This window comes from Aeromonas sp. (assembly GCF_050633025.1).
GTDB lineage: Bacteria > Pseudomonadota > Gammaproteobacteria > Enterobacterales > Aeromonadaceae > Aeromonas.
Genome location: NZ_JBODRQ010000009.1, coordinates 1 through 53,286, shown reverse-complemented (window position 1 = coordinate 53,286; position 53,286 = coordinate 1). Strand labels below are relative to the sequence as shown.

Genomic DNA, 53,286 nt, shown 5'->3' with positions numbered 1-53,286 from the left:
GCGCTCTTCATCAGATCACCGACCTTTGCACCGGTGAAAATCAGGTTATCTTTCATCAAATCTTCGGGGATCCCGAGATCTTCTGCGACCCGGTTATAGCGCTGATACTGGGTGGAGTGGCATCCGGCGCAATAGTTCATGAAGGTGGCCGCGCCGCGTTGCAGCGATGCTTTGTCACTCAGATCATAATTGGCTTTGTCCAGATGAACAGCTCCGCCACTTGCAAATACCAGAGATGGCAGCAGGGTCAGCACTGCAAATATTATTCTTTTCATTTAAATGTCACCCTCTCCGGCAGCGGCTTGGTGCTTTCATTCTTGCTATAGAAGAACAGCAGGACGAAGAACCCGAAATATCCCAGTGAACAGATCTGGGCAACCAGCGTCAACGTCGGCGTCGATGGCAGCACCCCCAACACCCCCAGGATGATGAAGCAGACCACAAACTGGGCAATGTTCAGCTTGTGCAGCATGCTGCGATAACGCACCGAGCGCACCTTGCAGCGATCCAGCCACGGCAGCAGGAACAGTACCACGATGGAGAGACCCATCATAATGACGCCAAGCAGCTTGTCCGGCACCGCCCGCAAAATGGCGTAAAACGGCGTGAAGTACCACACAGGTGCAATGTGCTCCGGAGTTTTCAGACCGTTAGCCACTTCAAAGTTCGGTTTCTCGAGGAAGTAACCCCACATATCCGGCTTGAAGAAGATGATGGCGCAGAAGAAGAACAGGAAGCCAGCGACACCGATCATATCCTTGACGGTGAAGTAAGGGTGGAACGCCACCGCATCCAGCGGCCAGCCGTTTTCGTCCTTGTGCTTCTTGATATCAATGCCATCCGGGTTGTTTGACCCCACTTCGTGCAGCGCCAGAATGTGCATGGCAACCAGCATCACCAGTACCAGCGGCAACGCAATAACGTGCAGTGCGAAGAAGCGGTTCAGGGTCGCGCCGGAGATAACGTAGTCACCGCGTATCCACAGAGTCAGATCGTCGCCGATGACCGGAATGGCACCGAACAGCGAGATGATGACCTGAGCTCCCCAGAAGGACATCTGACCCCACGGCAGCAGGTAGCCCATAAAGGCTTCCGCCATCAGGCAGAGGAAGATCAACATGCCGAAGATCCACAGCAGTTCACGAGGCTTCTGATAAGAGCCATAGATCATACCGCGGAACATGTGCAGGTAGACCACCACGAAGAAGGCAGAGGCACCGGTAGAGTGCATGTAACGCAGCAGCCAGCCGTACTCCACATCGCGCATGATGTACTCCACGGAGGCAAACGCACCTTCCGCAGAGGGGTTGTAGTTCATGGTCAGCCAGATACCGGTGATGATCTGGTTAACCAGCACCAGCATGGCCAGCGAGCCAAAGAAGTACCAGAAGTTCAGGTTCTTCGGTGCCGGATACTTGGCCATGTGGTCGTTGTACATGGCCGTGAGCGGGAATCGATAATCGATCCAGCCCATCAGTTTGCTCAACATGATCAGGCCTCCTTGCCATCGGCACCGACCTGGATGGTGGTGTCATTAATGAATTGATAGGGCGGAATGACCAGGTTCAGCGGTGCAGGCACCCCCTGGAACACACGGCCGGCCATGTCGAACTTGGAGCCATGGCACGGGCAGAAGAAGCCGGACGTAACGCCCTGCACCTGCTCGCCAAAGCTGTCGGGCAGATAGGAAGGTGAACACCCCAAGTGGGTGCAAATACCGACCGCGACAAAAATTTCGGGCTTGATGGATCTATACCCGTTGTGGGCATAGTCAGGCTGCTGCGGCTCTTCAGATGAGGGATCCCGCAGCTTGTCATCATGCGCGGCCAAGGCATCCAGCGTCTGCTTGGTGCGTTTCACCACCCAGACCGGCTTGCCTCGCCACTCGACACGGATGAGCTGACCCGGTTCCAACTTGCTGATATCGACTTCAACCGGCGCACCGGCTGCTTTGGCCTTGGCGCTCGGATTCCATGACTTTATAAACGGCACTGCGGTAAACGCAGCTCCTACCCCACCAACGGCAACCGTTGACCAGGTAAGAAATCTGCGGCGACCGGTATCAACTGGCGCATTGCTCATCCAAAAACTCTCCCATGTGGACTCCGCACATTCTTATTGTGTCCCTGTTCCCCTTTTCCCGTGACAACAGCGGCGGAAGCTGGAGTTACAATTGCCACAGAAAAACCGAGGAAATTTTAAAGAAAAGATAACAACTTGACAAGAAAGAGAGGTAGCCCCAGAAAACAATAAATATACAATTTTTTGTCTTTTGTGACGTATGGTTAGCATTGCGGCAGGAAAGATCACCAATAAAAAAAGCCTGGCAGTTGCCAGGCTTTTTTGACACTCGAAAGAGTGAGTACCAGAAGCGAATTAACGCTTGGAGTACTGCGGACGCTTACGAGCTTTGTGCAGACCAACTTTCTTACGCTCAACCTTACGGGCATCACGAGTAACAAAGCCAGCTTTACGCAGTTCGGAACGCAGGGTTTCGTCGTACTGCATCAGAGCACGAGTGATACCGTGGCGGATCGCACCAGCTTGACCGGAGATGCCACCACCGTTAACGGTGATGTACAGGTCCAGTTTCTCGGTCATCTCAACCAGTTCCAGCGGCTGACGAACTACCATGCGGGCAGTCGGACGGCCGAAGTACTGCTCCAGGGAGCGCTGGTTGATTACGATCTTGCCGCTACCCGCTTTGATAAATACGCGAGCAGTGGAGCTTTTGCGACGGCCGGTACCGTAGTATTGATTTTCTGCCATGTTGCCAGTTCCCGATTAGATATCCAGTACTTGAGGTTGCTGAGCAGCATGAGCATGCTCGGCGCCTGCGTAAACTTTCAGTTTACGGAACATGGCACGGCCCAGAGGACCTTTCGGCAGCATGCCTTTGACGGCTGCTTCGATTACCATTTCCGGTTTACGCTGAATCAGCTTGTCGAAGCTGATGGACTTGATACCACCCGGGAAACCGGAGTGAGCGTGGTACATTTTGTCGGTAAATTTCTTACCGGTTACGTGTACCTTCTCAGCGTTTACAACGATGATGTAATCACCGGTGTCAACGTGCGGAGTGTATTCAGCTTTGTGCTTACCACGCAGACGAGCAGCGATCTCGGTTGCGATACGACCCAGAGTTTTACCTTCTGCGTCCACAATGTACCAGTCACGTTTTACGGTTTCTGGCTTGGCAACGAAAGTTTTCATTAAGTTAAACCCAATTACCTGTTACAGACCCAATTGCTTATGGGGGCTCTCCCACAAACAACAAACGATGGCCTACCTGTACCCCTTCGAATACAAGTAAAGCTTAAAGTGTTGCTGTCTTATCGACAGCTGTAACGTGGGCCGGGCGATTATAAGTGAAGTTGCCTTAAATATCACCTGCTAATTTCACTGCCATGAAACCAGCAAATGTCGCCCGGCCCTACCTGCCGCAGATGCCCATCCGACTGGCAGGCGCGGTATTGTGACTAAGGAAGGTGCACTCTGGCAAGGTATTCGTGCGATTGCATTTCCTGAAGCCGTGAAAGACAGCGCTGGAATTCGAAATTCAGCAGCCCTTCGCCGTAGAGTTCTGCCATGGGAACCGCCGCCGACATGATGAGCTTGACGTGTCGTTCATAGAACTCGTCGACCATGGCGATGAAGCGGCGGGCCGCGTCATCCGTGACTCTGCCCATTGGCTGCACATTGGCCAGCAACACGGTGTGAAACAGCCGGGCCAACTCGATATAGTCGTTCTGGGAGCGGGGAGTACAACAAAGTTGCTCGAAATCCATATAGAGCACCCCTTCTCCCATCCCCAGCGACGCCAGCTGACGATGATTGACCTCAAAACGCCCCCCGGAGGCCTCGAGCCCCCCGGTTAATTGCTGGAAATAGCGATCGAGATTCATTTTTGCCTGCAAATCCAGCGGGCAGTGATAAATCTCCGCTTGTTCCAGCGTACGCAGGCGATAGTCGATACCGCCATCCACATTAAGTACCTCGCAATGGCGCTCGATAAGCTCGATAGCAGGCAGAAAACGGGCTCGCTGCAACCCGTTGCGATAAAGTTCCTGCGGCGGAATATTTGAAGTAGCGACCAGCACGACGCCGTGACCGAACAACTCCTGAAACAGCGTGCCCAGCAACATGGCATCGGTGATGTCGGAGACAAAAAATTCGTCGAAACAGATGATGTCTGTTTCACTGGCAAGCTTGCTGGCCACCAGCTTGAGCGGATCGGATTGCCCGCTCAGTCCCTGTAGTTCATCGTGAATGCGGTGCATGAAGCGGTGGAAATGGCTGCGCATCTTGCGCGTCCCCGGCAGGCTGTCAAAAAAAGTATCCATCAGCCAGGTCTTGCCTCGGCCCACTCCGCCCCACATATAGATACCGAGGACGGGCTCAGGCGACTTGGGCTTTTGCAGCCAGCCCAACAGCCCTCGAGATCTGGTCGGAGTCGGGCGCCGTAGCAAATCCTGATACAGTCGCTCCAGCCTGCTGATGGCCATCCCCTGAGCGGGGTCGGCATGCACGCCGGGTCGTAGCAGATCCTGCTGGTATTTTTGCTGCGGTGTCATCCTTGAGGGCCTCTCCAACTCCCTGAATAGAGGACAAAATGGTATCACGCCCTCAGGACGCACGGTATAGTGCCATCAAGGCATGGCGGCTCATCCGGCCGCATGAACACACACTGTTTTAGCTGTAACAAGGAGCATCTATGAGTCTGTCAATTGGGATCCTGCTGGCTGTCGCAGCCTTGATCGTCGGTATCATCATCGGCCGTTTTTCGGTTCGCAGCCGTGACGCCGGTCGTCTGGAACAGGAGCTGAAAAAGGCCCATAAAGAGCTCGAAAACTATCAGGGCCAGATCAATACCCACTTTGCCGACAGTGCGGCACTGATGGAGCAGCTGGCCGAACAGTATCAAACCCTCTATCGCCACATGGCAGAGCAGAGCAAGTTCCTGGCCAAAGCTCAGGAGCCGCTGTTCCGCGAAGTCCTTGTGGAAGAAGAAGAGACCAAGACCGAAGCCGAGCCGGGCGTACCGCCTCGCGACTATGCCGGCGCCTCTTCCGGTCTGCTCAAGTAAGCGGGTCAGTCCCTTGCGGAACTAATCGGGAACGTCTGTGGTCTGACCTTGACGATTGCAATACAACTTTTTCTGGGAGCTGTTTTTCATATGCGTAAACCTCTTTCCATGCTCAGTGTGCTAGCCCTCAGTGTCGGTATCGCCATGTCTGCGGCCCCTGCTCAGGCTGCACTGCCTTCCCTGTTAGGTTCAAATCAGGAGATGCCAAGCCTGGCGCCTGTTCTCGAACAGGTCACCCCGGCTGTGGTCAATATCTCGGTTTCTGGCAAAAAAATTACCCGTCAGCGTCTGCCGGAGCAGTTCAAGTTCTTCTTCGGCCCCAACATGCCCGATGAACAGGTGAGCGAGCAGCCATTCCAGGCGCTCGGCTCCGGTGTCATCGTCGACGCCAAGAAGGGTTACGTGATCACCAACGCCCACGTGGTGCACGAAGCGGACGAGATCAAGGTCAATCTGAAGGATGGTCGTGAGTACGCGGCCAAGAAGATCGGTGAAGACAAGCAGTCCGACATCGCCCTGCTGCAAATCAAGGCAGAAGACCTGGTGCAGATCAAGTTCGCCGACTCCGATGAGCTGCGGGTAGGTGACTATGCGTTGGCCATCGGCAACCCGTTTGGTCTGGGCCAGACCGTCACCTCCGGTATCGTCAGTGCGCTGGGTCGCAGCGGCCTCAACATCGAGAATCTGGAGAACTTCATCCAGACCGATGCGGCCATCAACTCCGGTAACTCCGGCGGAGCCCTGCTCAACCTGCGTGGCGAGCTGATCGGTATCAACACCGCGATTCTGGGCCCGAACGGCGGCAACATTGGCATCGGCTTTGCCATCCCCTCCAACATGGTGCGGGATCTGACCGAGCAGATCGTCAAGTACGGTGAAGTGCGTCGCGGCCAGCTGGGGATTACCGGCACCGAGCTCACCTCCGACATCGCCAAAACCTTCGGTTACAACAAGAAGGATGGTGCCTTCGTCAATCAGGTCATGCCTGATTCGGCGGCCGACAAGGCGGGCATTAAGGCCGGTGATATCATCGTCAGCATCGATGGCAAACCGGTTCGCTCCTTCGGCGAGCTGCGTGCCAAGATCGCTACCATGGGCGCTGGCAAGCAGGTCGAACTGGGGCTGATCCGCGATGGCAAGTCACAAACTGCCAAGGTGACCCTGAAGCAGGCCGATGACAGCGAAGTACGCGCCAGTGCGCTGCATCCGGCACTGGAAGGGGCCAAGCTGAGCACCACTACCGACCCGGTCTCCGGTGTCGCGGTGGCCGATATTGATCCCCGCTCTGCGGCAGCCGCTTCCGGCCTGCAGAAGGGCGACATCATCATCGGGGTCAACCGCCTGCGCATCAACACCCTGGGCGAGCTGACCAAGGCGCTCAAGAACAAGCCTGACGTGCTGGCGCTCAACATCCAGCGCGGCGACTCCTCGCTCTATCTGGTGATCCGCTAACGCTCAAGTTGTTAGCCAACGCCTCTATCACCCGCGGCCTTCACCGCGGGTGATTTTTATCCATCGATAATGTTATTCTCTGCGCGCAGCCTGTACGGATGAGAATGACATGAAAATTCCCCCTTTAGTCAGTTACTTGGGCAAGTCTGTCGGTTTTGGATTGACCGTCGCGGCGCTGCTGTTGCTGCTGTTTCCCCATTTTCGCGGTGGTGCCCAACTACCCGGCATCATCACCAATGCCCGTGAACTGAGTTTCTCCTACGCCGCCCATCGGGCAGGCCCTGCCGTCGTGAACATCTACACCCGTAGCTTTGCCCCCAATCAGGGCAATCAGGGGGAACTGCGCCCGCAAGGGCTGGGTTCCGGCGTCATCATGAACCAGCGCGGCTATGTGCTGACCAACTACCACGTCATCGCCGATGCCGACCAGATCATCGTCGCGTTGCAGGATGGCCGGGTCTTCAGTGCCGAGCTGGTCGGTACCGATCAGCTCACCGACCTCGCCGTGCTCTATATCGAGTCAGACAACCTGCCGGTGATCCCGCAGGATCCGGAGCGACTGCCAGAAGTGGGAGATGTGGTGCTCGCCATCGGCAACCCCTACAACGTCGGCCAGACCATCACCCAGGGCATTATCAGTGCGACCGGCCGTACCGGCCTCTCCAGCATGGGGCCCGACAGCAATGGCCGTCAGGATCTGCTGCAAACCGATGCCGCCATCAATACCGGCAACTCGGGGGGTGCTCTGGTCAACGGCCGTGGCGATTTGGTGGGGATCAACACCGCCACCTATCACCTCAACAGCAATCAGGAGAGCTACGGCATCAGCTTCGCCATCCCCTACCGGCTGGCAAAACGGATCATGGATGAGCTGATCGCCAACGGCCGGGTGATCCGCGGCTACCTCGGGATCTCCAGCGTCGAGATCAACCCCATAGTCGCGCGGATGATGAACCTCGGCGACCTGCGTGGTCTGGTGGTGGAGAGTCTGGATCCCAACGGCCCGGCGGCCAAAGGCGGCCTGCAGCGAGGGGATGTGCTGCTCAAGATCAACGGAGAGGCCATCAGTGGCGTACGCAGCGCCATGGACAAGATTGTCGAGAGCCGCCCCGGCACCAAGCTGACCATCTCGGTATTCCGCTCTGGCAAGCCGCTGGAAGTGGTGGTCACTATAGAGGAAGACCTGCGCTATCAGCAGAGAACCGCCAGCTCGAGCGCCACATCGGCCAGCTAGCGTCACTCCTTTTATGAGAAGGGTGGGAAACCGCCCTTTTCCATATCTGTCCCCTCAGCTACGTCTCTTACCGTGAGATGACTCACAGTTTCCCGCAACGCTTACCCTGCCCCCGCCCCCCGATTTGTGCGCTACCGGTCACACAAAACCAGCTTCAATAAGCACTCTTTTTGCCTTTTCAGTATCCAAACGATCACTTCGGGGCCATTTCATCAGGAATTTCCGCTTCGAATCGGAAAAACACTGCCTCCTCCACATCGATGCGCAGGCTTAGGGTAACTCCATACCTTCTGCCAGCCTTGGAGAGCAGACATTGCAAACAGAGACTCACGACCAGACCCTGACCCCGAACAGCCCGGAGTTGCTGCGCCAGACCGATCATATCCTCGCGCGCATTTATCCCCTGCTGGCCGAACAGGGCATCATCCCCAACGAGGTGCAACGGCAGATGCTGGCTTCCCATGTCAAAGCCATGGTGTGGCGCTCACACAGTGGCGAGCCCCTGCCGGAGGTTGACCTCAGCCTGTTTGAAGAGATCTCCCCGCTCTCACTGCGTCTCGCGGAACAGGTCATCAGCTGGCTGGACCAGCTTGCTTATGAGGAGGCACACCTCTTGTCCGTCCATTTTGAAGTTGCCAAAGAAAACGAACTCAGCTCAGTAACAGGAGATAACTAAATGACAGCCATCAAACTCGTGATTGGAGACCGTCTCGGCAAGGGTCAGAAAGTGGGCGCAGGCGCGGAAGCAGCCGGGGCCAGCGTAACCATCATCCCCGGCATGGCCGCTGACATGAAGCTCGGCGATGTGATGAACAAGGAGCAAGCGGATCTCGGCATCTCCTTCTGCGGCAGCGGCGGCGCCGGGGCGATCACCGCCCAGACCAAATACGGCTACAAGTGCCGCTACGGCATGCGCTCTGTTGAAGAGGGCGTCACCGCCATCAACGAAGGGTGCGTGGTGCTGGGCTTCGGTTTCATGGACAAGGAAGAGCTGGGCCAGAAGCTGGTCGAAGCCTTCGCCAAGAAGCACGGACGCGCCTGATGAAAGAGAACTTCACCACCCAGGTCATCGTCAACGGCAAGGGGACGACCCGCCAGCAGGCGTTTGCCTCCGCCCTCAGCCAGGTGCAACCCACACTGCTCAAGGACAACCAGCAGGTACTGCTGCGCATTGAGCCGGTCGATGTACAGGTGCTCAAAGCCGAGGAGTCGGTCCGGGTGGAGAAGTTCCTGTTCTTCTTCCTACCGCGCCAGCGCTGCGAATACCGCGTCCAGCTGGAGATCAAGGTTCAGGTCACCAGTCTGGATGTCGCCAAGGTGACATTCACCCAGGTGTGATGCCTGAGCAGGCACAACCCCACAAGAAGGATACGTTAGATGTTTCTAATCATTTTTATCAAGTCACTCATCATTGGCGGCCTGGTTGGCGTCGGGGTGGGGGCCGGCGCGGCGCGGATGTTCCACGCCCCGACCGTACAGGGCATGGGTGCCTTCCGCACCCTAGGCGAACTTAACTCCTGCGAGGGGGATCCCGCTTCCCACTTCTCGTTTGGTCTGGGCTTCTTCTTCAACGCCTGGGCCTCGACCGTGGCGGCAGGCGCCTTCACCCAGGATGTGGATCACCGCATCATCCCGCACTGGGCCACGGCGGCACTGCTGTTCAAAAATCGGGATCTCGCCACCACTCTGCACGACCCGAAAAAGATGGCCATCGCCGGCGGCATCATAGGTGCCATCGTGGTCGCCTTCCTCAACAGCACGGCCGCAGCCGTCCCTGCTGCATTGCAGGTCACTGCGGTCAAGGTGCTGGTACCGGCCGCCAACCTGCTGGTCAACACCGTCATGCCGGTGATCTTCTGGCTGGCCGCCATCGAAGCGGGCAAGAAATCCGGTTTCTGGGCCACCATCTTCGGCGGTCTGGCCCAACTCATCATGGGCAACGCGGTACCGGGTCTGGTGCTCGGCATCCTGATCGGCAAGGGCGTGGAAGAGAGCGGCTGGAACCATGTCACCAAGGTGATGATGGCAGCCATCGTCCTGCTGTTCGTGCTGAGCGGCTTCTTCCGCGGATTTGATATGAAACTGATTGAGTCCTTCCATATGGGTGTCCCCCTGTGGCTGGAAAACGTCCATAACCTGCTGAGCGGCAAATAAGGGGTCACACCATGGATGAGAAACTGAAAAACAACTTCTGGTACGCCGACTGGTCATTCCCCATCTTCGTCGGCCTGCTCTCGGCCGGGGTCTTTGCCGGTACCCATATGTTCTATCTGTACGGGGTCGGCGCCTTCAACGAGGTAGCCTTCGTCGCCATGCTGAAAGCCGGAATGGACACGGGTGCCTACGGCGCAGTAGCCGCGTTCGGTGCCAGCTTCCTGTTCGCCCGAATCATCGAGGGATCCCTGGTGGGGATCCTGGATATCGGCGGAGCCATCCAGACCGGGGTCGGCCTCGGAGTGCCAGCCCTGCTGCTGGGGGCCGGCATCGTCTATCCGGTGGAAAACTTCGGTGCCTCGCTGGCCACCGGCATGGGGATTGGTCTGGCCATCGGCTACGTCATAATTGTGGCGCGCAATTTCACCATCAACCAGAGCAACTCCACTTATGGCGCTGACGTGATGATGGGAGCCGGCAACAGCTCTGGCCGCTTCCTCGGCCCCCTCATCATCCTCTCCGCCATGGGTGCATCGATCCCCATCGGTATCGGTTCCCTGCTGGGTGCGCTGCTGTTCTACGTGTGGGGCAAGCCCATCACCGGCGGTGCCATCCTGGGAGCCATGTTGCTGGGTACCTTCTTCCCTGTTGCGCTTGCATAACCACCCGCCGCCCTGCGGGGCGGCACACCAGAGGCCATCAGCATGTACGACATCATCATCAAAGCGGGGCGCCAGGGAGATGGCCAGCTCGTCGATATTGCCATCAGGGAGGGCAAAATCGCCGCCATCGGCTCCCTGCCGGAGACGGCAGCGGCGCAGCAAATCCTGGATCTCGGCGGCCGGGTGCATGTGAGCGCAGGCTGGATCGATGGCCACACCCACTGCTACCCCGCCTCCCCCATCTATCACGATGAGCCGGACAAGGTGGGCGTAGAGTCCGGCGTCACCACCGTCATCGACGCCGGCAGCACCGGGGCCGACGATGTGGATGACTTCCAGCAGATCGCTGCGGGCTGCAAGACCCGGGTGCATGCCCTGCTCAACATTTCCCGCATCGGTCTGCTGCGCCAGAACGAGCTGGCGGATAGCCGGGACCTAGATATGGATCTTGCCTCGGCAACCATTCGCCGCCACCCCGACTTTATCGTCGGCATAAAGGCGCGGATGAGCGGTAGCGTGGTGGGTGAGAACGGCCTGCAACCGCTGCGCATGGCCAAGGCGCTGCAACAGGCCCACGGCCAGCTACCGCTGATGGTACACGTGGGTAACACGCCGCCGGATCTGGACGAGATCGTCGCTCTGCTGGGGGATGGCGATCTGCTGACCCACTGCTTCAACGGCAAACCGAACCGCATCCTGACCCCGGCTGGGGAGCTGCGTCAGGCTGTGCGCGAGGCGATGCAGCGGGGACTTTTACTCGACATCGGCCACGGCGGCGCCAGCTTCAGCTTCGAGGTGGCGGAGCTGGCTATCCGACAGGGGATCCTGCCCCGCACCATCAGCTCCGATATCTACTGCAAAAACCGCATCAAGGGGCCGGTCTACAGTCTGGCCCACGTGATGTCGAAGTTTCTCGCCATCGGCATGACGCTGGAGCAGGTGCTCGCCTGCGTCACCCATCAAGCGGCCGATGCCCTGCGCCTTTCCGGCAAGGGGCGGCTCGAGGTGGGCGCCGATGCCGATCTGACCCTGTTCGAGGTCGCCAGCGGCCCGACTCTGTTTATGGATACCGAAGCCCACTCTCGCAGCGGCGACCAACAACTGTTGCCTCTCGCCGCCCTGGTCGGTGGCGAACTGCTTCTGACTCACTATGGGAAATCACACTATGCCTTCTGTTTATGAGAAATATCAGCTCAAACCGGTGATCAACGCCTCCGGGCGCATGACCATTCTCGGCGTCTCCACCCCCGAGCAGGAGGTGGTCGATGCGGTCAACTTCGGCCTTGGCCACTACTTCGAGGTGAAGGATCTGGTCAACAAGACCGGCGCCTACCTGGCTGGCCTGCTGGGAGTGGAAGATGCAGTGGTCATTTCGTGTGCCAGCGCCGGCATCGCCCAGTCGGTGGCCGCCGTGATCGTACGCGGCGACCCCTACCGCCTCGAGCACCTGCATGCCCACCCCCATGACGTGCCAAGCGAAATCGTGCTGCCCAAGGGACATAACGTCAACTTCGGCGCCCCGGTCGGCACCATGGTCAATCTGGGTGGCGGCAAAGTTATAGAGGCCGGTTACGCCAACGAGTGTTCCCCGGCCCAGCTGGCCGCAGCCATCAATGCCAACACCGCTGCGATCCTCTATATCAAGTCCCACCACTGCGTGCAGAAGAGCATTCTGTCGGTGGCCGAGGCCGCCGAGGTCGCCAAGACCCACGGTCTCCCGCTCATCGTCGATGCGGCTGCCGAAGAGGATTTGCGCCTCTACTACAACCAGGGGGCGGACCTGGTCATCTACAGCGGCGCCAAGGCCATTGAAGGGCCCACCAGCGGGCTGGTAGTTGGCAAGCGTCAGTACGTGGAGTGGGTCAAGCAGCAGGCCAACGGCATCGGCCGCGCCATGAAGGTGGGCAAGGAGGGGATCCTCGGCCTGACCCACGCCATCGAGCGCTATCTGGCCAAAGAGAAAGAGAGCGGTGCCGCCATGGTCGCCAAGATGACCCCCTTCATCGAGCGTCTCAACCAGCTGCACGGCGTCACCGCCAAAGTGGTGTGGGACAGCGCAGGGCGCGACATCGCCCGCACTGATATCGCTTTTGACCACCAACAGATCGGCATGACCACTGTGCAGATCGTCAGCCGTCTGCAACAGGGCACGCCTGCCATCTACTGTCGTGGCTACAAGGCCAACGAGGGGCATATCGAAATCGATGTGCGCAGCGTCACCGTGCCCCAACTCGACCAAATCCACTCCGCCATTGCCAACCTCGTTCAGGAGAATCGCTGATGTCCCTTACCCCCAACTACTACCGTGATCGGGTCTGTCTCAACGTGCTGGCAGGTTCCAAAGAGAATGCCGTCGAGGTCTACGACGCAGCCGAAGGTCACGTGCTGGTCGGTGTGCTCTCCAAAAACTACCCGGATATTCCCTCCGCAGTTGCTGATATGAAGGAGTACGCCAAGCTTATCGACAACGCCCTCTCCATCGGGCTGGGCGCCGGTGATCCGCGCCAGTCCGCCATGGTGGCCGAGCTGGCCTGCCAGCTGCAGCCCCAGCACGTCAACCAGGTGTTCACTGGCGTTGGCGCCAGCAGGGCGCTGCTCGGTCAGTCACAAACGCTGGTCAACGGGCTGATCTCCCCCACCGGCATGCCGGGCATGGTGAAGATCTCCACCGGCCCGCTCAGCGCCGGGCAGCCGGGTGGCATCGTGCCCATCGATACCGCCATTGCCTTGCTCAAGGACATGGGCGGCAGCTCGGTCAAGTTCTTCCCCATGGGTGGGCTGGCCTGCCGCGACGAGTATCAGGCAGTGGCCGAGGCTTGTGCCCGCAACAACTTCTGGCTGGAGCCCACCGGCGGCATCGATCTGGAGAATTTCGAGGAGATCGTGCGGATTGCGCTGGACGCCGGAGTCGAGAAGGTGATCCCTCACGTCTACAGCTCCATCATCGACAGCGCGAGCGGGCACACTCGCCCCGAAGATGTGCGCACTCTGCTGGCCATAGTGAAACGACTGTTGGCGTGATGGCAGTCACGGGCGCCGGTTCAATCACTGACCGGTGCCTGGCTTGTTGATGATCAACTTGTTAACATCGACCATTTATCTCGCAACAGGAGTCTTGCATACCCCCTATGATCAAGCTGCCACACCCCAGGCTCCATCAACTGCTGATCCAGCTCCATGCCGAACCACTGCCACAGGAGGAGCTGGCTCGCCGCCTCAATGTCTCCACCCGCACGGTGCGCACCGATGTGGCGACCCTCAACGAACTAATTGCCACACACGGCGCTCACCTGATCCACCAACGTGGCAGCGGCTACCAGCTGAAGATCTACAATCAGACGCTGTTTGAGGCATTGCTGGCAGCACAGGGACAGGAGAGTACCTTGCCGCGAACCAGTCGCGAGCGGGTGCTGCACCTGCAGATCCTGCTATTGACGGCAGAGCAGGGGATCAAGCTCGATGAGCTGGCTGATACCTGGTATCTGAGCCGGGCGGCACTGCAGGGGGATATGGCGGAAGTCCGCGAGCAGCTCAGCCACTTCAGGCTCAGCGTCGAGAGCAAACCCCGCTTGGGGATGCGCATTCAGGGGGAGGAGACGGCGATCCGGGCCTGCCTGACCCAACTGCTCTATCAGGAGTTGCTGCACAACAACCAGTTGCAAACCTTGCTGCCCAACCTCTGCCCCAGCAAGACGATGGAGGTAGTGGGCAATCACATCCATGCCCAGCTTGCCCGACATCAGCTGCGTCTCGCTGACGAGAGCCTGCAGCAGCTCGCCATCTACTGCGCCGTTGCCCTGCTGCGTCAGGCATCCGGTCACGAGTTGCGCCACTTCGCCAGCGAGGATCTGACTCTGCCGCTGCTGGCAGTATCTCGCGATATATATGCGGTATTGCCAACCCTGATGCCCCCCGTAGAGGACGAGATCGCCGGTCTCGCCATCCAGATCCAGGCGCGCCTGATTGCCGATACTCCCCAGCTCAGCCCGGCAATGGCCGCCGAGAGCGAACAGCTGGTGGAGCATCTGCTCACATACATCCATCAGCACTACCCCTATGATCTGCGGGGCGACCTGCAGCTGCGAGCCGATCTGCAGACCCATATCAGCGCCATGCTGCTGCGGGTCAAGTACCAGATCGGCAGCCACAATCCGCTGGCAGACCACATCAAGCAGTACTACCCCCTCGCCTACGACATCACTCTGGCAGCCATCTCGGAGTGGATCAGGCAGACCCCTTACCGGCTGACCCACCACGAGATCGGCTATCTGGTGATCCATATAGGGGTCGGGCTGGAGCGCCATTACGACATCGGCTATACCCGCCGCCCGCAGGCGCTATTGCTTTGCGATGCGGGCAACGCCACCTTCCGGGTGCTGGAAGCACGCATCAAGCGGGAGTATCCCCAGTTGCAGCTGACCACGCTTGAATCGGTGCGGGATTACGAAGGGCTGGCGCAGATCGCGCAGGACTTTGTCATCAGTACCGTCAAGGTGAACGAAAAAAACGCCCCCGTGGTACTCGTTGCCCCCTTCCCGACCCAATATCAGCTGGAGCAGCTTGGCAAGCTGGTGCTGATCGACCGCACCCGCCCCTACATGCTCGACAAATATTTCGATGCCGACCACTTCATGGTGATCAACGATCCTCTCACCCAGGCCGAACTGTTTGCCCGTATCTGTGATCAGCTGGAGGCGGAAGATCTGGTGGAAAGCGGCTTCAGAGCCTCACTGCAGGAGCGGGAGCGGATCGTCTCCACCATGTTGGGAGAAGGGATCGCCCTGCCCCACTCCCTCGGTCTGCTGGCGCGCCGTACCCTTGTTTACACCGTACTGGCCCCGCAGGGGATCGACTGGGGCAACGGGGAAATCGCAACGCTCATCTTCGTGTTGGCCATCAGCAAGGCCGACTACGAGGAGGCGATGGGTCTCTACGACCTGTTTCTGGCACTGATGAACGAAAAAGCCAGCAGGAATCTGCTGGCTTGTCGCGATTTTGCCAGCTTCAAAGCGCTAGCGCGTACCGGTTCATAACATAAAACGAGGAGTGACTACTCCTCGTTGAAGCCGGAGGTGAACAACTCCACCACGGCGGCCAGGGCCTCGACCTCTTCGGGGCCATCAACCTGTACTTCCACCTGCCGCCCTTGCGCAGAATCCAGCATCAGCAGGCCGATGATGCTGTCAGCATCGGCCTCCACACCATCTTCATTGCGCAGCAACACGTGGGCATCGAACCCCTGCACCAGCTCGAACAGCATCATGGCAGGTCTGGCATGAATACCCAGCTTGTTTTTCACTTCAACCGAGGCGGAAACAGTCATCGGGTCGTCCTATTGGTCCGTCAGGATTGGGGGGCACTCTTGTCAAGAGTGCGGTGGCGGATCTGCACGTTCTTGCCAAGCAAACGGAATGTACTGGCCAGCCGTTCTGCAATAAAGACCGAACGATGCTGACCGCCGGTGCAACCGATGCCCACCGTGAGGTAGCTGCGATTATTGCGCTCCAGATGGGGCAACCAGGTCACCAACATATTTTCGATCTGCTGGGTAAACAGCATCACGTCAGCTTGCGCCGAGAGGTAGTTGGCGACCGGCTCATCCTTGCCGGTGAAGGGCTTGAGCTCGGGGATCCAGTGCGGGTTTGGCAGAAAGCGGGCATCGAACACGAAGTCGGCATCCTTGGGAATGCCGTACTTGAAGCCAAACGACTCGAACACCAGCACCAGCTCGTTCTCTTTCTTGCCGAGCACCCGGGTCTTGATGAGCTCACTCAGGTCGTGAATGCTGAGAGTGGTGGTGTCGATACGCAGGTCTGCACTCGAGGAGAGTGGCGCCAGCAGGTGGGTCTCCTCCCGAATCGCCTCATCCAGCGACAGCTTGTTGCGTGAGAGGGGGTGCAAGCGGCGGCTCTCGCCATAACGCTTGAGCAGGGTCCCGTTGTCGGCGTCGAAGAAGAAGCTGGAGAACTCTACCCGCCCCTCATTGCGCACCTGTGCCAGCAGATTTTCCAGTTTCTCCGGATCACTCGGCAGGTTGCGCACATCGATACTGACCGCCAGCTTGTCATACTGGCTCTCCACCGAGACAATCAGCTGGGGCAGCAGATTGACCGGCAGGTTGTCCACACAGTAGTAACCCAGATCTTCCAGCACTCGCAGGGCTACCGTTTTACCGGAGCCCGAACGTCCACTTACCACGATTAACTGCATCTTGTTCCCTCACGCCAAAACAGGTGTCTCATTCTTGGCCTGCTGTCAGGCCGAGGTCATGATCTGATAGAGCTCTTCGTCGCTGGTTGCCTGACGCAACTGGCGGCAAACCGCCTTGTCACCCAGCTTGGAAGCCATCAGAGAAAGGGTCTTGAGATGCTGCTTGCACTCGCTTTCCGGCACCAGCAAGGCAAACAGCAGGTCAACCGGTTGATTGTCGATGGAGTCGAAAGGAATAGGGTCGGCAAAGGTCATCAGGATCGCGGTTGGCGGGAACTCATCGTCAATGCGACCGTGGGGGATCGCAATACCGGCACCGATCCCGGTACTACCCATTTTTTCGCGGGCCAGCAAGCATTCAAACAGCGCCTGACGGGAGGTGCCAAGGCGTTCAGCGGCCAGCTCGCTGATGATTTCGAGGGCGCGTTTCTTGCTGGTACAAGGGACTGCACTCTTGGTGCAGTCCCGACTCAGTATGTGTTCAAGTTGCATGGTTATTTTTTATTTAACTTATCTTTGTGCTTGATGATCTGCCTGTCCAGCTTGTCGAGCAAGGTGTCTATCGCAGCATACATATCGGCATGTTCAGAGTTGGCAAACACTTCGCCACCGCTGACGTGCAATTTGGCTTCCGCTATCTGGTTCAGTTTTTCCACGCTAAGCACCACATGAACATTGTTGATGTGGTCGAAGTGACGCTCGAGTTTGGCAAATTTGTTATTCACATAATCACGCAGAGCTTCGGTGATCTCGACATGGTGTCCGGTCAGGTTAATTTGCATAACATCATCCTTTTGTTTGCCTAAACCAGGCGTTTGCGCTGATTGGAAGGTGGGATAAACAAGGATTCGCGATACTTAGCGATCGTGCGTCTCGCCACCATAATACCCTGTTCGGCCAGCAAATCCGCGATCTTGCTATCACTTAACGGCTTGGCAGGATTCTCTGCCGTGACCAGCTTCTTGATGAGCGCGCGAATTGCGGTCGATGAGCACTCTCCTCCTCCTTCGGTGTTTACATGGCTGGAGAAAAAAAACTTCAACTCGAAGATACCACGGGGGGTATGCATGTACTTCTGGGTGGTCACCCGGGAGATGGTCGACTCATGCATCTCCACCGATTCTGCGATGTCGTTGAGCACCATGGGCTTCATCGCCTCTTCACCATATTCGAAAAAGGCCTGCTGCTGCTCGACAATACAGCAGGCCACTTTCAGCAGGGTGTCATTACGACTCTCCAGACTCTTGATGAACCACTTGGCTTCCTGCAAATGGGAGCGGATAAACTGGGTGTCGGTGCTGCTACGCGCGTTGCGGGCCATGGCGGCATAGGTCTCGTTGACCCGGATGCGGGGGGCGGAGTCGGGATTGAGCTCGACCACCCACTTGCTGCCCTTCTTGACCACGGAGACGTCGGGGATCACGTACTGGGAGTCGCTCTGGATAATGCCGTTGCCGGGGCGCGGCTCCAGCAGCTGGATCAAATCCAGCACCTCCTTGAGGTCGCTCTCTTTGAGTTTTGTCTTGCGGGCGAGGGTGCGGTAATCCCGGTTGCCGAGCAGCTCCATGTGCTCGAGGATCACCTCCTTGGCCTCATTGAGCCAGGGGGTCTTCGGGTCATACTGATCCAACTGGATCAGCAAACACTCCTGTACAGAACGGGCAGCAATGCCGACCGGATCGAAATGCTGCACCCGCTTGAGTACCGCCTCGACCTCATCGAGTTCCACCTCGACGTCATCGCTAGTGACGGCAGCCTGGATATCCTCCAGCGCAACAGTCAGATAACCGGATTCGTCGATGGCATCGATGATGGCGAGGGCGATGGCGGCATCCACGTCGCTGAACGGTGTGAGCCGCATCTGCCACAGCAGATAATCCTGCAGGTTTTCGGTGGTCTCCCCCTGATAGACGCTATCTTCCCCATCGTGGATGGGGCCTGCGCTCTGGGCGGTGCCGGCAGAGTAAACCTCGTCCCAGGTGGTATCTACCGGCAACTCGTCCGGCATCTGCTCCTGAGCCATGGCATCGCTGGAATCCAGCTGGCTGGCATCGACCGGCGCTTCCGGACTGGTCTCTTGCGCCTCGCTCTCTTCCTGCTCCAGCAGAGGGTTGTTTTCGAGCGCTTGCTGAATTTCCTGCTGAAGTTCCAGAGTGGAGAGCTGGAGCAGACGAATAGCTTGTTGTAATTGCGGCGTCATGGTCAGGGACTGACCGAGACGCAACTGTAATGTCGGCTTCATCTACGTCGGGATATCCTTATGTTCAGCGAGGCACTCGTCAAAGGAAATGAAGGCATGCCCCCTTACTATAGACTGAATTGATCGCCCAAATAGACGCGCTTGACCTGCTCATCGGCAAGGATGTCAGCCGGTGCACCTTCGGCAATCATCTTGCCGTGGCTGACGATATAGGCCTTCTCACATACGTCCAGAGTCTCTCTGACGTTGTGGTCGGTAATCAAGACGCCAAGGCCTCTATCTTTCAGATGCTGAATGATCTTCTTGATGTCTATCACAGAAATCGGGTCAACTCCTGCAAAGGGTTCATCCAGCAGAATAAAACGCGGCTCTGCCGCCAGCGCACGGGCGATCTCGACCCGACGGCGCTCACCGCCGGAGAGGCTCTGACCCAGGTTGTCGCGAATGTGGGTGATGTTGAACTCTTCCAGCAGTTGCTGAACCTTGTCCTCACGCTCCTCACGGCTCAACCCCTTGCGGGTCTGCATCACCCCCATCAGGTTGTCGAACACCGACAGGCGACGGAAGATGGAGGCCTCCTGCGGCAGGTAACCGATGCCATTGCGGGCCCGCACATGCATGGGCTGCAGACTGATGTCCTGATCGTCGATGGTGATGAGGCCGGCATCGCGCTGCACCAGCCCCACGATCATGTAGAAGGAGGTGGTCTTGCCCGCCCCGTTGGGGCCGAGCAGGCCGACAATCTGGCCGGTGCCCACTTCAAGGCTGACATCACTCACCACCATGCGGCGCTTGTAGCTCTTCTGCAGGCCCACTGCTTTTAACACTGCCATGGCTTATTTTCCCTGCTTCTTCTGGTCGGCGGGCTTGTCGAAATTCTCTACCTGATCCGGCAGGAACACGGTTTTGACCCGCTGGCTCGGGCTCTTGCTCTCGGCAATCATCTTCTGTTTGACGATGTCGTAGCGGATCAGATCGCCATTGACCTGGCTATCCTCCTGCTTGAGTTGACCGTTGCCGGTGATAGTCACCAACCGCTTCTTCAACTCGTAGCGGATGGTGTTGCCGTGGGCATTGACCGGCTTGCCGTTATCCAGAACCTGGAAGAAGGTGGCCGGTTTGCCGTAGGCCGTCATCACCTCGGCCCCTTTCTCGCCGGAGCGGGTCACTACCACCTTGTCAGCCTTGATCCGGATGGTGCCCTGATTGATGGTCACGTCCTCTTCGAAGGTGATGCGGTTGTCCTGCATCTCGGCCACCTGTTTGACGGCATCGACGTAGACCTTCTCGGCAAAGTCGGACTCTTTGGCGGTCACCGCACCACACAACAACAGGGCTGCGAGGGCCAGATTAGCGTTTTTCATTGAAATAGATGGCATGGCCTTGATCCAGTAACTCAAAATATTTGCGGTCCAGATGGCCCTTGAGGCCAACCCCTTGGGTCTGGAAATCCCGACCCAGAATGTTCACTTCCCGGTTGCTGCGCACATCCTGTGTCACCAGATCCAGCTCCAGATAGGGGGTATCCAGTGTGGAGATAAAGGAGGTGGGCAACAGACCATCCAGATGCACCTTGTCCCGCAGGATGACGTTGTCGCCGGTGTTGAGCACGCCGGTTTCGGCGGTCACCTTCCACTCGGCAGCACCCTGATCGTCATACATGTAGACCACCGGCTTGTCGAAGGTGGCCTGCTCGAGGATTTGATAATACTCGGCGTAGGTCGACTCCAGCCGCTCGGTGCGCTTGCCATTGATATCAAAACGGGTGGTCACCAGATCTTTGGCGACAAAATCCGGCTGATAGTTTTCGATTTTGACGGCGCTCTCAGGCACCCGCTCAACCTTGCCCAACTGCCAGGCAACCAGTGCGACCAGAAACAGCAGGGCAAACAACAGGGTCTGTCTGCTCATACCGAGGCCTCGGGCTGATAATCGTCGTGGCCCTGCGCTTGCAAAATGAGGTCACACACCTCGCGCACCGCGCCCATGCCGCCACCGAGACGAGTGACCATATCGGCACGACTCAGCACCAGCGGATGAGCATCGGCCACGGCAATGCCGAGCCCACAGACCTGCATCACCGGCAGATCGATGGTGTCATCGCCCATATAGGCAGCCTGTTCAGCAGTCAGCCCCAGCTTGGCCAGCAGCGCTTCGAAGTGAGGCAGCTTTTTATCAGCCCCCTGCACCACATGAGCCACCCCCAGGCTTTTCATCCGATCGCTGACGATACGGGAGTTGCGCCCGGTGATGATGGCGATCTCGATCCCGGCATTGAGCAGCGCTCGCATGCCCGCACCATCGCGGGTGCAGAAGGTTTTCAGCTCTTCGCTGTTGTTTCCCATGTAGATGAGGCCGTTGGAGAGCACCCCGTCCACATCGCACACCAGCAGGCGGATTTGCGCCGCCTTCTCAAACTGGCTGCGCGTCACCGGACCATAGAGGGTCGGTACGTTTTGCATCAAATTACTCCGGCTTTCAGCAGGTCGTGCATGTTGAAGGCGCCGAGCGGGCGCTTGTCACCATCCACCACCAGTAATCCGTTGATTTTTCTCGTTTCCATCAGCTTGACGGCTTCTGCAGCCATCATTTCCGAGCCTACGGTAACACAGTTGGCCGTCATCACACGGCTGATGGGGGTGTGATGGATATCGATCTGCTGGTCGAGAATGCGGCGCAGGTCGCCATCGGTAAAGAGCCCGGCCAGCAGGCCATTGCCATCGACCACCGCAGTCATACCGAGCCCCTTGCGGCTCACTTCCAGCAGCGCTTGGCTGATGGTGGCATCTATCCCCACCCGGGGCAACAGCTCGCCACTGTGCATCAGGTCGCCGACCCGCAGCAATAGACGCTTGCCAAGGGAACCGCCCGGGTGCGAGAGCGCGAAATCATCGGCGGTAAAACCGCGAGCTTCCAGCAGGGCGACCGCCAACGCATCGCCCATCACCAGGGTTGCGGTGGTACTGGAAGTGGGTGCCAATCCCAGCGGGCAGGCCTCTTTCTCCACCTTGATGCACAGGTGCACGTTGGCCTCTTTGGCCATAGTGGAGGCGGGATTGCCAGTCATGCAGATGAGCGGAATGCCGCGGCGCTTGAGCGCCGGCAGCAGGGCCAGGATTTCGTCGCTCTCGCCGGAGTTGGAGATGGCGATGATAAGGTCGCCGCTGGAGATCATCCCCAGATCGCCGTGACTCGCCTCCCCTGGGTGGAGGAAGAAGGCCGGGGTACCGGTGCTGGCGAGGGTGGCGGCGATCTTGCTGCCGATATGGCCCGATTTGCCCATGCCGGTGACCACTATCTTGCCACCGCAGCGCAGCACCATCTCGCACGCCTTGTCGAAGGCGTCGTTCAGATACTGATAGAGTCCATCTATGGCTTGCTTTTCTGTGTCCAGCACCGCGCGGGCACTGCGACGAAAATCGAACAGTTCAGACACTTTCTCAGGCTTTACAGACATAAAGACACAGCTCCGGGCCGAAATTAGCTGCGGGATTATAAAAAAGTCTGCCCGGATAAGCGAATCGGATGGCAAGTCCCGCTCTCAATGACGCACTTTGTTACAGAAAACTGTCGTGCAAATGGGCTGGCAGCCTGTTCAATAGTTGTTCCTTGCTGTTGCGTAGACCTAGACTACCCCATAAAATTCGCACCTCATTTACACCGGATGGACAATTGTTTGAACAATGACCTGATCACCATCTCCGATCTGACCTTCAGTCACGGAGATCGGCTGTTGTATGACGGGATCAACCTGACCATTCCTCGTGGCAAGGTGACCGCCGTCATGGGCCCGAGCGGCATAGGTAAAACCACCCTGCTGCGGCTGATCGGTGGCCAGCTCAAGCCGGAGTCCGGTCACATTCTGTTTGACGGGGAAGATATCCCCACCCTCTCCCGCTCGCGCCTCTATGAAGTGCGCAAGCGGATGAGCATGCTGTTCCAGAGCGGCGCCCTGTTTACCGGCATGACGGTCTACGACAACGTGGCCTTCCCGCTGCGGGAGCACTCCGGCCTGCCGGAGGAGCTGATCCACACCATCGTCATGATGAAACTGCAGGCGGTGGGCTTGCGCGGCGCAGCAAAACTGATGCCCTCCGAGCTCTCCGGCGGCATGGCCCGCCGGGCGGCGCTGGCTCGGGCCATCGCCCTTGACCCCGACCTCATCATGTATGACGAACCGTTCGTTGGACAGGACCCCATCACCATGGCGGTGCTGGTCAAGCTGATCAAGGAGCTGAACGATGCCCTAGGTATCACCTCCGTCATCGTCACCCACGATGTGAAAGAGGTGCTGAGCATCGCCGATTACGCCTACATCATTGCCAATCGCAAGGTGGTGGCGCACGGCACGCCGGATCAGCTGCGCGAGGAGCACAACCCCGAAGTCGAACAGTTCCTCAAAGGATTGCCCGATGGTCCTGTTCCGTTTCATTTTCCGGCAGGCGATCTGCTACAGGATCTCTGATGTTGATAAGTCAAATAAGCAAGCTGGGGCGGGTCGGAGTGCGGTTTATCAGCTCCGTCGGTCGCGCCACCATCATGTTGTTCCATGCACTGGCGGGCAAACCCGAGCCACGCAAGCACTTTCCGCTGCTGGTGCAGCAGCTCTATGTAGTCGGGGTGCAGTCCGTCGCCATCATTCTGGTCTCCGGGCTGTTCATCGGCATGGTGCTCTCGCTGCAGGGCTACAACGTATTGAAGGATTTCGGCGCCGAGCAGAGTCTGGGACCGCTGGTCTCCCTCTCCCTGCTGCGGGAGCTGGGTCCTGTGGTCACGGCACTGCTGTTTGCCGGCCGTGCCGGTTCGGCCCTGACCGCTGAAATTGGCCTGATGAAGGCCACCGAGCAGCTTTCAAGCCTCGAGATGATGGCGGTCGACCCGCTGCGCCGGGTGGTCGCCCCCCGCTTCTGGGCTGGCGTCATCAGCATGCCGCTGCTGGCCTTTATGTTCAGCCTGATCGGCATCTTCGGCGGCAAGCTGGTCGGCGTGGACTGGCTCGGCGTGGACGAAGGGGGCTTCTGGTCTGCCATGCAGGCCTCCGTCGACTGGCATGAAGACATCATGCAGGGCGCCATCAAGAGCCTGATTTTCGCCCTGGTGGTCACCTGGATTGCGCTCTTTAACGGCTATGATGCCAAGCCGACCTCGGCCGGGATCAGTCAGGCCACGACCCGAACTGTGGTCCACTCATCCCTCGCCGTACTCGGCCTGGATTTTATACTCACTGCAGTCATGTTTGGATAAGGTAAAGATGAAGTTCAGCAAAGTAGAATTCCTGGTCGGCACCTTCATGCTGGCTGGCATCGGTGCCATTCTGGCACTGGCCCTGCAAGTGGCCGGTTTGAGCTTCAAACCGGAAGGAGAAACCTATACCCTGCGCGCGCATTTCGATAATATCGGCGGCCTGAAAGTCCGTTCGCCGGTCAAGGTCGGCGGCGTGGTGGTCGGTCGGGTCAGCGACATAGTACTGGACCCGAAAACCCAGGTGCCCGAAGTGACCCTGATGATGCAAAAGAGCGCTGGCCAGTTTGCAGATACCAGCTCCCTCTCCATCCTCACCTCCGGTCTGCTCGGCGAGCAGTACATCGGTCTGGCCCCCGGCTTCAGCGATGAGGAGATGGGCACCGAGATGCTCAAGGATGGCGACCTGATTGAAGACACCAAATCCGCCATCGTGCTGGAAGATCTGATTGGCAAGTTCCTCTACAGCCAATCCTCCGACAGCAAATCAGACAGCAAGAAGGAGTAATCATGTTCAAGAAAATCGCCCTGCTGCTGGGTCTGATGACCAGCATGCTCTTTTCCCTGTCTGCCCAGGCAGTCGATGCCACCGACCCCAACGCCCTGGTGGATCAGGCTGCCAAGCAGACCTTTGCCCGCCTGAAAGCCGATCAGGCCCAGGTGAAGAGCAATCCGGATCACCTGCGGGTGATCATCCGCGAAGAGCTGCTGCCCTATGTGGACAACCGCTTCGCAGCCTACAAGGTGCTTGGCAACCAGATTAAAGAGACCACCGAAGCGCAGCGCAATGCCTTCGTCGAGGTGTTCACCGAGTACATGGTGAGCTCCTACGCCGATGCGCTGGCCCATTTTGACAAGCAGACCGTCAAGGTCGAGCCGGGCAAAGCTCCCAGCGGCAACATCACCGCCGTCAACGTCAGCGTGAAAGAGGCCGGCAAGCCGGACATCTTCCTCGAGTTCAAACTGCGCAAGAACAACAAGACCGGCGAATGGAAAGCCTTCGACATGGTGGCAGAGGGGATCAGCCTGCTCTCCGCCAAACAGAGCGAGCTCGGCGGTTTGATCCGCCAGAATGGCATCGATGCAGTGATCGCCCAGTTGCGTGAGCACAACGCCAAGCCGCTGGTACTCAAACCATGACCCTCAGCGGTGAGCTGCAGGCGCCACAGGTCAATGACCTGTGGCAACGCCGCGCCGAATGGTGGCAGGACGACCAGCTCGAGCTCGGCGGCGTCACCACCCTCGACTCTGCCGGACTGGCCCTGCTGGTCAAATGGGCCAAAGCCGTATTAGCGCGAGGCGCCACACCGCAACTGGTGGGCGCCTCCAGTGATTTCTATACCCTGGCCAACCTCTACGGGGTGGCCGGGCTGTTTCAGTCAACCCCGCTCACAACTGAGGACGCATAATGCAAGTCTCTGAAATTGAAGCGATACTCCTTGAGGCTCTGCCATTGTCCGAAGTCCATGTCAAAGGGGACGGTAGTCACTACCAAGTGATCGCCGTCGGTGACATGTTTGACGGCATGAGCCGGGTCAAGAAGCAGCAGGCCATCTATGCCCCGCTGATGGACAAGATCGCCAGCAACGCCATTCACGCCCTCTCCATCAAGGCGTTCACCGACGCCGAGTGGAAACGCGAACGTAAATTCCTATTGCCCTCCTGATTTGGTAACGAAGTAAAAATGGACAAATTCAAAATCGATGGTCGTTGTACTCTCAACGGCGAAGTGACCATCTCCGGCGCCAAAAACGCCGCGCTGCCGATCCTGTTCGCGACCCTGCTCTGTGATGAAGAGGTTCACCTCTCCAACGTGCCGCGCCTGAAGGACGTGGGCACCACCATCAAGCTGCTGGAGATGCTGGGCGCGACCACCAAGGTCAACGGCAACGTCACCGTGCTGACCGGTGCGGTGAACAACCACGTCGCCCCCTACGAGCTGGTGAAGACCATGCGCGCCTCCATTCTGGCGCTGGGTCCGCTGGCTGCCCGTTTCGGTGCTGCCGACGTCTCCCTGCCCGGCGGTTGCGCCATCGGTGCCCGTCCGGTCAACCTGCACGTCCACGGCCTGGAGCTGATGGGTGCCAAGATCACCATCGAAGATGGTTACATCAAGGCCCGTGTCGATGGCCGCCTGAAAGGCGCCCACATCCTGATGGATATGGTCTCCGTGACCGGTACCGAAAACCTGATGATGGCTGCGACCCTGGCTGATGGCCGCACCGTGATCGAAAACGCCGCGCGCGAGCCGGAAGTAGTCGATCTGGCCAACTTCCTCAATACCCTGGGTGCCAAGATCCAGGGCGCGGGCACCGATACCCTGACCATCGACGGTGTCGAGCGTCTGCACGGCGGCAACTACAGTGTGCAGCCTGACCGCATCGAAACCGGTACCTTCCTGGTGGGTGCAGCGGTCACCGGTGGCAAGATCACCTGCCGCAAGACCGACCCGACCCTGCTGGAAGCGGTACTGGTCAAGCTGGAAGAGGCTGGCGCCCTGATTGAGAAGGGTGAAGACTGGATCACCCTCGACATGACTGGCCGCACCCTCAAACCGGTCACCATCAAGACTGCCCCCTACCCGGCCTTCCCGACCGACATGCAGGCACAGTTCACTGTGCTGAACGCTGTCGCCAAAGGCACCGGCATGGTCACCGAGACCATCTTCGAGAACCGCTTCATGCACGTTCCCGAACTGGTACGGATGGGTGCAGACATCGAACTGCAGGGCAATGTGGCCATCTGCCGTGACACCGAGCAACTCAAGGGTGCCCAGGTGATGGCGACCGATCTGCGCGCCTCCGCCAGTCTGGTACTGGCCGGCTTCGTGGCCGAAGGCTCTACCATCGTCGACCGCATCTATCACATCGACCGTGGCTACGAAGACATCGAGCAGAAGCTGCAGGGTCTGGGTGGCCGCATCGAGCGCATCAAGGGCTGATAGCCCCCTGATCGCTGGCCGATAAAAAGGCCCCCTCGCGTTGGCGAGGGGGCCTTTTTCATGGTTTCGGTTCTGTTGAAACCGGGATCAGTGACCCGCCAGCTTCATATTCTCTACCAGCACCGAGCCGGTCTTGAGACTGGAGCGCTCATCCTCGTCACGACCCACCGCCACGATATGGCTGAACATCTCGGCCAGATTGCCGGCGATGGTGATCTCCTCGACCGGATAGGCTATTTCGCCATTCTCGACCCAGAAACCGGCGGCGCCGCGGGAGTAGTCACCATTGACGATATTGACCCCCTGCCCCATCAGCTCGGTCACCAGCAGACCGGTGCCCATCTCTTTCAGCATGCCCTGAAAATCCTGGCCGGTATTGGAGACCTGCCAGTTGTGGATGCCACCGGCGTGACCCGTAGTAGTCAGCCCCAGCTTGCGCGCAGAGTAGGAGGTAAGCAGCCAGCTCATCAGCTCGCCGTTACGGATGATATCCATGTCGCGGGTACGCACCCCTTCGCCATCGAACGGGGTACTGGCAAGCCCGCCCAGCAGGTGGGGGAACTCCTGAATGGTGAGCCACTCGGGCAGGATCTGCTTGCCCAATTTGCCTTGCAGGAAGCTCGACTTGCGATAGAGGTTGCCGCCGCTGATGGCCATCACCAGATGGCCCCACAGACCGGAGGCTGTGTCCGGGTGGAACAGCACAGGCGCGTGACGGGTAGAGATCTTGCGGGCGCCGAGGCGGGAGACGGTACGCTCAACGGCTTCGTCAGCAATGCGCTGCGGGCTCCAGAGCCCGTCGAGGGTACGGCTGGAGGAGTAGCCGTAATCACGCTGCATATCGCCATCCTGCTCGCCGATCAGCACGCAGCTCAGTGAGTTGCGCGACGCCGCGTAGCCTTTGACGAAGCCGTGGCTGTTGCCATAGACCTTGATGCCAAGATGGCTGGAGAAACCGGCGCCGTCGGAGTGTTTGATACGGGCATCGCGACCCAGAGCGAGTCGTTCGCACTCGATGGCCAGCTCGATCCCGCGCTGGGGATCCAGCTCGATTTGGTGACACAGTTGCAGATCGGGGGCATCCCAGGCCAGCAGCTCGGCGTCCGCCAGACCGGCGCAATCATCGGCCGAGGTGTGGCGGGCAATCTCGATGGCCGCTTCAACGGCGGCACGAATGGCGGGTTTACCCAGATCGGTGGTCGAGGAGGATCCCTTGCAACCATCGCGATAGACGGCAATGCCGAGGGCACCATCCTTATTGAATTCAATGCTTTCCAGTTCACAACCCCGGGTATTCACCGACAACCCGGTCTGCTTGCTAATGGAGACTTCGGCCAGCGAGGCGCCCAGTCCTTTGGCTATCTCCAGGGCTTCGGCAACCACGGCCTCGAGATGGGCTTGATCCTGGCGGATTTGGTCTTGCTGATCCATAACTCACATCTGTATGAAAGAAGGAAAGGGGCTAAGCATATCAGACCCCTGCGCCCAGCGGGAGAAGCTGGTAACATATCCGCCAAACGTGAATGACAGGAATCAAGAGACCGATGAGTCAATATCAAGACGACAACGAGTTCGAAGACTGGGGCCCCAGCAAGAGCCAGCTCAAGCGCGATGCCGAAGCATTGCAGAAAATGGGGGAAGAGATCGTCTCCCTCAGCCACAGCGAGCTGGAAAAAATCCCGTTGGATGAAGAACTTGCAGAAGCTGTCGAGCTGGGTCGCAAACTGAAGCCGAAGAAGGATGAGTCCTTCCGTCGCCATCTGCAGTTCATCGGCCGCCTGATGCGCAGCCGCGATATCGAGCCGATTGCCGAAGCGCTCTCCATCATCAAGAATCGTCACTCCACCGTGAATGCGCGCCTGCATCGGCTGGAGCAGTGGCGCGAGCGCCTGATCACCGAAGGTGACAGCGCCCTCAACGAGCTGATGTCCCAGTTCCACGAGCTGGATCGCCAGAAGCTGCGCCAGCTGATCCGCTCCGCCAACAAGGAGCGGGAGCTGAACAAGCCGCCGGTCGCCTACCGCGAGATGTACCAGTATCTGCGCGGCGAGATCGAAGACCTGCTGTGATCCCCGAAACACGCCTCCCCTCGGGGAGGCGTTTTTTATGCACACCCCGCTACTCCCGCCCGCATCACAACACTCACATCGTTTAATATATCCACCACAAAGCAGCGATTTTATGCAAAGCGATGGCTTGAGATGGCCACAAACAGGCTGTTTTGCGAAGATTCAAGCCACAGCCATTAACATTTATGCATCATTTTGTTTGACATATTGAACAGCCTTGGCAGACTGGAAGCAGGATCCAGGCTATCGTTGCCCAGGCTGACCGACGATTCTGTCCCGGGCCGACACGGGATCCCTTGACCATGCTTTGAGGCATGCCCTTGTCCGGTTTATGTGCAAGGGTCTGCCCAAGGCGCAGGATGCGAATTCAACGCCAAGGATAACTCAGGTGCCCCATGCCAACGCCTTCACGCCCTCCCTACCGTAAACCCGTCGTATTGATGACCATGGGCGCCCAGCCCCGCAACGGCCACGCCTATCAGGTTATGACCCACAAATACATCACACCGCTGGTGGAGATAAGCGGCTGCGTCCCGCTGCTGGTACCCACCTGTTGTGGCACAGCCGATCTGGAGCAGTATCTGGATCTCGCTGATGGGGTCTATCTGAGCGGCGCTGGCTCCAATATCGATCCGACCCTCTACGGTCAGGAGAATCTCACGCCGGAGAAACAGCAGGACAGGGATCGCGACCTGTTCGATCTGCCGCTCATCAAAGGGGCGCTGGCGCGCGGACTACCGCTCCTCGGCATCTGCCGCGGCATGCAGGAGATCAATGTGGCGCTGGGTGGGGATATCCACCAGAAGGTCTATAGCGAACCGGGCTATGACGATCATCGGGAGGATTCGGACGATCCGGTAGACGATCAGTATGGACCGAGCCATCAGATCAAACTGCTGACAGGCAGCTGGTTTGCCGAGCTGATGGAGGAAGAACAGATTCCGGTCAACTCCCTGCATGGACAGGGCATCAACCGGTTGGGGAACGGGCTGGAGCCGTTGGCCCACGCCGAAGATGGGCTGATCGAGGCACTTCATGCCCCCGCACTGTCACCCTTTTTACTGGCAGTACAGTGGCATCCGGAGTGGAAAGCCAATGAAAACCCCCACTCCATCAAAATCTTTCAAGCCTTTGGCGATGCCTGCCGCCAGCGCAGTGCATTGATGGCAAGTAGTTAATCCCTCATCGATTCAGTCGCCAAACCCGCGCGCCTTGAGCTTGGGCAGTTCACCCCGCTCGGGGCGCAGGGTACGGCAGATATCCATCCCCTTGAGCCCGCGCTGGATATGATCAGGCGAATGGCCAAACACCATGCCGTTGCTGCGGTAGAGGTTGTTGTCATCCAGCTCGAACTTCTCGCCACCGATCAGCAACTGCTCGCGGCCATTGACCGTGTCGCCCCGCTTGATAGGCACCTTCATGTCGCTCAACACCTCTCCGGTGGCACACCCCTCGCGCCAGCGCGCTTCACTGGAGAAGGGGGTAATGGCTATTTCACGCCAAGAGCCATCCCGGAATTCAAGCCGATACTTATCGACCAGCAGATCGCAGCCAGCCAGTGGCAACAAAGCCATCAAACAGATGCTTTTCTTTGAAAATTTCACTCTATCGCACTCCATTACCCGGTTCTGTACAGGATAAATAAATTGCCGCCCCAACGCACCATTTCCCCGCGCCGCAGCAGCTATGCTGGAAATAAAACCACAACAAGGTGCTGCTATGGCTGGCGAAAACCTCACCGCGCTACCGACCCTGATCTGGATTGGCGAACACCCGTTCTGGACCCTGCTCACCTTCTCCCTGATGCTGATCCACTTCTGGCGCCGTCCGGGACAGCGACGGGTGCTGCTCTCCGAGCTCGGCTTCGTGATGATTAGCGCGGTGGTGATCCTGCTAATCCAGCTGGAAGGGGGCTGGTTCAAACTACCGCTGCCCCATCAATTGCTGATCGAGATCTCCACCCTGCTGGCCGGCCTGATACTGGTCAAGATATGGGGGATCCTGCTGTTCGAGTTTCTACTGCCCCTCTGCCATGTGCGGATCCCGCGGATCATCGCCGATATTGTGATCACCATCGGCTATATCGGCTGGGGTCTGTTTCGCCTCTACGCCTCCGGCATGGCGCTCGGAGAGATAGTCACCACCTCGGCAGTCATCACCGCGATCATCGCCTTCGCCATGCAGGATACCCTGGGCAACCTGCTGGCCGGGGTCTCCATTCAGCTCGACAACTCCATCGCCATCGGTGACTGGCTGCAAGTCGATACCACCCAGGGCCGGGTGGTGGAGATCAACTGGCGTGCCACCACCGTCGAGACTCGCAACTGGGAGACTGTCGTCATACCCAACAGCCATCTGCTCAAGCAACGCTTCACCGTGCTCGGACGCCGTCAGGGCGAACCGCTCCAGTGGCGGCGCTGGGTCTGGTTTGATCTGACCCTGGATACCCTGCCGACCCAGATTATCGCGCTGATAGAGAAGTCCCTGCGAGAGACCAAACTGCCCTGCGTCGCCAAACATCCACAACCGGACTGCCTGCTGATGAATGTGGAAGGGGGCATCGCCCGCTATGCGGTGCGCTATTGGCTGACCGATCTGGTTCGCGATGATCCGACCGACTCCATGGTACGCAGCTTGATCGATGCCGCCCTGCGACGCAACGATCGCCGACTCACCCCACCGATCTTCAACGTCTTCATGACCAAGGAGAAACAGCATCTGGATGCCCGCCACAAGCGCCACACCGCCGAGCGCACCGAAACTCTGCGCAAGCTGCCGCTGTTTGCCATGTTGCAGGAGAACGAGTTGCTCCAGCTTGCCGATCAGGTGAAGTTCGCCCCCTTCGTCAGCGGCGACATCATGCTGGAACAGGGGGAGATCTCCAGCTGGTTGTTCGTACTGGTCAAGGGGGAAGCCGAGATGGTAGTCAACATCGAGGGGCGGGAGCTGAAGCTCGGCACACTCGAAGCGGGAGATTTCTTTGGCGAGCTTAGCCTGCTCACCGGCGAGCCCAGCTCTTTCACGGTACGGGCGGTGGCCACCGTCGAAACCTATCGCATCAATCAGGCAATGTTTCAGGAACTGGTGATGCAGCGCGAATCGCTGGTCGAGCCCCTCTACCGGGTACTGAGCAACCGCCAGCAAGAGCAGCAGGCGCTGTTGGTACGGGAAGCGGAAGCCATGAAACAGCCACCACAGCAACTCGATCTTCTTGATAAATTGATCAAGATGTTCGGGGGGAGATGACGGCAGCTGGTCAGCTCCCGTACATCAGAGCACAGCCCCGTCACTATGCCCTATAAAGCCCAAAGGTGCGCGTCGCGATAAGGGTCAGAGCAGCAGCTCAGCCAGCTCCTCCAGTGCCGTCAACTCCACGTCCGGCAACAGTTGTAGCTGTTGCCACGGTTGCCGCCGCTCGTTGAGCCAGGCGGCGCGAAAGCCGTGCAATCGGGCACCCAGCACATCCGTCTCGGGATGATCCCCCACATGGAGGATCCGCTCCGCTGGCAGCTTGAGGGCACTGCGGGTCTGCTCAAACATATCCGGTGCCGGTTTCATTCTGGCGCCCGCCCCCGCCTTGCAGACCAGCGTGAAGTAGCGATCCAGCCCTGCCTGAACCAGATCCAGATTGCCGTTGGTGATCACCACCAGCGGATAGCGTTCGGCCAATCTGGCCAGCAGCTGATGAGTGGACTCTCTCACATCGATCTTCGAGCGCTCTGCCAGAAACGCAGCAAAGACCTGCTCCGCCTCGCGGCTAGCCTGCTGGTCGGCCATCCCCCCCTCCACCATGGCGGCGCGGATGGTCTGCAGGCGCGCCAGACTGACATCGTGGCGCAACTCGGGGTGGGCCAGTAACACGGAGCGTTTTAGCTCCAGCCAGCGTGACTTGTCGAGCATGGCGGTGGCCAGATATTCGCTGCGCAGATGACTCAGCATCCACTGCTCGGCCCGCACGATGGCGGGGCCGTTGTCATAGAGGGTGTCATCGAGGTCAAACGAGATGGCAGCAACCGGCTGCCAGCGGCGATAGAAGTGCATGGACTCTCCTCTGCATCACGGGCTCAGTGCCCGTTATTCATCGTCCTGCGCATCCGGGTCACGCTTGGCCCTGGGGTGAGCGCTGTCGTAAACCTTTGCCAGATGCTGGAAGTCGAGGTGGGTATAGATCTGGGTGGTGGAGAGATCGGCATGACCCAGCAGCTCCTGCACCGCCCGCAGATCGCCGGAGGACTCCAGCATATGGGTGGCAAAGCTGTGGCGCAGCTTGTGGGGATGGACGTGGGCGTTGAGCGCCTGCTTGTTGCCCCAGCCATCGAGGCGGGCCTGCACCGAGCGGGCCGACAGCCGCTGCTTGCGGCTGGAGACAAACAGCGCCTCGCTCTCGTCCCCGGCCAGCAGCGGGCGCACCTTGAGCCACTTCTGCAGCCACTCGACCGCCATCCGGCCGATGGGTAGCACCCGCTCCCGCGAGCCCTTACCGGTCACCTTGAGCTGACGGTCGTCGAGCTTCAGATCCACCAGATTGATCCCCACCAGTTCGGCCAGACGCAGCCCTGAAGAGTACATCAGCTCCATGATGGCGCGATCCCGCACCGCCAGCGGATCCTGCTCGTCGGTGATGTTGAGCAGCTGGTGCATCTCGTCCACATCGAGGTTTTTCGGCAGCGGTCGACCCTGTTTGGGGGTGACGATACCGCGGGCCGGATTGGCGGTCAGCCGCCCCTGCCGCACCTGCCAGTCGCAAAAGCTGCGCAGGGCAGAGACCTTGGTGGAAAGGGAACGAGGAGCAAGTCCCCCCTTGTGCATCCGGGTCACCAGAGTGCGCACCTGGCTCGACTCAAGCTGGCTCCACGTTTCGAGCCCCTGCTTCACCAGCTCGGCGGTCATCGCCTCCAGATGGGCTTGATAGTTATTGCGGGTATGAGGGCTGAGCTGACGCTCAACCCTCAGGTATTCGATAAAGGCCGCCAGCTCGTCCGCCAGTGCCGCAGGCAGTGGCGGTGCGACGACGGGAGCTTTGGCGGGCGCCCTGGCCGGTGTTCTAGCCATGAGTCAACTCGGGCAGACGCAGTTGCAGCAGGCGCCCCAGTTGGCCCAGCAGCAGGGTGTCGTTGTGGGGAGTAAAGTGGCCGGGATCCGAGCTGGCGAAGGCCAGCACGCCGAGATCGCCGAGCCGCATCAGGGCCACCGAGTTGACCAGCACATCATGGCCAAACAGCGCCTGCTTCTCGCTCTGGCTCAGGCGGCCAAAGTAGTAATCCTGCCCCGGCAGACGCTGACCCAGCAGGGATTCGAGCTGCTTGCCCTGTGCCAGAAAGCGCTGCTCGGGCCCGCTCAGGGCGAATATTTTCGGATTGAGCCAGAGTCGCAACCCGGTCAGGCGCAGCCGCTGGACAAAGGCCTTGCCCATCACGGCACTCACTTCGAACAGGGTCTGGCAGCCGTACAGCTCGCCGTAGAGATCGGCATAGACCCGGAAGATCCGCTCGTTCTCGCTGGCGATCCCCATCAATTCGGTGATCTCCTGCTCCAGCTGTTCGATCCGCTCGCGCTGCCGCTCCAGCTGGCGCTCGACCAGCGAGACCGACCCTTTGCGTTCATGGGGAATGCGGATCCGGTCCAGCACGGCGGCATGGCGTTGGAAAAACTCGGGATAACGGGCCAGGTACTCCAGCACAGTGGCTTCATCCACCGATTGCTCCTGCCGTTTGAGTTCGCTCATAAATTGGTTGATCCATCAGAGAAATGGGGCTCACTGCCCCGACATCATGGGCAAAGGGGGCCTGCGCCCCCCGTACCTGAACCTTTATCGGCTAAACCTCTATCTGGCCGTCAAACACATGCTCGGCGGGGCCTGTCATATAGACCGGCTGGCCCGGCCCCTTCCAGGCGATGGTCAGCTTGCCGCCCGGCAAGCTGACGGTGACCCGCTCCTTAAGCTTGCCCTGACTGATGCCAATCACCGCCGCCGCACAGGCACCGGTGCCGCAGGCCAGGGTCTCGCCACAGCCCCGCTCGAATACACGCAGCTTGATCTCGGTGGCATTGACCATCTCCATGAAGCCGACGTTGACCCGTTCGGGAAAACGCTCGTGACGCTCCATGATGGCGCCCAGCGTCTCGACCGGCGCATCGGCGACCGAAGGCACCTCGATGACGCAGTGGGGATTGCCCATGGAGACCACGCCACACATCACGGTATGCTCCTGTGCCCGCAGCAGATAGGTTTTCTCTGCCTTCTGGGCCCGGAACGGGATCTTGCCCGGCTCAAACTGGGGCACCCCCATGTTGACCGTGACCTGATTCTCCCCCTCCAGCTGCAACACGATGCGACCCCGGGCGGTACTGACCGCGATGCGATCCCGGTTGATCAGCCCCTTGAGGCGCACGAAACGGGCAAAACAGCGGGCGCCGTTGCCGCACTGCTCCACCTCGCTGCCATCGGCATTGAAAATGCGATAGTGAAAGTCGAGTTCAGGGTCATAGGGCGGCTCCACCAGCAGCAGCTGGTCAAAGCCGATCCCGAAGTGGCGATCTGCCAGCTTCTTGATGACGTCATTGCTGAAAAATACCTTCTGGGTGACGCCATCCACCACCATGAAGTCGTTGCCCAAGCCATGCATCTTGGAAAAATCTATCAACATCGTGCATTCCTGTGCTGTTAGGGCTGTAAAAATTCACCGAACCAAGAGGCGTCAAACGCCATAGAGTCATTGTCCCAGACCGCGCCATCAGGGCAGCAGGTGCTCACCGCGCCAGAGATCGGCCAACTGCTCACGCTCGCGGATCAGGTGCGCCTCGGCACCATCCACCAGCACTTCGGCGGCGCGCGGACGGGTGTTGTAGTTGGATGACATGGTAAAGCCGTAGGCACCGGCCGAGCGCACCGCCAGCAGTGAACCCTCGGCAATGGCCAGGGTGCGCTCCTTGCCGAGGAAATCGCCGGTCTCGCACACCGGGCCCACCACGTCATAGAGCGCGGGAGCATGACCGGCGCGGCTATCCACCTCGATGATGTTCATCCAGGCACCGTAGAGCGAAGGACGCAGCATGTCGTTCATGCCGGCATCGATCAGCGCGAAGTTGCGGGTCTCGCCCGGCTTCAGGTACTCGACCCGGGTCAGCAGCACGCCGGCATTGGCGACGATGGCGCGGCCCGGCTCGAACAGCAGGGTCAGATCCCGGCCCGCCAGCTTCTGCTTGAGCGCTTCGGCATACTCGGTCGGATGGGGTGGTTGCTCGGAACCGTAGTTGACCCCAAGGCCGCCCCCCACATCCAGATGATGGATATGAATCCCTTCTGCAGCCAGACCGTCAATAAGCCGCAGCAGCTTGTCAGCCGCTTCCATAAAGGGATTCAATTCAGTGAGTTGCGAGCCGATATGGCAATCCACCCCGACGATCTCGATGTTTGCCATCGCGGCCGCCTTGCGATAGATGGCGGGGGCCAGCTCGATGGGAATGCCGAACTTGTTCTGCTTGAGGCCAGTGGAGATATAGGGGTGAGTACCAGCATCGATATCTGGATTGACCCGCACCGAGACGCGAGCCTTCTTGCCCATGCTGCCCGCCACCCGATTGAGGCGCTCCAGCTCGGCTTCCGACTCCAGATTGAAGCAGAGGATCTCTTTATCCAGCGCGAGGCGCATCTCCGCTTCACTCTTGGCCACGCCTGAGAAGACCACCTTGGCCGGATCACCACCCGCCGCCAGTACCCGCGACAGCTCGCCACCGGAGACGATGTCAAACCCCGAGCCCAGACGGGCCAGCAGGTTGAGCAGCGCCAGGTTGGAGTTGGCCTTCACCGCATAGCAGATCAGATGGGGAATATCGCCAGCGGCCTTGTCGAAGGCGTGCCAGTGGCGCTCGAGGGTCGCACGGGAGTAGACGTAAAGCGGGGTACCGTACTGCTCGGCAAGCTGTTGCAGCGAGGTTTGCTCGGCCTGAAGCTGGCCGTCGGCGTCGTAGTTAAAGTGATCCAAGGGGGCGGTTCCTTCCTAGAATGGGTGCGGCATTAGTGCGGCGCGGCCTCGGTGGCAGCCTCAGTGGTCGCAGGCGGTGCTGCTTGCGGTGTACTCTGGCTCTGTGGCTGCTCGGGGGGCGGCATATAGAGCGGCCCCTTCAGACCGCACGCGGCCAACCCGAGGGACAGAAGAGTAGCAAGCAGACACTTGGTGAACTGAGTGATCATAATGGTTCGCTGCGAAAAAATTTTTGGCCCTCTATAATCGCACTCACATTGTTAAAAGCAACAGGATAAACCGATGAAGGATCACGAGTATCACGCCCTGACCGACGCCTTTTTCCAATATGTGGAAGACACGCTCGACGAGGGGTATCCGGATATCGACTGCGAACGCAACGGCGGCGTATTGACCCTCTCTTTCGAGAACAAGACCAAGGTCATCATCAACAAGCAGGAGCCACTGCACCAGATTTGGGTCGCCACCCGCGAGAACGGCTTCCACTTCGAACTGCAGGGTGACACCTGGATCGACAACCGCTTCGGCCACGAGCTCAAGGCGCTGCTGAGCCAATCCTGCTCCGCCCAGGCGGGCGAAGAGGTGGTGTTCCCATGATTGACCTGCACCCGCAGGGCGCCCGTCATGCGGTGATCTGGCTACACGGGCTGGGTGATTCCGGCGCCGGTCTCGCCCCGCTGGTGGACGCGCTGGATCTGCCCGCCGACTTGCCGGTGCGTCACCTGCTGCCGGATGCGCCGGAGCGCCCCATCACCATCAACATGGGCTACAAGATGCGCGGCTGGTACGACATCAAGAGCTTCGAGGATCCCGCCGAGCGGGCCGTGGAGTCCCATGTCCGTGAATCGGCCAGCCAGATCAGCGCCCTGCTGGATCAGCTGGTGGCCGACGGGTTTGCCCCCGAACAGATCGTGCTGGCGGGCTTCTCACAGGGCGGAGTAATTGCCTCCTTCACCGCGCTGCGCTATCAAGCAACGCTAGCGGGCCTGCTCTGCATGTCCACCTATCTGGCCGCCCCCGACAAACTGCTCGGCGAGATGAGCGAGGCTGCTCGCGCCCTGCCCATCTGTTACATGCACGGCATCTACGACGATGTGGTGAGCCTGTCGCTCGGTTGGGATGCCAAGAACCGGCTGGAACAGATGGGGCTGGCCCCCGAGTGGCATGAGTACCCGATGCGCCACGAGATCTGCCGTCCGCAGCTCGGCGACATTCGCAGCTGGCTGCTGGTCCGTCTCAGCGCCTGAACAACCGCAATAAAAACGGCCTGCAACTGCAGGCCGTTTTTTATGGCGATTCCAACTGGCAGATCAACCCACTTCCCAGGTAGGTGGCACCGGTTCACGCCCGCCCCCCTGACTGCGATAGGGGATCACCGCCAGCTCGCCACTCTGCTGCACTATTTCGTAGTACTGGGGCAGGTTGAAGTTGATGAACTGACCGTCATCACTGAAGCTCTCGTTATTGGAGGTGTAGAAGCGATTGACCCCCGCCACCAACTCATCCTTGTTACCGGCGAAGTGCTGGTAGATCTCGACCCGGTTCACCTCATCGAGGATATAGATGTTGGTGCCCGCATCCCGGGTATCGAAGAAGAACTGCACCAGCCCTTCGCTGGCATAAGCATCGACGATGCCAGGCAGATGCTGGCTGTGGGTCTTGTCGAGCCGCAGCGGCAGGTGATCCAGCTTGTTGTGGGAGATATGACGGTAAAAATCGATGGCGTTCTCCAGCTTCTTCACCGACACCCCGCGCCGCTCGAAGAAGATACCGTACTTCTCCTTGCCAAGCGCCATGGTTTTGACCAGTTGCTGCTTGTCGCGAGCCAGGCGCAGATCGATACACTCCGCCACCAGGGTCTGGAAGCGGGTGCGCACCAGAGAGCGGAAGTGCTGGCTGTAGCAGAATACCTCGATCATCTCGGGGGCAGCGGCATCCTGATGCATTTTGCCGAGGATGGTGGTGAGGGCATCGACCACCGCCTCGTCCCCCTGAAAATGGAGGGTACGGATCTCGCTCCAGGAGTTGCGATAGACCAGATCCACCGAACCGACCAGACATTCCTGATTGCGGCCAAACGAGAAGACATCCACGGTATTGGCGTCGAACTCGATCACCTGTCCGACCCAGTGGCTGGTCGGGTCCATCTCCAGATTGAGGAAGATGGAGAGCTGACGGATCTCGCACGGCCGACTGAGCGCCAGGTTGGTGGCGAGTGGGTACTTCTCGGGGAAGCAGCCGGAGAGATCACGGCAGAACTGGTGCAGATTGTCGATGTGCAGATCCGAGCCCTGATTGAACAGGTGCACCCGCGACTGGGGCGTCAGCAGATCGTTGAAATAGGCCCAGGAGACCAGCTTGCTGATGTAGCCGTTGAACTCCAGCGGTGCGCGACCAATGATGTCCACCGGCTCCAGCGAATGTTTGTAGAGATACCAGCCGGCGCGGTTGAGGCGACCGTGGGGCACCTGCACGAAGCTGAGATCCGGCTCGCTCAGATCTGGCGCTATCTTGAGGTTAACCCGTTGCACCTTGCCCGGCAGGCTCTCAAACGCGGCGTAGAGCTTGCGCGACAGAATGCCGATATCCTCCGGGTTGATCGATTCGCTGATGTTGTTGCGGCGGGCAAACTGGATCAGGTTGCGGTAGCTCTGCATCAGGGCCTCCAGCAACTCTGCATGGGCGATCTTCACCTCCTCGACCTTCCACTCGTGGCGCTGATCGAGGTGGCACAACTTCTCCTGATTCCAGCCCCAGTAGGAGACTAGCTGGTTCATCTGCTCGCGGCGCCACTCGGGAGAGTGATCATCCTTAGGATGGCTGAGGCCATCGCACACCTTGAGGTAGAAGCAGCGGCGCACCAAATCGAGTCGCGCCATGTCGCCGATGGACTTGAGATAGTTGGTCACCTTGTCCAGCATCAGGCAGTAGTTGTCGAGCCGGTAGTGCATCCCCTCGTTGTGCTGGAACCAGTCGCGACCAATCATCGAGAGCAGGCGGGTATTGGGGTACTCGTGGGAGTAGGCCTCCATCAGTACCGACTTGAGCACCGCCTTGTAAGGGGAGTCAATCCCCTTGTAGAGCTGCCACAGGGCGGAGCCGAAATACTCTTCGGCCGGAATACGGTCAAAACTGCCGAGATCGAGCCAGTCTTCCTGCTTGAGCTTGCCGCTCTCGAACAGTTCGTTCACATACGCATCGTAGTGATCATCACACTCGGTGGGTACCAGATACCAGATCAAGCGTTTGCCCGCGATACGCATGGCACTGCGGTAGAACTCGTCGAGCAGCAGCAGGTGTTGGGCACTGCCGCAGCTCTCCCCCTGCATCTGGGCATCATTGGTCTGGCGGAACTTGTCTTCCGGGATCAGAAAGAAGTTGAGATCGACCCCGCGCTGTTCGGCCCACTTGGAGAGTTGCTGGCACTTCAGCTCCAGCAGATCGAGCCGCTCCTGCGACAAGCCGGCCACATGGCAAACCCAGATATCAAGGTCCGAGTGACAGCATTGGCCAATGGAGGAGGTGCTGCCCATGGAGTAGAGCCCTTGAATAGCTCGATCATGGGTCGCAAGCCCGTTCAGGCAATTGGCATTCTGGCAGAGATCATCGATGAAGGCTTGCTGCTCGGCGCTGGCTGTGAAGCTCCAGATGCCATGAGGGACATCACCGGATACATAACCGGGCAACAGGGGATGATTGAAGTGCAGCATGACAGGCAGCAGTTGAAATACCTGCTGCCCGTAGCGACTCATGAGGCCCAGCGCCCGCTGCGTCTTGAGACGGGTAATCTCGTCATAACGCGCAACCAGCGTATCGATGTGTTCCTGCAATGCCCTGCCTATCACCTGAGTGAAATGACGCACCAAAACGGGGATACGTCAAAAAAGTGTGATCATGTTAACAATGCAAACCTCGGTGGTAAACAAGCCTTCAGCTAAACGCCAGATTATTTCTAGTATGACCCTATCAAGTATCATTGGAAATCATTAAATCCCAATATATTCAATAAATTAAAATAACAATCCTGCTTAATGAAAATCATTTTCAGCATGCGTTTTTGAGCTTGAGCCCGCTTTTGCCGGCTTCGCCATGAAAGCCCGAGCAAAGGGTGGTAATATCGATTTCCTTCTAAAAATGAAACAACTGATTGATATGGCAGCCCGAACCCTGAAAATTGCCACTCGCAAGAGCCCGCTGGCCCTGTGGCAGGCCAACTTTGTCAAAGAACAGCTCGAAGCCCTGCACCCGCAGTTGCAGGTCGAACTGGTGCCCATGAGCACTCAGGGTGACAAGATCCTCGATACCCCGCTGGCCAAGGTCGGTGGCAAGGGGTTGTTCGTCAAGGAGCTGGAGACCGCCATGCTGGAAGGAAGGGCCGATATCGCCGTTCACTCCATGAAAGATGTGCCGGTGGAGTTCCCCGAGAGACTTGGTCTGCACACCATCTGCGAGCGGGAAGATCCCCGCGATGCCTTCGTCTCCAACTGTTTCAAGACCATTGCCGAACTGCCGCCAGGGGCCGTGGTCGGCACCTCCAGCCTGCGCCGCCAGTGCCAGCTGCGCGCCGCCCGCCCGGACCTGGTGATCCGCGACCTGCGTGGCAACGTCAACACTCGCCTCGCCAAGCTGGATGCCGGTGAGTACGACGCCATTATCCTCGCCGCCGCCGGTCTGAAACGACTGGAGATGGCGCACCGCATCACCGCCTTTATCGAGCCGGAACAGAGCCTGCCCGCCAACGGTCAGGGCGCCGTCGGTATCGAGTGCCGCCTCGACGATGTTGAGCTGCACGCCCTGCTGGCGCCGCTGGAGCACGCCGAAACCCGCGCCCGGGTGCTGACCGAGCGCGCCATGAATCGCGCCCTGCAAGGGGGATGTCAGGTGCCTATCGGTGCCTACGCACTGGTCGAAGGCGAGCAGATCTGGCTGCGCGGTCTGGTGGGTAGCCCGGATGGCAGCCAGGTGATCCGTGACGAGATCCGCGGTCCGCTGGCCGACGGTGAGGCCCTCGGCGAGCAACTGGCCCAGCGCCTGCTGGCCGCCGGTGCCGACGAGATCCTGGCCGAGGTCTACCGCGCATGATCCCGCTGGTGGTGCGTCCGGCCGCCCAGGCCGCCGAGCTGGTGCAGTTGTTGTGCCAGCACGGCCATGCACCACTCTGCTGCCCGCTGCTGGAAACCGTGGCGGGCAGTGAACTCCCTCTACTGCCCGACCTGTTGCGCAGTGCTGACGCGGTTATCGCCGTCAGCATCCATGCCGTTCATTTTGCACACGATTTTCTGTTGCAAACTGGTCAGACCTGGCCACATATTGAGTACTTTGCGGTGGGTCAGGCCAGCGCAGATGCGTTTACCGCCATCGGCATCACGGCAAGCTGCCCGGATGACCCGCGCAGCGAAGGGCTGCTGGCCCTGCCCGCCCTGCAGCAGGTAGCAGGCAAACGGGTACTGATCCTGCGCGGCAATGGCGGGCGGGATCTCATCGCCAGCACGCTGGCCTCACGCGGTGCTCTGGTGCACTATTGTGCGGCCTATGAACGCCACTACCCCGAGCTAGACGGGGACAAATTAACCCGCCACTGGCAGGCAGCTGGGCTGGACAGCCTGCTCATTACCAGTGGTGAACTGCTGCAACGGCTGCTGGAGCTGGTTCCCGACCACCAGCGGCCCTGGCTTTTTGACCGCCTGCTGGTGGTCCCCAGCCCGCGCGTGGCCGAGATGGCCCACTCCGCGGGCTTTATCCATATCACGATTGCCCAAGGTGCATCCAACCAGGCCCTGACGGCCGCACTGGAACTGAGGAAGATGGAATGACAGAACAACAAGAATCCCAGGTCAAACCCCAGCCGACCGCTGTGGTCAATGGCAGCAAGAGCCGCTCCGGTGCCGTACTGGGAGGGGTCGCCATCCTGCTGGCCCTTGGCCTGACCGGCGGCCTCTATCTGCACGGTCACAAGAACGCCGTGGCCCAGCAGGCCGAACTGGCCCAGCTCAAGCAGCAGCTGGCGAGCGCCCTGAGCAAGATCGACCAGACCAGCAGCAAGGATGCCGAGCAGCTGGCCGCACTGGATCAAACCCAGCAGCGGCTGCAGGGGGAGATGCAGGGTCTGCAGAACCGGGTGCTGGATCTCAACGACAAGCGCCCCAACGACTGGATGCTGGCCGAATCCGAATATCTGGTACGAATGGCGGGCCGCAAACTGTGGCTGGAACATGACCTCGTCTCCGCCATCACCTTGCTCGGCAACGCCGACGAGCGGATCGCCTCCCTCAACGACCCCAGCCTGATGCCGATCCGCAAGGCGCTGGCCGAGGATATCGCCAAGCTCAAGGGGATGCCGCGCATCGACCGCGAGGGGCTGACCCTCAAGCTGGCTGCACTGTCCGACCAGATCGAGCTGCTGCCCCTCTCCACCGTCAGCATGCCGGAAGCCAAGGCCGAGCCGGATCAGACGGTCAGCACCAATCCCGACGAGTGGGAGAGCAACCTGAAGAAAAACTGGGTCAAGTTCACCGAGAACTTCGTCACCATCCGTCGCCGCGATGGCGCGGTAGAGGCGCTGCTCTCGCCGCAACAAGAGATCTTCCTGCGTGAAAACCTCAAGACCAAGCTGTTGCAGGCCCAGCTCTCGGTCTATCGCGAGCAGCAGGCGCTCTACGAAGACAGCCTGGACAAGGCCCAGCGCTGGCTGACCCAGTATTTCGACACCGACAACAGCGCCACCCGCTACATGCAGGGCGAGATCGACAAGCTCAAGGGTGAGCAGATCCAGATCGACTATCCGGCCCAGTTCAAGACCCAGGCGATGCTGGAGCAGGTGCTGACCGAACGCCTGCAACGCATTCTGGCCAGCAGCTGAGGAGGGCACCATGATCCGTATAATCATTCTGGTCGCAGTGATGGTCGCAGGGCTGATCTTTGGCCCGCAAGCCTCCGGTAACAAGGGCTATGTGCTGATTGCCCTTGGCAATTACACCATCGAATCTTCCGTCACCAGCGCGGTGATCCTGGCAGTGCTGTTCTACGGCGCCCTGCTGATCGTCGAGTGGCTGCTGGGTCGGGCATTCGGCCTGCGCCGCAAGACCCTCGGCTGGTACGGCTCGCGCCGCCGCCGCAAAGCCAATCAACAGACCGTCGCCGCCACCCTGGCAATGGCCGAAGGGCACTACAGTCAGGCTGAAAAGCTGATGATCAAGGGGGCCAGCAACAGCGACACCCCGCTGCTCAACTACCTGAGCGCCGCCAAGGCGGCACAGGCCCGTGGTGACGACGCCCGCCGGGATCAATACCTGCAAAAAGCGCAGGAGGAGAATCCCAAAGCCGAGCTGGCGCTCACCCTGACCCAGACCCAGTTGCAGATCGAGCAGGGCCAGTACGATACCGCGCTGGCGATGCTGGAGTCGGTCTACGCCCTCAACCCGCGCCATCCCATGGTGCTGGATCAGCTGCGTCAGGTGCATCTGGCCCGTCAGGACTGGAGCGCCCTGTGCGACCTGATCCCGGCACTGCACAAGGTGGGCAAGCTGACCCCGAAACAGGAAGAAGATCTACTGCAACAGGCCTGGTGTGGCCGCCTGCAACAGGCTGCCGGCAGCCTCGAGACCCTCAAAGCGGTATGGCAGGATCTGCCGCGCAAGCTGCGCCTCGAGCCAGAACTGCTAGCCTGCTACGGCGATCTGCTGCGCCAGCTGGGTGCTGACAGCGAGGCTGCCACCCTGTGGCAGGAGGCGCTGCGCAAACAGCCGATGCCGCAGCTGCTGGCTCGCCTGCCCAAGCTGAAACTCGACAGCTACCAGCCGCTGTTGGCACTGCTGCAAAAACAGCAGGGGCAACCGGAGGTGGACACCGCACTGGCCCAGCTCTATCTGCTGGCAGGCCAACTGGACGATGCCCAGAAGCTGCTGGAGCAGGAGGTGGAGCGGGCGCCGAGCGCCGCCGCCTATCACGCTCTCGGCCAGCTGATGGACAAGCGCCGCCTCACCAACAAGGCCAACGAGTACTACCGTCAGGCGCTGGACTTGGCGGGGATCTGATCCTAAAACTGCAAACAGCAAAAAGAGAAGAGGCCGCACAATGCGGCCTCAGATTGCTGACAAAGCCAAAATCGTCATCGTAACGTATTGATTTTGTTTGATGAGAAAGCCCTGTTTTTCTGAAATCAGGTTTTTTTCAATAGTCTGAGGCCATCAGCAATGATGGCCTTTTGTGTTTTTGTGTTCCTGCGTGTTGGAGTGTTGCAGCTGGTCAGGCACTACCTCCCGTTACCGTCTGGCATCCCTTCTCTTTTCCCGCTTTCGTTATTTCCTGTTCTTGATGTGGCAGCAGCGTCAGCTGACAGTTTTTATTGCCGTTTTCTTGCCAAATCTTGCTGCGTCAGAGCATTGACTCCACGCTATCAGGGCAGGGAAAACAGCAGGGGAACCGAGGTTGCTTGCAAGTGCCAGTGCGATAATGGCTCCGGGGGGATCAGCGCATGGTTTTTATCACCCAAGAGCATGCTGATCAGTTCGCCACCCGTTGTGGGGAAGGCCTTGTTGTAAAAAAGCGAGGCGGGCGCCTCGCTTGGTTGGGGATCTCGAGCTTACTGGTGAGTCAGCATGCTGCTCTGGTTGGCTGCCAGGGTGGTTCTGCCCGAGCTCTCCAGCCAGGTTTTGAGCCGCTTGGCATCGGCGACCCGATCGTTGGTGGTCTCGGCATTGAGTAACACCATGATCACCGGCTCGCGATTGACCTTGGTGCCCAGCACCAGACAGCGGCCCGCTTCGCGGATATAGCCGGTCTTGGAGAGAGTGAACTCCCATTGCCCTTCGCGGATCAACCGGTTGGAGTTGAGGTAGTGCAGCTGACGCTTGTTGGTGCGCACATAACTCTGCTCGTCGGTGGAGTACTGGCGGATCAGCGGATAGGAGGCCGCTGCGGCGGCGAGTTTGGCGAGATCCTGCGCGGTGGATACATTGCGTGGGTTGAGCCCTGTGCTGTCGGCGTAGCGGGTATTCCACATTCCCAGCATGCGGGCTTTGGCGTTCATCGCCTCGACAAAGGCGCGCTGGCCGCCGGGATAGTGGCGGGCCAGCGCCGAGGCGGCGCGGTTTTCAGAGGACATCAGGGCGATATGGAGCATTTCGGCGCGACTGAGCCTGGAACCTATGGCCAGGCGCGAGCCGGTTCCCTTGATGCGGTCGATGTCGGCATTGGTCACCGTGAGCATTTCATTCAGGCGCAGGTTGGCATCCAGCACCACCAGCGCCGTCATCAGCTTGGTGAGTGAGGCGATGGGCATTACCCGGTTGCCGTTGCGCTCGGAGATCACCTCGCCGGTTCTGTGGTTGGCCACCACGAAAGCGGCCGAGCTGAGGTTGGGCACATCCCGTCGCTCGAGAAAGCCGCTGCTGCTCTTGCTGCTGGCGGAAAAGGGGTTGGCATGGGCACTGTCCATAGCGGCTGGCAGCATTACTGCGCCAAGCAACAGGGGAAGGAGGGAACGCATCATCATGATCAGCTCTACCGGACGAAATACAGGGATATCTCGCTAAGTTATATGTCGTGAACTGGCGCTTCACAATCATTCTCACCTTGATATTGATAATTTACGGCATTGAGCGTGCTCTGACGACGAAGAGAACGTGAAAGTGGTCTCTATAGGGTCCCTTTCTGGCATTGACATTATGGGCTGGCCGTTATGGTAAGAGGGTGCCAGCGCTAAAAAAATCGGGACCAAAATAGACCTTATTGGCATGGAGCATTGCTCACCGTTTAGTGAACATCTTCCTGCTTGATCTTGAATCGCATGGCGATCACCACGAACAGTAGCGGGTCAATGATGGTCCAGACGCAGGTGGATATATCGCCGGAGATAAAGGGGGACACTACGGTAAAGAGGTTACTGCAGGTGACCCGGTTGAGCAGGAAGATGCCAAGTCTGGCAAAAAGTGCATAAAGAGCAGGCCCTGCCATTTACGACCGAGATGACTAGCGAATCAAGCATTCTGATGAAGAGGACTCAGCGGGAAGTGCTCCCCCGCTCGGAACAGTGCTCCGGCGTATGATGGCGCCGACCGCCAGATTGACCGGAGCCAATGGCGACAGGTCTTATCCCCCCAACCGTGTTAGCAGCACGCCGCCAGTAATGATGGCTGCTGCCGTCAGCCGCATGCGCCCGAGCGGTTCTTTCAGCAGCCAGACCGAAAGCAGCATGGCAAACAGCACACTGCTTTCGCGCAGCGCCGCGACCACGCCAATGGGAACTTGGGTCATGGCCCAGATAACAATCCCGTAGGCGAGCAGTGACATGGCACCTCCGGTGGCGCCAACCAGTGCATATTGACGGATCTGGCGCCATGCGTTGCGTTTCTGGTGGACGATCAGCACCAGCAGCATCGCCAGCCCGGTACAGGCAAAGAGCCAGAGTGTGTAGCGTACCGGTTCACCCCCTGCGCGGGCACCGGCTCCATCCGAGAGGGTATAGGTCGCCGTAAACATGGCCGTGATCAGTGCCGCCCGAACTGCCTTGCTGTCAAGGCGTTGCTGCCCACCTCGCCAGGCCATCAGCAAGACCCCCATGATCAGCACGCAGGCACCGACGATGCCGCCGTAACCGGGGTAGTCCCCCAGCAATATGGCACTTAACGCCATGGCGAGCAGCGGGGCACTGCCACGGGCCAGCGGATAGATCTGGCCAAAATCGCCCTGATTGTAGGCATGGCTGAGAAACAGGCAGTAACCGGTATGTAGCAGGACTGAGAGGCCTAGCCAGGGCAGCTCGGCAGCAGAGGGAAGCCCCATGGGCAGCAGCGCCACGGCGGCGATAAGCCCGGAGAAGATCGCCACCAGTGATACACCCACCAACCGCTCTTCGCCAATTTTGACCAGCACATTCCAGCTGGCGTGAAGCAGGGCTGCCAGCAGAACGGCGAAAAAGACGGTGGTACTCATGGAGGCAGGCTCTCGGGCGATGGGGGGTCAAAAGAATACCCTTCAGGAGCCTGATTGACCGAGATCTTTATCAAGGCTTCGGCGTTTCTGGCTCTTCGCCCATGCAACCCCTTCTCTGATACGCCTGGGCCATTGTCTGCGGTCGTTTGCTATGCCCAGCAAAAGCGCAGTGGCATGTCAGCGCGCCTTTGGTCTTCATCCGGACCCGATTAGAAGTCGTAACGGGCAGCCAGCTGGAAGTTATCCTTGTTGGCGGTCGCAGTACCGGCCACGCGGTCCAGATTGTTGATGCGGTACTCACCGATAACGCGCAGGTTCTTGTTGAACTTGTACTGGGCACCCAGAGTTTAGTAATCCACGTTGTCATTCTTCACGCCCGCCTTGTCCTGATCCTGCTTATTCCACAGGGCCATCAGACCGAAGCCGTTCTCGAAGTTGTAGCCCAGCGCATCGTTGCCATAACCATCGGAGAGGGATATATCGGTCCAGTCAGCCAGGAGGCCGGGGGCCCATTTCTGACGGCCGAAGGTCAGGGTACCCCAGTCAACGCCGACACCGGCGAACGCCAGACGGGTGCGCAGGTTGTCTGAGTTCTCGCTGTCGTTGATATACGTCTGTACTTCGTATTGGGCCAGAAGCGAACAAACTGGTGGGCACCCTGCTTGGCACTGTAATCCTGAGTGCCGTTCGGGGGGCATCGACCCCTTCTTTCTTGTCACCGAAGAAGTGGCCGGCATAGATGCGGCCATAGAGATCCAGCAAAGAGGTGTCGTTTTTATACACTTCAACGGCTTGTGCCTGAAAAACGGCTGTCAGTGCCACCACAGTAGTCAGCTTTTTCATCTTAATCCCTTGTTTTTCAAGCTTTTGTTGGGAAAGCGGGGCCATGTAAGGTAGCAGGGGTGACAACTGGATGAAGAGTCGATGGCAGTGAGATTGCAATTGGATGAATTAGCTAGATTTATGCTCCTGTCAGCTACTTTTGTGCGCAAAGGTTTGCCCTTGTGGTAGAATGCCGCCCGTTTTCGAGCTCCATAGGTTGGATATGCGATGAGACGTGAACTGGCAATCGAGTTTTCCCGAGTGACGGAAGCGGCTGCACTGGCTGGCTACAAGTGGCTCGGACGTGGTGACAAGAATATCGCTGATGGTGCGGCCGTAGCGGCCATGCGCCACATTCTCAACCAGATCGAGATCGATGGTGAGATTGTGATCGGCGAAGGTGAAATTGATGAAGCGCCGATGCTCTATATCGGCGAGAAGGTCGGTACCGGACACGGCGACGCGGTGGATATCGCGGTCGATCCCATCGAGGGTACCCGCATGACTGCCATGGGTCAGGCCAACGCGCTGGCCGTACTGGCGGTGGGCGACAAGGGTTCTTTCCTGAAAGCGCCTGACATGTACATGGAAAAGCTGATCGTCGGGCCCAAGGCCAAAGGCGCCATCGACCTGGATCAGGCTCTCGAGCTGAACCTGAAGTCCGTGGCCAAGGCGCTGGGCAAGCCGCTCTCCCGTCTGACTGTCATTACCCTGGCCAAGCCGCGTCATGACAAGGCAATCAAGGAGATGCAGGGTCTGGGCGTGCGGGTGTTCGCCATTCCTGATGGTGACGTTGCCGCCTCCATCCTCACCTGTCTGCCGGACAGCGAAGTCGACATGCTGTATGGCATCGGCGGCGCACCGGAAGGGGTGATCTCCGCGGCGGTGATCCGCGCGCTGGATGGCGACATGCAGGCCCGTTTGGTGCCGCGTCATCGCGTCAAGGGCGACAGCCCGGAAGTGCGTGCACTGGGCGAGCAGGAAATTGCCCGCTGCGAAGCGCTGGGCATCGATGTGAACAAGGTGCTCAAGCTGGAAGACATGGCGAAGAATGACAACGTCATCTTCTCCGCTACCGGCATCACCAAGGGTGATCTGCTGGATGGCATCACCAGCGATGGCGTGATGGCGACCACCGAGACTCTGTTGATCCGTGGTAAATCCCGTACCATTCGCCGTATCAAGTCGATCCATTACCTTGAGCGCAAAGACAGCGTGGTTCGCGACATTATCCTGTGATGATGGCTCGCTGAACCGGCTGTGTGGTTTGAAGCCCGATCGCCCGTGCGGTCGGGCTTTTTGTTGTGCGCCAGCTACGTTTGTGCCGCCGCTTCGGCTATGGTGGTTCAGACCGTGCCAAAGGAGTGGAGTCTATGGAGTGTCGTAGCGGCTGCGCTGCCTGTTGCATCGCCCCCAGTATCAGCAGTGCCATTCCCGGTATGCCAGATGGTAAACCGGCTGGCGTCCCCTGTATCCAGCTCGATAGCGCCCTTGGCTGCAAAATCTTCGGTCAACCGGAGCGGCCAGCGGTGTGCGGCGGTTTTCGCCCCATGATGGATGTGTGCGGCAGCCATCGCGCCGAGGCCATCTGGCTGATCGGCGAGCTGGAGCGGCTCACCACCTGACGAGAGCAGAACAAAGAGATAAAAAAGAGGCCGCATTGTGCGGTCTCAGGCTATTGCCACCCTTGATTTCAGAAAAACAGGACTTTCTCATCAACTAAAATTAATACGTTACGATGACAATTTTGGCTTTGTCAGCTCGGCGCCAAGGGACCCGTCATTGGCTTTGGGGTGAGTTTTTTAGGGCGCGTATGACAGTGTTAATGCCAATTGTGAGGACGCGAGCGGTATCACGAACACCTGAGCCGTTGAACGCCATATCAACAATCTCGTCTTTGACACCAGGCTTGCGGGCTTCATAAGTATAGGTGAGCTGAAACACGTGGGGACCGGCGGGGCAACGATAGCGAACATGGCCAGCAGGGGTCTTCCCATTACGATATACGTGGTCAGAGTTGCAACGAAGGCAGTGAACGGTGATGGATGCCATGAAGCAATAAGCCTCAAAGGAACTCACCACACCAGCTCAACCGATCGGAGGCATTACCCTACACTTTTTGGCCCAGAATGAGGCTGGATCCGGATGCCGCTGGAGGGTATGCTGGTTCTGGTGATGGTCATGCACTATCGCACCAAGCGTACTGAAGTCGATAATTCGGATGGCATGCTGGCTCCCATGAGGAACCAACTGTCTGGGTAACATTTTTGGAGTTTGATGATGAGTAACAAAGAACATCACAACGGCAAAGATGCCAAGAAAAAACCGCAGATGTCACTGAAAGAGAAACGCGAAGCCAAACGTCAGAAAGCAGAACTGAAAAACGGCAGCGCAATGAAGTAACGCTCCCATACTGCTGTGCCTTCGGAGCCAGTACAAAGCCAGCCCTTACCGGCTGGCTTTTATGTTTGTGGCTCACGGTGTGGCGCCGTAAGCCGCGAAAATCTTATGATAACGACCATCCTGACGCATCGCCTCAAGGCGCTTATCAAACAGATTGCGGGCATCGGCCGTTCGGAAGGCAAAGTGATAGACGGTGGGCGGGAAGAGGTCTGCCTGCCTGACCTGATTGCGCTCGTAGTGCTCGCCTGCCTGGGCGGTGGCAATCAGCTGGTCGAGGTAGTAGTAGAACACCCGCTCCTCCAGTACGACTGCATCGACCCGGCCGCGCATTAGCTGATGTACCTGCACCTGCTGCTTGGCTACCTCCTCATAGTTAGGATTCTGATTAACTATGGTGGCGAATGCACTCCCCAGAATGATCCTTGCCCGTTGAAAGGCGGTGACCCGCTTTGAATGCAGATCGTCAAGGGTCCGAATATGGGTGCCGTGCAGGGTGAAGACCCTGTTATGGAAGGTAATAACGGGGCGAGTCAAAAATTGGGGAGCAACCATGCCAGGTCTGACGTTGATGATGGCATCCAGCTTTCCTGACTCGAACAGGCGGAAGGTTCGTTCCAGTGGCAGAAATACAAAGCTGGTCTCATAGCCGCTGCCAACAAAAGCTTCTTTCAGCAGGTCCAGCTCGATACCACGATTATCACCTTTGATGACATAGGGGGGAATGGCAAAGCTGACCCCAACCTTGAGTGGCTTGGCCAACAACTGGCCAGGCAGTAAGCTGGTCAGCAGTAGCAACAAAGAGGTGAGCAGTTGCATTGCACTTTTCACAGAGTGCTCCTGTCGAGAATATCCATCACTGGGCTGGCAGCCATAAAAAGTCATATCCCTTTCGAGTTGAGTAGCTCAGCCTTGATCGCATTAAAAAGCCCTGATTTATCAGGGCTTTTTAATGTTTCTGTTTTTAGAACGGGATGTCGTCGTCGAAATCCATCGGCGGCTCGTTATATACCGGCGGCGCAGATTGTGGCTGCTGGGCAGGACGGCCATAACCGCCTTGCGGCTGCATGTTCTGCTGCGGAGCCGGCGCCGGGCGCTGCTGATTCATCGGCTGCTGGGCTGGCATGCTCTGCTGCGGTTGACCCCAGTTGCCCTGGGATTGACCACCCATATTCTGGCCCATGCCCTGACCACCTTGTGGACGGCCACCCAGCATCTGCATCACGCCACTGAACCCATCGACCAGCACTTCAGTGGTATAACGATCCTGGCCACTTTGATCTTGCCATTTGCGGGTCTGCAGTTTGCCTTCGACATAGACCTGGGAGCCTTTCCTCAGGTATTCGCCAGCCACTTCGGCCAGCTTGCCCATGAAGACGACGCGGTGCCACTCGGTGCGCTCTTTCTGCTCACCGGTCTGCTTGTCGCGCCAGGTTTCAGAGGTGGCCAGAGTAATGTTGGTCACGGCACCGCCACTCGGCATGTAGCGCACTTCCGGGTCTTGCCCGAGGTTACCGATCAGAATGACTTTATTGATGCCTCGACTGGCCATAATCTCTCTTCCACCTTATTTACCGGCCAGGTCGAAACCTGGTCCAACACGACTAGATACCTGATTAGTTGCTGTGTGCGGGGCGCAATCACCCGCAGACGCATGTGACGGTCATAGTAACAGTTGCGAAGCGGATTGGCAGCATCCTTAACCGGCTTGATGTGCCAAAGGTAAAGCCCCGTCCTCATTAGGTGCTGTAAGAGAGTCACTCTGCCTTGGAGGACTCAACAGCCACAGGCGCCGGTTGGTCATCTTCCTTGATCCAGGCATCCAGCAGGGTGTAACCCACCGCCAGCACCACGGGGCCGATAAACAGACCGATGATCCCCATCGCCAGCAAGCCGCC

Annotated in this window: 61 protein-coding genes and 3 pseudogenes; 31 read left to right on the top strand and 33 right to left on the bottom strand. The window is 58.8% G+C overall.

The features are described 5' to 3' along the window. The 6 genes from ACRAUW_RS02650 to zapE all read right to left on the bottom strand — a co-directional run. Positions 1-275 (bottom strand): cytochrome c1 (locus ACRAUW_RS02650; protein ID WP_431361040.1); only part of this gene is annotated, 275 nt, incomplete at its 3' end. Further along, positions 272-1,489: a cytochrome b gene (locus tag ACRAUW_RS02645; protein ID WP_431361039.1), complete on the bottom strand. Its 1,218-nt coding sequence runs from the start codon at positions 1,487-1,489 to the stop codon at positions 272-274. The genes ACRAUW_RS02650 and ACRAUW_RS02645, both read right to left, overlap by 4 nt. Before the next feature lie 2 nt (positions 1,490-1,491). Then, on the bottom strand, positions 1,492-2,082 hold the full coding sequence (gene petA, locus ACRAUW_RS02640; protein ID WP_005336284.1) for a ubiquinol-cytochrome c reductase iron-sulfur subunit: 591 nt from the start codon (positions 2,080-2,082) through the stop codon (positions 1,492-1,494). A 294-nt stretch (positions 2,083-2,376) separates the two neighbouring features. Then, entirely contained in the window at positions 2,377-2,769 is a 393-nt protein-coding gene (gene rpsI, locus ACRAUW_RS02635; RefSeq protein ID WP_005336286.1) for a 30S ribosomal protein S9, read from the bottom strand. Positions 2,770-2,784: 15 nt separating this feature from the next. Continuing rightward, positions 2,785-3,213 (bottom strand): 50S ribosomal protein L13, encoded by a 429-nt coding sequence (gene rplM / locus ACRAUW_RS02630; RefSeq protein WP_005336289.1) that lies wholly within the window; start codon positions 3,211-3,213, stop codon positions 2,785-2,787. 266 nt (positions 3,214-3,479) lie between these two features. Next, entirely contained in the window at positions 3,480-4,574 is a 1,095-nt protein-coding gene (gene zapE / locus ACRAUW_RS02625) for a cell division protein ZapE (RefSeq protein WP_431361038.1), read from the bottom strand. A 140-nt stretch (positions 4,575-4,714) separates the two neighbouring features. Between zapE and ACRAUW_RS02620 the strand changes: the two genes are divergently transcribed. The 12 genes from ACRAUW_RS02620 (at position 4,715) to ACRAUW_RS02565 (ending at position 15,621) form a co-directional block, all read left to right on the top strand. Further along, positions 4,715-5,086, top strand: coding sequence for a YhcB family protein (locus tag ACRAUW_RS02620; RefSeq protein ID WP_042030111.1), 372 nt, complete (start codon positions 4,715-4,717; stop codon positions 5,084-5,086). A gap of 90 nt (positions 5,087-5,176) precedes the next feature. Continuing rightward, positions 5,177-6,538 carry a Do family serine endopeptidase gene (locus ACRAUW_RS02615; protein WP_431361037.1) on the top strand — a complete coding sequence of 454 codons (1,362 nt, stop codon included), beginning with the start codon at positions 5,177-5,179 and terminating at the stop codon, positions 6,536-6,538. A gap of 109 nt (positions 6,539-6,647) precedes the next feature. Further along, complete coding sequence (gene degS / locus ACRAUW_RS02610) at positions 6,648-7,772, top strand: outer membrane-stress sensor serine endopeptidase DegS (protein WP_431361036.1); 1,125 nt, start codon at positions 6,648-6,650, stop codon at positions 7,770-7,772. A gap of 313 nt (positions 7,773-8,085) precedes the next feature. Next, complete coding sequence (locus ACRAUW_RS02605) at positions 8,086-8,448, top strand: transcriptional regulator (RefSeq protein ID WP_431361035.1); 363 nt, start codon at positions 8,086-8,088, stop codon at positions 8,446-8,448. Then, complete coding sequence (locus ACRAUW_RS02600; protein ID WP_064339248.1) at positions 8,449-8,814, top strand: SFCGS family glycine-rich protein; 366 nt, start codon at positions 8,449-8,451, stop codon at positions 8,812-8,814. Further along, positions 8,814-9,110 carry a DUF4312 family protein gene (locus tag ACRAUW_RS02595; protein WP_100652517.1) on the top strand — a complete coding sequence of 99 codons (297 nt, stop codon included), beginning with the start codon at positions 8,814-8,816 and terminating at the stop codon, positions 9,108-9,110. The genes ACRAUW_RS02600 and ACRAUW_RS02595 overlap by 1 nt, the downstream gene beginning before the upstream one ends. 39 nt (positions 9,111-9,149) lie before the next feature. Continuing rightward, positions 9,150-9,926: a DUF4311 domain-containing protein gene (locus tag ACRAUW_RS02590; RefSeq protein ID WP_005341754.1), complete on the top strand. Its 777-nt coding sequence runs from the start codon at positions 9,150-9,152 to the stop codon at positions 9,924-9,926. 11 nt (positions 9,927-9,937) lie between these two features. Beyond that, a complete protein-coding gene (locus ACRAUW_RS02585; protein WP_431361034.1) occupies positions 9,938-10,588 on the top strand; it encodes a DUF4310 family protein in 651 nt (216 codons plus the stop codon). A 42-nt stretch (positions 10,589-10,630) separates the two neighbouring features. Further along, positions 10,631-11,770, top strand: a complete 1,140-nt coding sequence (locus tag ACRAUW_RS02580; RefSeq protein ID WP_431361033.1) for an amidohydrolase/deacetylase family metallohydrolase — start codon at positions 10,631-10,633, stop codon at positions 11,768-11,770. Next, entirely contained in the window at positions 11,754-12,869 is a 1,116-nt protein-coding gene (locus ACRAUW_RS02575; protein WP_431361032.1) for a DgaE family pyridoxal phosphate-dependent ammonia lyase, read from the top strand. Before ACRAUW_RS02580 ends, ACRAUW_RS02575 begins: the two co-directional genes overlap by 17 nt. Continuing rightward, positions 12,869-13,609 (top strand): 2-dehydro-3-deoxy-phosphogluconate aldolase, encoded by a 741-nt coding sequence (gene dagF / locus ACRAUW_RS02570; protein WP_431361031.1) that lies wholly within the window; start codon positions 12,869-12,871, stop codon positions 13,607-13,609. The genes ACRAUW_RS02575 and dagF overlap by 1 nt, the downstream gene beginning before the upstream one ends. A 107-nt stretch (positions 13,610-13,716) precedes the next feature. Beyond that, positions 13,717-15,621, top strand: a complete 1,905-nt coding sequence (locus ACRAUW_RS02565) for a BglG family transcription antiterminator (protein WP_431361030.1) — start codon at positions 13,717-13,719, stop codon at positions 15,619-15,621. Between the two features lie 17 nt (positions 15,622-15,638). Here ACRAUW_RS02565 and npr read toward each other — a convergent pair whose 3' ends face one another. The 10 genes from npr to ACRAUW_RS02515 form a co-directional block, all read right to left on the bottom strand. Beyond that, entirely contained in the window at positions 15,639-15,911 is a 273-nt protein-coding gene (npr, locus tag ACRAUW_RS02560) for a PTS phosphocarrier protein NPr (RefSeq protein ID WP_431361029.1), read from the bottom strand. Positions 15,912-15,931: 20 nt separating this feature from the next. After that, entirely contained in the window at positions 15,932-16,798 is an 867-nt protein-coding gene (rapZ, locus tag ACRAUW_RS02555; protein ID WP_431361028.1) for an RNase adapter RapZ, read from the bottom strand. A 45-nt stretch (positions 16,799-16,843) separates the two neighbouring features. Next, entirely contained in the window at positions 16,844-17,290 is a 447-nt protein-coding gene (gene ptsN / locus ACRAUW_RS02550; RefSeq protein WP_005336322.1) for a PTS IIA-like nitrogen regulatory protein PtsN, read from the bottom strand. Between the two features lie 2 nt (positions 17,291-17,292). Then, on the bottom strand, positions 17,293-17,580 hold the full coding sequence (gene hpf / locus ACRAUW_RS02545; RefSeq protein WP_005336323.1) for a ribosome hibernation promoting factor: 288 nt from the start codon (positions 17,578-17,580) through the stop codon (positions 17,293-17,295). 20 nt (positions 17,581-17,600) lie between these two features. After that, a complete protein-coding gene (locus ACRAUW_RS02540; RefSeq protein ID WP_431361027.1) occupies positions 17,601-19,040 on the bottom strand; it encodes an RNA polymerase factor sigma-54 in 1,440 nt (479 codons plus the stop codon). A 65-nt stretch (positions 19,041-19,105) separates the two neighbouring features. After that, complete coding sequence (gene lptB, locus ACRAUW_RS02535; protein ID WP_005336333.1) at positions 19,106-19,831, bottom strand: LPS export ABC transporter ATP-binding protein; 726 nt, start codon at positions 19,829-19,831, stop codon at positions 19,106-19,108. Between the two features lie 3 nt (positions 19,832-19,834). Further along, positions 19,835-20,362, bottom strand: coding sequence for a lipopolysaccharide transport periplasmic protein LptA (gene lptA, locus ACRAUW_RS02530; RefSeq protein WP_431361043.1), 528 nt, complete (start codon positions 20,360-20,362; stop codon positions 19,835-19,837). Further along, complete coding sequence (lptC, locus tag ACRAUW_RS02525; protein ID WP_431361026.1) at positions 20,349-20,909, bottom strand: LPS export ABC transporter periplasmic protein LptC; 561 nt, start codon at positions 20,907-20,909, stop codon at positions 20,349-20,351. Before lptC ends, lptA begins: the two co-directional genes overlap by 14 nt. Further along, complete coding sequence (gene kdsC, locus ACRAUW_RS02520) at positions 20,906-21,460, bottom strand: 3-deoxy-manno-octulosonate-8-phosphatase KdsC (protein ID WP_431361025.1); 555 nt, start codon at positions 21,458-21,460, stop codon at positions 20,906-20,908. Before kdsC ends, lptC begins: the two co-directional genes overlap by 4 nt. Next, positions 21,460-22,455: a KpsF/GutQ family sugar-phosphate isomerase gene (locus ACRAUW_RS02515; protein WP_431361024.1), complete on the bottom strand. Its 996-nt coding sequence runs from the start codon at positions 22,453-22,455 to the stop codon at positions 21,460-21,462. Before ACRAUW_RS02515 ends, kdsC begins: the two co-directional genes overlap by 1 nt. Positions 22,456-22,662: 207 nt before the next feature. Between ACRAUW_RS02515 and mlaF the strand changes: the two genes are divergently transcribed. From mlaF to murA, 7 genes are read left to right on the top strand one after another with little or no spacing between them, the layout of a single operon-like run. After that, positions 22,663-23,463, top strand: a complete 801-nt coding sequence (mlaF, locus tag ACRAUW_RS02510) for a phospholipid ABC transporter ATP-binding protein MlaF (protein WP_005336343.1) — start codon at positions 22,663-22,665, stop codon at positions 23,461-23,463. Further along, a complete protein-coding gene (gene mlaE / locus ACRAUW_RS02505) occupies positions 23,463-24,242 on the top strand; it encodes a lipid asymmetry maintenance ABC transporter permease subunit MlaE (RefSeq protein ID WP_005336345.1) in 780 nt (259 codons plus the stop codon). Before mlaF ends, mlaE begins: the two co-directional genes overlap by 1 nt. A gap of 7 nt (positions 24,243-24,249) precedes the next feature. Next, a complete protein-coding gene (gene mlaD, locus ACRAUW_RS02500; protein WP_019444849.1) occupies positions 24,250-24,747 on the top strand; it encodes an outer membrane lipid asymmetry maintenance protein MlaD in 498 nt (165 codons plus the stop codon). A 2-nt stretch (positions 24,748-24,749) separates the two neighbouring features. Further along, positions 24,750-25,379, top strand: a complete 630-nt coding sequence (locus ACRAUW_RS02495) for an ABC transporter substrate-binding protein (protein WP_431361023.1) — start codon at positions 24,750-24,752, stop codon at positions 25,377-25,379. Beyond that, a complete protein-coding gene (locus tag ACRAUW_RS02490) occupies positions 25,376-25,648 on the top strand; it encodes an STAS domain-containing protein (protein WP_005336352.1) in 273 nt (90 codons plus the stop codon). Before ACRAUW_RS02495 ends, ACRAUW_RS02490 begins: the two co-directional genes overlap by 4 nt. After that, positions 25,648-25,905 carry a BolA family iron metabolism protein IbaG gene (gene ibaG, locus ACRAUW_RS02485; RefSeq protein ID WP_005306001.1) on the top strand — a complete coding sequence of 86 codons (258 nt, stop codon included), beginning with the start codon at positions 25,648-25,650 and terminating at the stop codon, positions 25,903-25,905. The genes ACRAUW_RS02490 and ibaG overlap by 1 nt, the downstream gene beginning before the upstream one ends. A gap of 18 nt (positions 25,906-25,923) precedes the next feature. Next, positions 25,924-27,180, top strand: coding sequence for a UDP-N-acetylglucosamine 1-carboxyvinyltransferase (murA, locus tag ACRAUW_RS02480; RefSeq protein ID WP_005336355.1), 1,257 nt, complete (start codon positions 25,924-25,926; stop codon positions 27,178-27,180). A gap of 87 nt (positions 27,181-27,267) precedes the next feature. On the opposite strand, the gene pmbA is transcribed toward murA, so the two are convergent. Next, entirely contained in the window at positions 27,268-28,611 is a 1,344-nt protein-coding gene (gene pmbA / locus ACRAUW_RS02475; protein WP_431361022.1) for a metalloprotease PmbA, read from the bottom strand. Positions 28,612-28,724: 113 nt separating this feature from the next. Between pmbA and yjgA the strand changes: the two genes are divergently transcribed. Further along, on the top strand, positions 28,725-29,249 hold the full coding sequence (gene yjgA / locus ACRAUW_RS02470; RefSeq protein WP_005336359.1) for a ribosome biogenesis factor YjgA: 525 nt from the start codon (positions 28,725-28,727) through the stop codon (positions 29,247-29,249). Positions 29,250-29,644: 395 nt separating this feature from the next. After that, the gene (locus ACRAUW_RS02465) at positions 29,645-30,427 is read left to right on the top strand and encodes a gamma-glutamyl-gamma-aminobutyrate hydrolase family protein (RefSeq protein ID WP_431361021.1); all 783 of its coding nucleotides are present in this window, start codon (positions 29,645-29,647) and stop codon (positions 30,425-30,427) included. Between the two features lie 12 nt (positions 30,428-30,439). Here the strand turns inward: ACRAUW_RS02465 and ACRAUW_RS02460 are convergent, their stop codons facing one another. Then, positions 30,440-30,823 carry a hypothetical protein gene (locus ACRAUW_RS02460; RefSeq protein WP_431361020.1) on the bottom strand — a complete coding sequence of 128 codons (384 nt, stop codon included), beginning with the start codon at positions 30,821-30,823 and terminating at the stop codon, positions 30,440-30,442. Positions 30,824-30,968: 145 nt separating this feature from the next. Here ACRAUW_RS02460 and ACRAUW_RS02455 point away from each other — a divergent pair, with 145 nt between their 5' ends. Beyond that, positions 30,969-32,495, top strand: a complete 1,527-nt coding sequence (locus ACRAUW_RS02455; RefSeq protein ID WP_431361019.1) for a cyclic nucleotide-binding domain-containing protein — start codon at positions 30,969-30,971, stop codon at positions 32,493-32,495. An 84-nt stretch (positions 32,496-32,579) separates the two neighbouring features. Here ACRAUW_RS02455 and ACRAUW_RS02450 read toward each other — a convergent pair whose 3' ends face one another. The 6 genes from ACRAUW_RS02450 to lptM all read right to left on the bottom strand — a co-directional run bounded on the left by ACRAUW_RS02450 (position 32,580) and on the right by lptM (position 37,443). Continuing rightward, positions 32,580-33,290, bottom strand: a complete 711-nt coding sequence (locus ACRAUW_RS02450; protein WP_431361018.1) for an HAD-IA family hydrolase — start codon at positions 33,288-33,290, stop codon at positions 32,580-32,582. Positions 33,291-33,323: 33 nt separating this feature from the next. After that, positions 33,324-34,301 carry a tyrosine recombinase XerC gene (gene xerC, locus ACRAUW_RS02445; protein WP_431361017.1) on the bottom strand — a complete coding sequence of 326 codons (978 nt, stop codon included), beginning with the start codon at positions 34,299-34,301 and terminating at the stop codon, positions 33,324-33,326. Then, positions 34,294-34,974, bottom strand: coding sequence for a DUF484 family protein (locus ACRAUW_RS02440; protein WP_431361016.1), 681 nt, complete (start codon positions 34,972-34,974; stop codon positions 34,294-34,296). Before ACRAUW_RS02440 ends, xerC begins: the two co-directional genes overlap by 8 nt. A 91-nt stretch (positions 34,975-35,065) precedes the next feature. Continuing rightward, on the bottom strand, positions 35,066-35,896 hold the full coding sequence (gene dapF / locus ACRAUW_RS02435; protein ID WP_005336371.1) for a diaminopimelate epimerase: 831 nt from the start codon (positions 35,894-35,896) through the stop codon (positions 35,066-35,068). 87 nt (positions 35,897-35,983) lie between these two features. Further along, positions 35,984-37,234, bottom strand: coding sequence for a diaminopimelate decarboxylase (lysA, locus tag ACRAUW_RS02430; protein WP_064335261.1), 1,251 nt, complete (start codon positions 37,232-37,234; stop codon positions 35,984-35,986). Positions 37,235-37,266: 32 nt separating this feature from the next. Beyond that, positions 37,267-37,443, bottom strand: coding sequence for an LPS translocon maturation chaperone LptM (lptM, locus tag ACRAUW_RS02425; protein WP_019444858.1), 177 nt, complete (start codon positions 37,441-37,443; stop codon positions 37,267-37,269). A gap of 73 nt (positions 37,444-37,516) precedes the next feature. Here lptM and cyaY point away from each other — a divergent pair, with 73 nt between their 5' ends. Next, a complete protein-coding gene (cyaY, locus tag ACRAUW_RS02420; protein WP_106843461.1) occupies positions 37,517-37,831 on the top strand; it encodes an iron donor protein CyaY in 315 nt (104 codons plus the stop codon). Next, entirely contained in the window at positions 37,828-38,481 is a 654-nt protein-coding gene (locus ACRAUW_RS02415; RefSeq protein ID WP_431361015.1) for an alpha/beta hydrolase, read from the top strand. Before cyaY ends, ACRAUW_RS02415 begins: the two co-directional genes overlap by 4 nt. A gap of 63 nt (positions 38,482-38,544) precedes the next feature. Here the strand turns inward: ACRAUW_RS02415 and ACRAUW_RS02410 are convergent, their stop codons facing one another. After that, complete coding sequence (locus ACRAUW_RS02410; protein WP_431361014.1) at positions 38,545-41,064, bottom strand: class I adenylate cyclase; 2,520 nt, start codon at positions 41,062-41,064, stop codon at positions 38,545-38,547. A gap of 322 nt (positions 41,065-41,386) precedes the next feature. On the opposite strand from ACRAUW_RS02410, the gene hemC reads away from it, so the two are divergent. Genes hemC through ACRAUW_RS02390 form a run of 4 tightly spaced genes read left to right on the top strand, consistent with a single transcriptional unit; the run spans position 41,387 to position 45,267 of the window. Beyond that, the gene (gene hemC / locus ACRAUW_RS02405) at positions 41,387-42,316 is read left to right on the top strand and encodes a hydroxymethylbilane synthase (RefSeq protein WP_431361042.1); all 930 of its coding nucleotides are present in this window, start codon (positions 41,387-41,389) and stop codon (positions 42,314-42,316) included. Further along, on the top strand, positions 42,313-43,047 hold the full coding sequence (locus ACRAUW_RS02400; RefSeq protein ID WP_431361013.1) for a uroporphyrinogen-III synthase: 735 nt from the start codon (positions 42,313-42,315) through the stop codon (positions 43,045-43,047). Before hemC ends, ACRAUW_RS02400 begins: the two co-directional genes overlap by 4 nt. After that, positions 43,044-44,093, top strand: a complete 1,050-nt coding sequence (locus ACRAUW_RS02395) for a uroporphyrinogen-III C-methyltransferase (RefSeq protein ID WP_431361012.1) — start codon at positions 43,044-43,046, stop codon at positions 44,091-44,093. The genes ACRAUW_RS02400 and ACRAUW_RS02395 overlap by 4 nt, the downstream gene beginning before the upstream one ends. A 10-nt stretch (positions 44,094-44,103) precedes the next feature. After that, positions 44,104-45,267, top strand: a complete 1,164-nt coding sequence (locus ACRAUW_RS02390; RefSeq protein ID WP_431361011.1) for a heme biosynthesis HemY N-terminal domain-containing protein — start codon at positions 44,104-44,106, stop codon at positions 45,265-45,267. Positions 45,268-45,815: 548 nt separating this feature from the next. Here ACRAUW_RS02390 and pbpG read toward each other — a convergent pair. The 4 genes and pseudogenes from pbpG to ACRAUW_RS02370 all read right to left on the bottom strand — a co-directional run bounded on the left by pbpG (position 45,816) and on the right by ACRAUW_RS02370 (position 49,009). Then, positions 45,816-46,727, bottom strand: a complete 912-nt coding sequence (gene pbpG, locus ACRAUW_RS02385) for a D-alanyl-D-alanine endopeptidase (protein ID WP_431361010.1) — start codon at positions 46,725-46,727, stop codon at positions 45,816-45,818. 260 nt (positions 46,728-46,987) lie between these two features. Then, the gene (locus tag ACRAUW_RS02380) at positions 46,988-47,188 is read right to left on the bottom strand and encodes a hypothetical protein (protein ID WP_431361009.1); all 201 of its coding nucleotides are present in this window, start codon (positions 47,186-47,188) and stop codon (positions 46,988-46,990) included. A 135-nt stretch (positions 47,189-47,323) separates the two neighbouring features. Further along, the gene (locus ACRAUW_RS02375; RefSeq protein WP_431361008.1) at positions 47,324-48,166 is read right to left on the bottom strand and encodes a DMT family transporter; all 843 of its coding nucleotides are present in this window, start codon (positions 48,164-48,166) and stop codon (positions 47,324-47,326) included. A gap of 209 nt (positions 48,167-48,375) precedes the next feature. Continuing rightward, positions 48,376-49,009 (bottom strand): annotated as a pseudogene (locus tag ACRAUW_RS02370) (porin). A 207-nt stretch (positions 49,010-49,216) separates the two neighbouring features. Between ACRAUW_RS02370 and glpX the strand changes: the two are divergent. Beyond that, positions 49,217-50,227 carry a class II fructose-bisphosphatase gene (glpX, locus tag ACRAUW_RS02365; RefSeq protein WP_005336386.1) on the top strand — a complete coding sequence of 337 codons (1,011 nt, stop codon included), beginning with the start codon at positions 49,217-49,219 and terminating at the stop codon, positions 50,225-50,227. Positions 50,228-50,361: 134 nt separating this feature from the next. Further along, on the top strand, positions 50,362-50,613 hold the full coding sequence (locus ACRAUW_RS02360; protein WP_005336384.1) for a YkgJ family cysteine cluster protein: 252 nt from the start codon (positions 50,362-50,364) through the stop codon (positions 50,611-50,613). A 163-nt stretch (positions 50,614-50,776) separates the two neighbouring features. Here ACRAUW_RS02360 and ACRAUW_RS02355 read toward each other — a convergent pair. After that, positions 50,777-51,057, bottom strand: a pseudogene (locus ACRAUW_RS02355) (IS1-like element transposase); the annotation flags it as partial. 208 nt (positions 51,058-51,265) lie between these two features. Here ACRAUW_RS02355 and ACRAUW_RS02350 point away from each other — a divergent pair. Then, positions 51,266-51,391 carry a hypothetical protein gene (locus tag ACRAUW_RS02350; protein WP_019445191.1) on the top strand — a complete coding sequence of 42 codons (126 nt, stop codon included), beginning with the start codon at positions 51,266-51,268 and terminating at the stop codon, positions 51,389-51,391. A 72-nt stretch (positions 51,392-51,463) separates the two neighbouring features. Here the strand turns inward: ACRAUW_RS02350 and ACRAUW_RS02345 are convergent, their stop codons facing one another. The 3 genes and pseudogenes from ACRAUW_RS02345 to ACRAUW_RS02335 all read right to left on the bottom strand — a co-directional run. After that, complete coding sequence (locus tag ACRAUW_RS02345; RefSeq protein WP_431361041.1) at positions 51,464-52,207, bottom strand: substrate-binding periplasmic protein; 744 nt, start codon at positions 52,205-52,207, stop codon at positions 51,464-51,466. A 145-nt stretch (positions 52,208-52,352) separates the two neighbouring features. Beyond that, positions 52,353-52,940, bottom strand: coding sequence for a single-stranded DNA-binding protein (locus ACRAUW_RS02340; protein WP_431361007.1), 588 nt, complete (start codon positions 52,938-52,940; stop codon positions 52,353-52,355). Between the two features lie 205 nt (positions 52,941-53,145). Then, positions 53,146-53,286: pseudogene (locus ACRAUW_RS02335) on the bottom strand (AI-2E family transporter YdiK); the annotation flags it as partial.

Excerpts from the sequence above, each read along its gene's own strand:
- ACRAUW_RS02645 (WP_431361039.1), bottom strand. The coding sequence starts at position 1,489 with ATGTTGAGCAAACTGATGGGCTGGATCGATTATCGATTCCCGCTCACG.
- petA (WP_005336284.1), bottom strand. The coding sequence starts at position 2,082 with ATGAGCAATGCGCCAGTTGATACCGGTCGCCGCAGATTTCTTACCTGG.
- rpsI (WP_005336286.1), bottom strand. The coding sequence starts at position 2,769 with ATGGCAGAAAATCAATACTACGGTACCGGCCGTCGCAAAAGCTCCACT.
- rplM (WP_005336289.1), bottom strand. The coding sequence starts at position 3,213 with ATGAAAACTTTCGTTGCCAAGCCAGAAACCGTAAAACGTGACTGGTAC.
- zapE (WP_431361038.1), bottom strand. The coding sequence starts at position 4,574 with ATGACACCGCAGCAAAAATACCAGCAGGATCTGCTACGACCCGGCGTG.
- ACRAUW_RS02620 (WP_042030111.1), top strand. The coding sequence starts at position 4,715 with ATGAGTCTGTCAATTGGGATCCTGCTGGCTGTCGCAGCCTTGATCGTC.
- ACRAUW_RS02615 (WP_431361037.1), top strand. The coding sequence starts at position 5,177 with ATGCGTAAACCTCTTTCCATGCTCAGTGTGCTAGCCCTCAGTGTCGGT.
- degS (WP_431361036.1), top strand. The coding sequence starts at position 6,648 with ATGAAAATTCCCCCTTTAGTCAGTTACTTGGGCAAGTCTGTCGGTTTT.
- ACRAUW_RS02600 (WP_064339248.1), top strand. The coding sequence starts at position 8,449 with ATGACAGCCATCAAACTCGTGATTGGAGACCGTCTCGGCAAGGGTCAG.
- ACRAUW_RS02595 (WP_100652517.1), top strand. The coding sequence starts at position 8,814 with ATGAAAGAGAACTTCACCACCCAGGTCATCGTCAACGGCAAGGGGACG.
- ACRAUW_RS02590 (WP_005341754.1), top strand. The coding sequence starts at position 9,150 with ATGTTTCTAATCATTTTTATCAAGTCACTCATCATTGGCGGCCTGGTT.
- ACRAUW_RS02585 (WP_431361034.1), top strand. The coding sequence starts at position 9,938 with ATGGATGAGAAACTGAAAAACAACTTCTGGTACGCCGACTGGTCATTC.
- ACRAUW_RS02580 (WP_431361033.1), top strand. The coding sequence starts at position 10,631 with ATGTACGACATCATCATCAAAGCGGGGCGCCAGGGAGATGGCCAGCTC.
- ACRAUW_RS02575 (WP_431361032.1), top strand. The coding sequence starts at position 11,754 with ATGCCTTCTGTTTATGAGAAATATCAGCTCAAACCGGTGATCAACGCC.
- dagF (WP_431361031.1), top strand. The coding sequence starts at position 12,869 with ATGTCCCTTACCCCCAACTACTACCGTGATCGGGTCTGTCTCAACGTG.
- ACRAUW_RS02565 (WP_431361030.1), top strand. The coding sequence starts at position 13,717 with ATGATCAAGCTGCCACACCCCAGGCTCCATCAACTGCTGATCCAGCTC.
- npr (WP_431361029.1), bottom strand. The coding sequence starts at position 15,911 with ATGACTGTTTCCGCCTCGGTTGAAGTGAAAAACAAGCTGGGTATTCAT.
- rapZ (WP_431361028.1), bottom strand. The coding sequence starts at position 16,798 with ATGCAGTTAATCGTGGTAAGTGGACGTTCGGGCTCCGGTAAAACGGTA.
- ptsN (WP_005336322.1), bottom strand. The coding sequence starts at position 17,290 with ATGCAACTTGAACACATACTGAGTCGGGACTGCACCAAGAGTGCAGTC.
- hpf (WP_005336323.1), bottom strand. The coding sequence starts at position 17,580 with ATGCAAATTAACCTGACCGGACACCATGTCGAGATCACCGAAGCTCTG.
- ACRAUW_RS02540 (WP_431361027.1), bottom strand. The coding sequence starts at position 19,040 with ATGAAGCCGACATTACAGTTGCGTCTCGGTCAGTCCCTGACCATGACG.
- lptB (WP_005336333.1), bottom strand. The coding sequence starts at position 19,831 with ATGGCAGTGTTAAAAGCAGTGGGCCTGCAGAAGAGCTACAAGCGCCGC.
- lptA (WP_431361043.1), bottom strand. The coding sequence starts at position 20,362 with ATGAAAAACGCTAATCTGGCCCTCGCAGCCCTGTTGTTGTGTGGTGCG.
- lptC (WP_431361026.1), bottom strand. The coding sequence starts at position 20,909 with ATGAGCAGACAGACCCTGTTGTTTGCCCTGCTGTTTCTGGTCGCACTG.
- kdsC (WP_431361025.1), bottom strand. The coding sequence starts at position 21,460 with ATGCAAAACGTACCGACCCTCTATGGTCCGGTGACGCGCAGCCAGTTT.
- ACRAUW_RS02515 (WP_431361024.1), bottom strand. The coding sequence starts at position 22,455 with ATGTCTGTAAAGCCTGAGAAAGTGTCTGAACTGTTCGATTTTCGTCGC.
- mlaF (WP_005336343.1), top strand. The coding sequence starts at position 22,663 with ATGGACAATTGTTTGAACAATGACCTGATCACCATCTCCGATCTGACC.
- mlaE (WP_005336345.1), top strand. The coding sequence starts at position 23,463 with ATGTTGATAAGTCAAATAAGCAAGCTGGGGCGGGTCGGAGTGCGGTTT.
- mlaD (WP_019444849.1), top strand. The coding sequence starts at position 24,250 with ATGAAGTTCAGCAAAGTAGAATTCCTGGTCGGCACCTTCATGCTGGCT.
- ACRAUW_RS02495 (WP_431361023.1), top strand. The coding sequence starts at position 24,750 with ATGTTCAAGAAAATCGCCCTGCTGCTGGGTCTGATGACCAGCATGCTC.
- ACRAUW_RS02490 (WP_005336352.1), top strand. The coding sequence starts at position 25,376 with ATGACCCTCAGCGGTGAGCTGCAGGCGCCACAGGTCAATGACCTGTGG.
- ibaG (WP_005306001.1), top strand. The coding sequence starts at position 25,648 with ATGCAAGTCTCTGAAATTGAAGCGATACTCCTTGAGGCTCTGCCATTG.
- murA (WP_005336355.1), top strand. The coding sequence starts at position 25,924 with ATGGACAAATTCAAAATCGATGGTCGTTGTACTCTCAACGGCGAAGTG.
- pmbA (WP_431361022.1), bottom strand. The coding sequence starts at position 28,611 with ATGGATCAGCAAGACCAAATCCGCCAGGATCAAGCCCATCTCGAGGCC.
- yjgA (WP_005336359.1), top strand. The coding sequence starts at position 28,725 with ATGAGTCAATATCAAGACGACAACGAGTTCGAAGACTGGGGCCCCAGC.
- ACRAUW_RS02465 (WP_431361021.1), top strand. The coding sequence starts at position 29,645 with ATGCCAACGCCTTCACGCCCTCCCTACCGTAAACCCGTCGTATTGATG.
- ACRAUW_RS02460 (WP_431361020.1), bottom strand. The coding sequence starts at position 30,823 with ATGGCTTTGTTGCCACTGGCTGGCTGCGATCTGCTGGTCGATAAGTAT.
- ACRAUW_RS02455 (WP_431361019.1), top strand. The coding sequence starts at position 30,969 with ATGGCTGGCGAAAACCTCACCGCGCTACCGACCCTGATCTGGATTGGC.
- ACRAUW_RS02450 (WP_431361018.1), bottom strand. The coding sequence starts at position 33,290 with ATGCACTTCTATCGCCGCTGGCAGCCGGTTGCTGCCATCTCGTTTGAC.
- xerC (WP_431361017.1), bottom strand. The coding sequence starts at position 34,301 with ATGGCTAGAACACCGGCCAGGGCGCCCGCCAAAGCTCCCGTCGTCGCA.
- ACRAUW_RS02440 (WP_431361016.1), bottom strand. The coding sequence starts at position 34,974 with ATGAGCGAACTCAAACGGCAGGAGCAATCGGTGGATGAAGCCACTGTG.
- dapF (WP_005336371.1), bottom strand. The coding sequence starts at position 35,896 with ATGTTGATAGATTTTTCCAAGATGCATGGCTTGGGCAACGACTTCATG.
- lptM (WP_019444858.1), bottom strand. The coding sequence starts at position 37,443 with ATGATCACTCAGTTCACCAAGTGTCTGCTTGCTACTCTTCTGTCCCTC.
- cyaY (WP_106843461.1), top strand. The coding sequence starts at position 37,517 with ATGAAGGATCACGAGTATCACGCCCTGACCGACGCCTTTTTCCAATAT.
- ACRAUW_RS02415 (WP_431361015.1), top strand. The coding sequence starts at position 37,828 with ATGATTGACCTGCACCCGCAGGGCGCCCGTCATGCGGTGATCTGGCTA.
- hemC (WP_431361042.1), top strand. The coding sequence starts at position 41,387 with ATGGCAGCCCGAACCCTGAAAATTGCCACTCGCAAGAGCCCGCTGGCC.
- ACRAUW_RS02400 (WP_431361013.1), top strand. The coding sequence starts at position 42,313 with ATGATCCCGCTGGTGGTGCGTCCGGCCGCCCAGGCCGCCGAGCTGGTG.
- ACRAUW_RS02395 (WP_431361012.1), top strand. The coding sequence starts at position 43,044 with ATGACAGAACAACAAGAATCCCAGGTCAAACCCCAGCCGACCGCTGTG.
- ACRAUW_RS02390 (WP_431361011.1), top strand. The coding sequence starts at position 44,104 with ATGATCCGTATAATCATTCTGGTCGCAGTGATGGTCGCAGGGCTGATC.
- pbpG (WP_431361010.1), bottom strand. The coding sequence starts at position 46,727 with ATGATGATGCGTTCCCTCCTTCCCCTGTTGCTTGGCGCAGTAATGCTG.
- ACRAUW_RS02380 (WP_431361009.1), bottom strand. The coding sequence starts at position 47,188 with ATGGCAGGGCCTGCTCTTTATGCACTTTTTGCCAGACTTGGCATCTTC.
- ACRAUW_RS02375 (WP_431361008.1), bottom strand. The coding sequence starts at position 48,166 with ATGAGTACCACCGTCTTTTTCGCCGTTCTGCTGGCAGCCCTGCTTCAC.
- glpX (WP_005336386.1), top strand. The coding sequence starts at position 49,217 with ATGAGACGTGAACTGGCAATCGAGTTTTCCCGAGTGACGGAAGCGGCT.
- ACRAUW_RS02360 (WP_005336384.1), top strand. The coding sequence starts at position 50,362 with ATGGAGTGTCGTAGCGGCTGCGCTGCCTGTTGCATCGCCCCCAGTATC.
- ACRAUW_RS02350 (WP_019445191.1), top strand. The coding sequence starts at position 51,266 with ATGATGAGTAACAAAGAACATCACAACGGCAAAGATGCCAAGAAAAAA.
- ACRAUW_RS02345 (WP_431361041.1), bottom strand. The coding sequence starts at position 52,207 with ATGCAACTGCTCACCTCTTTGTTGCTACTGCTGACCAGCTTACTGCCT.
- ACRAUW_RS02340 (WP_431361007.1), bottom strand. The coding sequence starts at position 52,940 with ATGGCCAGTCGAGGCATCAATAAAGTCATTCTGATCGGTAACCTCGGG.